The following is a 57,671-nucleotide window of genomic DNA, read 5'->3' as shown; positions in this document are numbered from 1 at the left end:
TCGAGGTCGAGGACGGCGATGAGTTCCTTCGCCCTCGAAGTCACCGTGTCGGCCGGGATCCCACGCAGCCGTCCGAGGTAGGACAGCAACTCGGGGCCGGACAACCGCTCGAACAGCCGGAGACCGTCGGGCAGCACACCCATCTTGGTCTTGGCCGTCACCGGGTCGGCCCAGACGTCGACGCCGGCCATGATGATCCGGCCCTCGTCCGGGCGGAGCAGGCCGGTGATCATCGACAGCGTCGTGGTCTTTCCGGCCCCGTTCGGTCCGACCAGGCCGAAGAACGAACCGACCGGCACGTCCAGATCGATGTGGTCGACCACCGGGCGTCCGTCGTAGACCTTGGTCAGACCGCGGATGGCCACCGCAGCTCCGCCGACGGTCTCGAGAAGCTGTTCGGGCCGTGGATAGCTGGGCAGCGCCGACCCACCCGGCCCGGTCACCGAGGACCCTTTCGCCGTCATCGTCCCTGTTGTCACCGGAATGCGGTCTGTCGCTTCGCCGGACATCGGATGTCCCCTCTCGTCGCCAGTCCCGTCCAACCCTGCCACACGAACCGACTGCGAGGCGGGCCGGAGGCTCTCCGGAGCCGTCGGTGATGGGCCCAGCTGGTCGAGAGTGGCTCCCAGACAGACCAACGACGTCGGCTGCACCGGAATGACCGACACAGTGCGGACGGAAGATCACCAGGAGAGGGATCCCGGCCCTCCGCGACTCGCCCGACGTTCCCAACAGGAACTGTGCCAATGGCGGCGGCTCGCGACGCCGTCCTCGCCCTCCGGGGTCCACTGCGGCCAGACCACCAGATGCGGGGTCGCAGGGGCGATCACCTGCTGGCACCCGGGGCAACGATATCCCTTGCCGGAAGCGGCTCCCGGGGTCGTGCGCACGAGGAAATCACCATCCCGGGTCGACCTCCGGCTCTGCCATCCGGAGAGCCCGATCGGGCGGTCCACAGCGTCGCCGGAGTGGGCCTGGGACGCCCGTCGGTCCGGTCGGTGGGAGCGTCGTGGCACAACGAAACGGTACCCGTGTGCCAGAGTTTCTCTGATCAGGTCGATCCCGCCGGCCATCGGAGCCGGTATCGGAGCCCAGCCAAGGCAGGAGGCGCGGTGCGTAGAGGAACCGGCATCACGCTGACCGCAGCCGCTCTCAGCATCACGGTCGGAGTGCTCGTGGGCGCGGTGATCACCATCGGCAGTCATGCCAGATCTCAATCCCAGGTCACCCCGTCGCCCTCTGTGGTGGTCTCGTCCAGCGGCGTCGCGATCAGCCAGGACGTCGGTAGCGACGACCCCGCAGGCCTGGGCAGCGACGGTGTTCCACTGAGCGGGGATCCGATTGCGTCCTCCGCGCCCCCGACCGCCACAGCACCGGCCCCGGCCACCGCATCGATCCCGGTGGCCTCGACGAGCCCGGCCCGGCTCACCACCCCGTCGATGAAGACCACCCCCAAGGCGACCGCGGAGACGACACCGACGAAGCCGGCAGCCGTGACGAAACCGGCAGTCATCATGACCACGGTGACCGTGATGGCCAGCACCTCTTCGACGCCCACCACCTCCGCGAGTCCGACCCCGACCACGCCGACCACCCCCACCTCGCGCAGCCGCGGCTCGTCGACTCCGCCGACCACCGCACCGCCGTTGAGTGCGCCGGTGCAGAATCCGCCCGGCCCGGGAGCGCCGGTCGCCGGCCGGCCGTGCCAGCACCTCGGCGACAAGGGCACCGTGGCGGGCGGCTCGAATGTGTTCTGCCAGACCAACTTCGCCAACAGAACCCTTGCCTGGCGGGCGGTTGTCGACGGTGGCGGTTGCCTGTCGAAGCGGATGCGCGGCATCGGGATCGACGGCCGCAACTACGCCTGCCGCGCCGACGGGCCGGGTCTGGATCACTGGCGCCCGATCCGCTGACCGTGCGCACGGTCCAGAAGGGGGTCCAGAAGGGACAGTTCGTCAGGCGGGGATGAACAGGTTCAGCAGGCACCAGGCGACGACGGCCGACGGCAGCAGCGAATCCATCCGGTCCATGACGCCGCCGTGGCCGGGCAGCAGCGTCCCCATGTCCTTGACCCCCAGATCCCGTTTGATCAGGGATTCGGCGAGATCACCGAAAGTCGCGACGAGGGCCAGCACCGCACCGATGATTGCGCCCTGCCACCACGGGTGATGCAGCGCCGGGAGCAGCGAGACCGCCAACGCCCCACCGACGGTGGCCGTGACGACGGACCCGACGAAGCCCTCCCAGGACTTCTTGGGCGAGATGGTCGGCGCCATCGGATGTTTGCCCAGCAGCGCTCCAGCTGCGTACCCGCCGGTGTCCGAGCAGACCACCATGATCAGGAACGCCAGCACGCGCGCGTGACCGTCGTGCGGCGCGACCATCAGCGTTGCGAACGAGGCCAGCAGCCCGAGGTAGATCGTCAGGAAGACGCCGGCGGAGACGTCGGCGAGGTAGCCGGCAGCGCCCGCCGGGAAGCGCCAGGCCATCACGGCCAAGGCGGTCAACGCGACGCCGACGACCTGCGCGGTGTGGCCGTACGGCCAGCTCAGGATGATCGTGGTGGTCGATCCGACGGCCAGTGGAATCCACGCCAGGGTGATGCCGCGGGCATTGGCCAGCGTCGTGCGCATCTCCCAGATGGAGGCGACGACGGCCGCCACGATGATGCCGACGAAGATCTGACGGAGCAGGAACAGCGAGCCGACGATGACGACCCCGAGGCCCAGACCGACGCCGATGGCCACCGGTAGGTTGCGGCCGGCCTTCGAGGCCGCCGGTGCCGCTGCCTCGGGTCCGGGAGCCACCGGTGTGGGGGCGCCCGGTGTCGAGACCGCCACCGGCGGGCGCGCCGCGTCGTCAGAAGTGGTCGAACTCATCAGTCCTCGAGCAACTCGGCTTCCTTGTGTCTGACCAGCTCGTCGATCGAGCCCGTGTACCGATCGGTGACGGACTGCAGTTCCTTCTCGGCGCGTGCGCCCTCGTCTTCGCCGGCGTCGCCGTCCTTGACCGCCTTGTCGAGGGTTTCCTTGGCCTTGCGGCGGATGTTGCGCACCGAGACCTTGGCGTCCTCGCCCTTGGCCCTGGCCACCTTGCCCATGCTGCGGCGGCGCTCCTCCGTCAGCTGCGGGAAGATGATCCGGATGATGTTGCCGTCGTTGCTGGGGTTCACCCCCAGGTCGGAGTCGCGGATCGCGCGCTCGATCGACCCGAGCTGGCTCTGGTCGTAGGGCTTGATGACGGCCATCCGGGCTTCCGGGATGGTGATCGAGGCCATCTGCTGCAACGGCGTGGTGGCACCGTAGTAGTCGATCACGATGCGGCTGAAGGTGTTCGGGTTGGCCCGGCCGGTCCGCAGACTGGACAGATCCTCCTTGGCGACCGAAACCGCCTTCTCCATCTTCTCTTCCGCGTCGAACAGCGTCTCGTCGATCAGGTCGGACATTGTGCTGGAGCCTTTCGTCCCAGCCGGCGCGGTGTCGCCGGCGTGGCTTCTGTAACCGAACCTACGTCGTGGGCAGGAGCTAGAGCGAACGGGGAGTCGACACCAGGGTGCCGATGGTCTCGCCTCGGACCGCTTTGCCGATGTTGCCATCGGTGAGCAGGTTGAACACGATGATCGGCATCGCGTTGTCCATGCAGAGGCTGAATGCGGTGGCGTCGGCAACCTGCAGGCCGCGTTCGAGCACCTCGCGGTGGGTGATCTCGGCGAACATCTTGGCGTCCGGCACCACCCGGGGATCGGCGTCGAACACGCCGTCGACCGCTTTGGCCATCAGCACGACCTCGGCATTGATCTCCAGCGCCCGCTGCGCCGCGGTGGTGTCGGTGGAGAAGTAGGGCATCCCCATGCCGGCGGCGAAGATGACGATCCGGCCCTTCTCCAGGTGGCGCTCGGCGCGTCGGGGAATGTAGGGCTCGGCCACCTGGCCCATCGAGATTGCGGTCTGCACACGGGTATCGAGGTGGTGCTCGCGCTCCAGGAAGTCTTGGAGCGCAAGGCTGTTCATGACGGTGCCGAGCATGCCCATGTAGTCGGCCCTGGCCCGGTCCATGCCGCGGCTGTTCAGTTCGGCACCGCGGAAGAAGTTGCCACCGCCGATGACGACGGCCACCTGCACGCCGTCGCCGACGACTTCGGCGATCTGCCGGGCGACACCGGACACCACGTCCGGATCGACGCCGACCTGGCCGCCGCCGAACATCTCGCCACCGAGCTTGAGAACCACCCGGGAGAACGGTCGACGGTCGGAGAGCTGGTCGGTCATCGGTGTCCAATCTTCGCCCGGCCGCGGGACGGGCCCGGCATCAAGTCGAGAAATCCTGACCATCGAAACACGAACCCGCGCCGATGGACGAACCGGACGGGCGCCGGATGCGCCACTGGCCGGCCGCCACGGTGAGTGGGGCCGGCCAGTGCTGCTTGTTGCGATGGACCGTCGGAGCTCGGACTACTGGGCTGCGACGGTGCCGATTTCGAAGCGGACGAAGGCGGTGACGTCGACGCCGGCCTCTTCGAGCACCTTCGCGACGGTCTTCTTGGAGTCGCGCACAGAGGCCTGCTCGCCGAGGACCGCGGCCTTGTAGAAGCCGTTGACGCGGCCTTCGACGATCTTGGGCAGGGCTGCTTCCGGCTTGCCCTCTTCGCGCGCCACGCCTTCGGCGATGCGCTTCTCCTGCTCGATGATCTCCGATGGGATCTCGTCGCGGGTGACGTACTTGGCGCTCAGGGCCGAGACCTGCATGGCGGCGCCGCGGGCGGCCTCCGCATCGTCACCGGTGTACTGCACGAGGACGCCGATGGCGGCCGGCAGATCGGCGGAACGCTTGTGCAGGTAGACGGTGGTCTGACCGTCGAACTTGGCGACGCGGTTGAGCACCAGCTTCTCGCCCAATCGGCCGGCGACGTCGGTGATCTCTGCCTCGACGGTGTGCGAGCCGAGCGGCGAAGCGAGCACCGCCTCGACCGTCACGTCGCCGGACAGTTCGGCGGCGGCGGCGGCGATTTTGTTCGCCAGCGTCTGGAAGTCGTCGTTCTTGGCGACGAAGTCGGTCTCGGAGTTCAGCTCGATCAGAGCGTTGCCGGACGCGGCAACCATGCCTTCGGCGGTGGTCCGCTCGGCACGCTTGGACGCGTTCTTTGCGTTCTTGATGCGGAGGAACTCGATGGCCTTGTCGAAGTCGCCTTCGTTCTCCTCCAATGCCTTCTTGCAATCCATGAATCCGGCCCCGGTCAGTTCCCGGAGCTTCTTGACGTCTGCAGCGCTGTAGTTCGCCATCTGTGGCGCAATCCTTCCTTTTCTACGGTGGGCCGGACACAGCAGTGCCGGGCGGCCCGCGTGGGGCTGCCCGGCACCTGCTGACTAGTTCAGGGAAGCAAGACCCGCGGGGGTCTCGCTGCCTTCGGTCGCGGCGTCGGCAACCTCGGCGTCGGCGACCTTCTCGGTGCTCGCACCTTCGGTGACGATCGCTTCGGGGACGATCTCCTCGGCGGCGGGGACCGCAGCCGCTTCGGTGCCGGAGGCGAGCAGCTCGCGCTCCCACTCGGCCAGCGGCTCCTCGCCGGCGGCGACGGCTGCGCCACCGGAACGGGCCAGCAGACCCTCGGCGACGGCCTCGGCCACCACCTTGGTGAGGAGGGCTGCGGAGCGGATGGCGTCGTCGTTGCCCGGAACCGGGAAGTCGACCTCGTCCGGGTCGCAGTTGGTGTCGAGCACCGCAACGACGGGGATGTTCAGCTTGCGAGCCTCGCCGACGGCGATGTGCTCCTTCTTGGTGTCGACGATCCACACGGCGGAAGGAACCCTGGTCATGTCGCGGATGCCGCCCAGGGTCTTGGCCAGCTTGTCCTTCTCGCGGGTCATCAGCAGGATTTCCTTCTTGGTGAAGCCGGTGAAGCCACCGCTCTCCTCCATGGCCTCGAGGTCCTTGAGGCGCAGAAGGCGCTTGTGCACGGTCTGGAAGTTGGTGAGCATGCCACCGAGCCAGCGCTGGTTGACGTACGGCATCTGGACTCGGGTCGCCTGCTCGGCGATCGCTTCCTGCGCCTGGCGCTTGGTGCCGATGAACAGGACGGTCCCGCCGTGGGCGACCGTCTCCTTGATGAACTCGTACGCCTTGTCGATGTACGTCAGCGTCTGCTGAAGATCGATGACGTAGTTGCCGTTGCGCTCGGTGAAGATGAATCGCTTCATCTTCGGGTTCCAGCGCCGGGTCTGGTGTCCGAAGTGGACACCCGCGTCCAGCAACTGGCGCATGGTGACGACAGCCATGAAGACCAGCCGTCCTTTCTTGATCTGCACGCACGCAGTCCCGTTCGGGATCGTTCTGCGTTGCGCTGCTTCGGTTGTCGCGCTCGACCGGCGGTCGTGCGCCCTGACGTCCTCGGTGTGCACCACCCGGGACCGGTGTCATCCACTGGGTCTTTGAGCAAGATCCAGCCGATGCCCGGAAACGGGACCACGGTGCTCGCCGGCCGGTGCGGTGGGCTGAAACCTTCCGGTGAGAAGTCCACAGCGGCAAAAGGGCGTGCGTAGTCGGCCGATGTGAACATCGGTCGCCCGACAAGACTACGTGACCTGGCGCCCAGGGTGTGAATCGGCGATCAGCGCTGACGCCGGACTCCCTGTCCCGAGCCTCGAGTTTGTCCCCATGCTTCGAATTGTCCACATCCGCCAAATCCATCCGTCACGACGTGGCCCGTGCGGGCGAGTATCGGTCGATGTGGAGAACGACGGTTCGGCTGCGGCGGTGGTGCGCGGGCTTTCTGGTGACGCTGCAGATGGTGGTGCTGTCAGGACTCGGTGCGTCTTCCGGAACTGCCGCGGCGGGCACGGTCGGCGGGGCCGCCGAAGTCTTCGTCTCCGCAGCCGTGGCCCCCGGTCGATTCGTGCTGCCGGTCGCCGGGCCGGCTGTGGTGCTGACCCCGTTCCGCCCACCTGCGACGCGATATGGGCCCGGGCACCGAGGGGTTGATCTGGCCGCTCCGGTGGGGGCCTCGGTGCGGACCGCCGGGGCCGGGACGGTGGTGTTCGCCGGGATGGTGGCCGGCCGCGGCGTGGTCTCCATCGATCATCCGATCGGCCTGCGCACCACGTATGAGCCCGTGACCGCCCTGGTCGAGGCCGGTCAGCAGGTGGTGGCGGGAACTCCGATCGGCACGCTCGAGGCCGGTCACGCCTCCTGCGCCCCGGCCACCTGCCTGCACTGGGGAGCCCGACTGCCCGACGGTTCCTATCTCGATCCGATGGGGCTGCTCAGCGGGCTTCGCGTCCGGCTGCTGCCGTGGGCGGGTGGGTGAGCCGCACTGCCGATCGGCAGGTCGCTCTCGCCGGTGTTCGGCTGGGTCGGCAGCCTCGTCAGGCGCGGGGGTGCGCCTGCCGGTAGACCGCGGCCAGTCGCTCCGAGGAGATGTGGGTGTAGATCTGCGTCGTGGCCAGGCTCGCGTGACCGAGCAGCTCCTGCACCGCCCGCAGGTCGGCACCGCCGTCGAGCAGGTGAGTGGCCGCGCTGTGCCGTAGTCCGTGGGGGCCGATGTCCGGTGCTCCCGGTACCGCTGAGGTCCTTGCGTGCACGAGGGTACGGACGGCGCGCGGATCCATCCGCCGTCCGCGGAGCCCGAGAAACATTGCTGGACCAGAGGTTTCGGTGATCAGCATTCGACGGCCACGATCGAGCCAGTCCCCCACCGCACGGTCGGCGGGTACGCCGAACGGCACAGTCCGTTCCTTCGATCCCTTGCCGAGCACCCGCAGCACGCGACGACGCCGGTCGACGTCGTTGAGGTCGAGGCCGGTCAGCTCCGACACCCGGATCCCGGTGGCGTACAGCAGTTCCAGCACAGCCTGGTCGCGGAGCACGATTGCCCCGTTCGGCGGTTCTCCAGCGTCCGACTCCTCCACGTCGAGCATCGCGGCGGCCTGCTGCGCCTCCAGGATCGGCGGAAGCGAGCGATGAGCGCGCGGAGAGGTCAGACGAGCGCCGGAGTCGACGGCGGCCACACCAGCGCGCACGGTCCACGCCGTGAACGAGCGGGCCGCCGCAGCCCGGCGCGCCAACGACGTTCTCGCTGCGCCGGTCGCGCTCAGCCGGGCCAGCCAGCTGCGCAATGCTGCCAGGTCGAGATCGGCGGCTGACAGTGGCACGCCGGGACGGAGCCGGACGAGGTGATCGAGGAGTCCGGCCACATCGGAGGTGTAGCCGGCGACGGTCGCCGCCGACAGGTTCCGCTCGGAAGTCAGGTAGCGCCGGTAGTCGTCCAGTGTGTGGGCCAGATCGGTGGGAAGCCCGTCGATCGTCAACTCGGTGGACTGTCGGCGGGACATGCTGCCGACGGTGCGCGACCGAGGCGGGCAGGTCAAGCGCAACGCGCTCGACCTGCCCGAGATCTCAGCCGGTCGTGAGGATCAGCAGTGTGGTGATGACGATCAGGAGTGGCTGCAGGAGCGCTGGCTGTCACGCATCTCGATCAGTTCGTTGCGCATCGAGGAGGTGGAATCGTTGATCATGCGCCACATGCGGCGCTCGCGACGAGAGATGGTGCGGCGGTCGGCGATCGACTTCAGAACGCTGGACATTGCGGTAGATCCTTCGTTGCTCTGGTGCGGGTGTTCGCGGTGCTCGAGTACCGGTCGGGGTCCTCATGCCTCGGAGTGGCTTTCTGCCACGTCCAAGAGACGCATGGCCGACCCATTGTTTGCCTCTGACCAGCGGTGTTGTGCACCACAGGTCGGCGCAGCAGATGTGCCGCGCCGACCTGCGCAAAGTCAGTGCTGGTGAGCTTCGAGGACTGGTGCTTTCAGGACTGGTGCGCGGCCTCGAACGCCTGGGTGATGTTGGCCGCGATGCGGCCGCGATCGCCGACGGTGAATCCGTTCGCGTTGGCCCAGGTCCTGATCGCCTCGCGCTGTTCACGGCCGATGCCGGGGGTCGCAGAGAACGCCTTGCCCGATCCGTCCGCCGACCGAGACCTTCGCTTCGGTGCCGCGCCCACCTCTGGTTGCTCGTACAGGTCCGCGTCGGACAACACCTGCGCCACATCGACTTTGAACAGCTTGTCGAAGACTTCGCGGTCCAACACGATCCGCTCGGGCGGCGTGTTGGGCAACGCCAACTCGATGGTGACCAGGTCCCGCTGGCTGTTCTCCAGCCCCGCGACCTCCAGCACGTAGGCGTCGAGCCGGACCGGCGCGTCGATCAGCGGGTGCTTGAGCACCCGGAGTTCTGCCACCTCCTCCGGCCGCCCGATCTCCTTGCCCGTCAAGTCGCTGCTGATGATTTCGACGCGTCTACGTGCCATTGGACTCCCCGTTGCATAGCTGATCAGTGTCGTCGACACTAACACGCTAAAAACACGGCGCGACGGAAGCGATAAGACAGCATCGTTAGCCGCGCCTACTCCAGATGGCTTAGTCCCGGCATCGCCTCTTTCAGCCATCCGACACCAATTGCATCGACATCAAATATCGCTCTCGATATCCGCGCCCGTAGCTCGTCTCATGGCTGCCACCGAGCCTTGAAGGCGGGTCAGGGCGCGGTTAACGTCTCGGTATGCCGATCCCTCAACTGGCGTTGGCCGTCGAGGCCTTCGGGCGCCGGGCCAGCCGGTCGGGGTGAGCATCGTCGAGGTCGGTCTGAGCGGAGCGGCAATCATCTTCGGCGTCGCCACCATCATCTACCGCAAGGCTCGCGGACTACCCATCCGATTCCGACGGAAAGCCAAGTCGAAGCCCAGCGACGACGAGTGACAACTCGAACGCGGCTCCAGGGCCGGATTGGAGGGTGTTCCGGCCTGCTCGATCGGACCATGTTGCCAGTACCCGCCCGTCCGTGTGCATGAGCGGCATCCGGGGAACAGGAGGGAGGTCGACGTCAGCCGACCGACTTCACTGCACCCCAGGCATTCCAAGGAGACGAGATGGCCAAGAGCGACGATCACAGCACGGGCGACGACCGCGAGCCCTATTCAGATCAAGGTGGTACCGAGGGGCGACACGCGCAGACCCACGACGTGGAGCGCGAGGCAGCCTCCAACTCGGCTCCGCAGGTCGAGGAAGTCGACGAATTCGCCAATGACCTGGCCAACGACAAGCGATAGGTCCAAGGCTGCCTTCCGTGTCGCCGTCCAAGTGGACGACGGCACGGAAGGCAGGTCACGGTGCTGGGCGACCGAATATCAAGTCTTCTAGCTGGTCCTGGTGCAGTTGGTGCTCTGGACGGTCACGACGCGGGAGACCTTGACGATGTTGCCGTCAGCGTCGGTGGTTGGCGAGGGCTTCCACCCTGCCGGCACGGCGTTGAACGCCGATCCGTCGGCCGCGGTGGCGATGATCAAATACTGCCCAGGTGCCAGCTTGGACAGATTGCCGGCTTTCGTCCCGGTGACCGCGCCCGCGTACACGTACGCGACCCGAATCCCCGTCTCGTCCAGCATCAACGACCCCGGCACCGGGACCGCACCTGCACAGGTCTGTGCTGTGGTAGTTGCCGTGATGGAAGCGTCGCACCGCGAATTGTCCTGCGCCTGCGTCCACTGCACCCGCGCGCCGGCCGGGAACGCGAACCCGTCCGCGGCGGTGACAACGATGCCGACCTTTCCGTCCAACCGGGAATGGTCGGTGACCTTCCAGCTGTACTGCGAGGTGTCGGCGTAGCCGGAGAACGACCCGTTGTCCACCCCACACGCATCCGTCCACACCGGGGCCGGCGGCACCGGGATCACGGTAGGTCCGGGGTTGGCGGGGCCATCGTAGGTGTACGTCGCTGCAGCAGCGTTGCCACCCGGAGTGGTCACGACGACTCCGACCGGGCCGGCAGGGTGCGCAGGAGCGGTGAAGGTGAGAGTCGACGTGCTGGAGTTGATGTCCCCGCTCAGAGATGTCGGCGTGATCGGCGCGCCACCATCGACGGAGACTGTCGCGTCGTCGGTGTAGCCGGTACCGGTGAGGGTGACGACGGTGCCGCCGTCAGTGGTTCCGTGGCTTGGGCTGACGCCGGTGGTCGTCGGTGCAGCCCGATAGCCGAGATCAGTTGCGGTGCTGGTCCCGGCGGAGGTCTTCACGGTCACCGCGACGGTCCCGCCGACGTGGGCCGGAGCAGCGAAGGCGAGAGAGGTTCCGTCCGAGGAGATGGAAGCCGGCGTGATCTCCGCGCTGCCGTCGACCGACACGGTGGCGTCGGAAGCGAAGCCCGTTCCGGTGAGGGTGACGATGGCGCCCCCTGCCACCGGGACGACCGGCGGGCTGATCATGGTGATCGTCGGGGCAGCTCGGACCGTGCAATGGATCTCGGCGTTGCCCCAATCGGCATTGTCGTGTCCGTTGCCGTTACCGCCGTCCCCGGCGGTGAGCGTGAGCTGTGTGACGCCGGTGATGTCGACGGTCAACGGGATCGGCGCCGTAGTGCCTGCGATCGTCGCAGTCTGGGCCAGGGTGACGCCGTCACCGATGACGGCGAAGGTGACGGATCCCTTGCCGCCCGAACCGATATCCAGACCGACGGTGCTGGTGAACGAGGTGCACCCGGAGGGTGGGGCGACCACCACGGTGCTGATCGCGTTCACGCCGACACCCTTGGGGTAGACGACGCTGTTCATGGTCAGCGGCCCGCCGCCCACGCTGACGTCGCGGCCGATGGTGCCGTAGCCCGAGATCGAGGAGACCCACGGCATGTCGCTGATGTAGATGTCACCCGCATTCCGGACCGGGAAGAGCAAAGTGCGCCCCGAGGTTTCGTTCTTCCCGCCGATCGGGGCGGTGACGGATGCCGCCACCTGGTAGCTGCCGACCGTCGTTGCCTGCGGAACGGTGACGGTCCAGCTGACCGTCTTCGAGTCGCCGGCGACCAGGTCGGGCAGGGTGGTTGTCCCGGTTGGTATTGCATTCCAACCGGTCGGGGTGGACAGCGTCACCGTCGCGCCGGTGACCGTCGCCGTCGTGCGGTTGGTGACGCCTGCGTTCACGTGGATGACGTCTCCACCCTTGGTGGTGTTGGAGGCGTCACTGGTCATGCTGTCGACCGACACCTCGCCCGCAGTGGCCAAAGTGCCGTAGACGGCTGCCGACCAGTCGGGCGCGGTGTTCATCGTGACCGGCACGCCGCCGGCCACGGTGCCGAGGTCGGTGAGTCCGACAGCCTCGAGACCGTTGCCCGCCCCGCCGTCACTGGTCACCGAAATGGCCAGGGTGTTCTGGCCGTTCGGGTTCAGGATGCCGTTGGGCATCACGAAGGTGTGCTGCGGTCCGACGTTCGCGATGTACTGGCCGATGTTCCATCCGTTGAGGTAGATCAGCGCCCGATAGTTCCCGGTCGACTGGGGGACGGCCGGGTTGCCGATGGTCAGACCGAGCGAGGCGTCGACGCCCGTCGGTTCGTCCAGGCTGAATGTCGTTCGGTACCAGGAAGTTCCGGGCATCGCCGTGGCTGCCGGCACCGTGGTCGTTGTCCAGCTGGAGTCAGGGAACCCGGGCAGGTACCACCCGTTCCGCTCACCGTACGAGCCGCCGACGTTGTTGCTGCCGCGTGCGGTATCGGGTGTGTCCTCGCCGCTCAGGGTGCCCTGGATCTTCCAGGAGATCGGGGTGGTGACGGTGCCGGCGGCACCGGTGGTGGTGACCGAGATCAGGCCTCGGCCTTCCTTGTAGGCATCGTTGACGCCCCCGTCCTCGTTGTGGCCGTCGTTGCGCACCATCACCGCGAGGACGTGGTTCCCGGTCCGCAGACTGTCAGGAATGGTGAACTTGGCCGTACCGGTGGTCGGTGGCGCGGACACGCCGCTGGGTAGCACGTTCTGGCCGAGGTAGACCCCGTCGAGCCACACCTGGAGCATTCCTGCTCCACCGGCGCCGTAGTTGAGACCGAGCGTGGTGGCTGCGGCCGTGCCGGTGTAGCTACCGCGGTACCAGACATCGCCCTGGTGGAACCCGTAGTCGTCCTCGGTCAGCACCGGGGCGCCGGCCGGCGGCGGTGTCGTGCTGGTGGTGGTGGTGTGATCGGCGGCGGTCCAGCCGGCGTCATCGAACGACGGGTCGGACTCGGGCGAGCCCGGTGCGTAGGACCAGGTCGCCTGGGTCAGGTCGGGGAGGGTGACCGCCGGCGGCGCCGACAGTTGTCTGGTGGCCGACAGATCGCCGGTGGGGCCGGTCGTCACCGGGACGGTCGCACCGTTCCAGGTCACGGCGGTCACACCGCTCGGGGCCCACACCTGCAGGTCCGACGCGTTCGAGGTATCACCGGTCAGCTTCAGGGTGGAACCGTCGACCGTGGCCGTGCGCACGAGTTCCGGACCACGCTCGAGTACCGGGCCGGCGACGGTGTCCTGACGCCAGAACGAGTCCGCGGTGTCCTGATCCGCCAGCAGCAGGGTGAGCGTCGGGCGGCCGCCTCCGGAGATCCTGACCTGAGCCAGCCCGGTGTGGGTGTAGTCCAGGCGGAGGTCCCCCTTGGTGGTGTCCCAGGTCGAGCTGACCGTGCCGGCGAGGACCTGGACCGTGGGCTGCGAGGTGTAGCGCAGCACGGTCTCCCCGGTTTCGCCGTTGCGTCCGTACAACAGTGCAGTGCCTCCGTCGGATCGCGCGAAGTGCGTCATGATCTCGGAGGTCGAGTAGACCAGGTGCTGACCATCCAGGGCGTAGTTGGACACGAGCATCTTCGAGTCCTGGCCGTTCAGGTGCAGGGCACCGGCCTGCGGGATGGTGTAGCTGCCGTCGGGGGTGGTGATCGGGAAGGTGAAGGTGTCGTTGGTGGTGGCGCTCGATGGGTTGTGCATGGCCACGTACAGGTGCGCACCGGTCTCGGCGTTGACGTCGTGGTAGACCTTGACCGCTGTCGATGATGGCGTGATCACCTCACTCTTGGTGAGATCCGTTGGTACATCGACACTTTGCAGAAACAGGCCGAGTTCCTTCATCGTCGTCGCCTTCGGTCGAATCTGCCTCGACTCGCTGAACGCGGCGCCGTAGTCGTAGGAGGTGTAGACCACCGGGGCGGGCAGCCAGCCCCAGGAGGTTCCGCCGAACGTCATGTAGAAGTTCTGGATGGATAGGCCGTTCGCGACGTTGGTCTCGTAGAACACCCGCTCGTAACCCGGTCCCTCGCGCTGCGCCGTGCAGTCGTAGGTGCCCTGACTGCCCCAGTAATCGAACCAGCCACCGCCGAATTCGGCGGCGAAGCCCGGAGTGTTCGGTGATGCTGATGCACCGCCGGTAGCCCCGCCGGCGCCCCAGAGGCCCCAGTCGGGTGCGGTGGAAGGACTGCCCACCGTGGCGTTGGTGCTGCAGGTGCCGCCTGGGTAACCATCGAAGGCATACATATCGTTCGGGCCTTGGACGGTGCCGCTCACCGTTGAACTGGTCGGCACCCAGATACCGTTGCGGCCCTTGTCGTTGTGGAAGATCGGAACGGTGATGCCGTCGCCCTTCGCCTTGTCGAAGAGGTGCTGCATGTAGTTCTTCTGCGTGGTCCCGGTGGTGGACAGCTCGTTCTCGATCTGGTCGAGGATCACCGTTCCGGTGCCGTTGGTCAACTGGTGACGGGCGAGGATGGTATCGATCCGGGTCATCCACTGATCAACGGCAGCCAGGTAGTCGGGAGCGTCGGTTCGGCCTTTGCCGGCCACGTTGATCAGCCACGACGGAAAGCCGCCGGCATCGGTCTCGGCGTTGATGTAGGGGCCGGGACGAGCGATCACGTACAGGCCGACCTGCTGCGCCATGTCCAGGAGCAGGTCGACGTCGCGCACGCCGGCGAAGTCGTACACGCCGGACTTCGGTGAGTGGTAGGCCCAGTCGAAATAGATCGAGATTGCGTTGTAGCCGTTCGCTTTCATCTTCTGCAACATGTCCAGCCACAGGCTCGTGCTCGGCAGCCGCCAGTAGGCGAATTCACCCGAGAAGATCATCAGTCGCTGACCGTCGATCTTCAACGACCCCGAGTCGTAGGTGATGGTGTGCGACGCGGGAGCGGCCGGCGCCTTCGCAACCGGTGCTGTGTTCGCCGAAGGTGCCGGCGGAATCGACGCCGCGGCAACAGTCGTCGGAAGGGACGCCATCAACCCCGTGACCAGAACGGTGGCGCAGACGAGGGCGAGCGCCCTCCGCAACCAAGCGTGCCGGAGACGTTGAACATGCATGCGGGTGTACCTCCACGATGAGAACACTGAGCAGACTGTCGACAGAAGCAAACATCGATTGGCGCTGAAATTGGACAAATAGCACCAACTACCGACGAATTCTAACACTGGTCTTTCGCGTGAGCAAGGAGATCGGCGGGTCGACACGAACCCGGCGGATCCGCGAACGCCCTCCCCCTAGCCGGCAAAATCGCGAGTAGAGCGCCCACGATCGACGGGCATCCGAAAGCTGCTGCAGACCAGAGCGGTCGGCCACCGGCAGACCGATCCGCGGAGTCTTGACCGCCGCAGTTGGCCAAGCCGGCGGCACTGACCGTCCCGCTCCCGGTATTCGATGGGCCCACTCCCCCGTGATCGCGTATGTGCTGGCTCCAAGGGGCCAAAGCATCAGCAGACAGCTCGCCTGGGATCTTGTCCAAGGACTCTGAACCACCTGCGTTCGGTGGAAACCAGGTAGGGGGGCCGCCCCTCAGGTTCAGCGCGCCTCGCTGCGGGTCGCTTTGCGTAAGTAGATAGTCCACGTTCCGTCGGTGTCGACGTCAAAATGCAGGGGCTGCCCGGTGGCGCGCACGACCCGGTAACTGGTCTGGGCGCCGGTGACGTCGACCACGACCTGCCCGTCGACTGCCAGGACAGTTCGGCCCCACGTGCCACCGCAGGTGAAGGTCATCTGCTGATCTCTGGCGACCTGGACCACGGTGCTGCCGGACCCGGATCCGCGGTGCTGACCGCCGGAGACCGCGAACGTCCGTTCGCCGCTGGCCTTTACCGACCCTGCGGCGGTCTGGGCGACCTGCGGGGAAGCAACTGCGACAGCCCGGTAGGAGGGGATGGGCTGCGGCAATGAGTGATCCGGAGAAGCGCAGTTGGGCGCAGGTGGCGCCCCGTTCATGTAGATCACCTGTGGTTGGCGTTTGCGGGTCACGATCCACAAGATCCCCAGGATGACATCCATAGCGACCCAGAGGCCGATGATCAGCCCGGCACCGATCGTCGTCCCGATGTCCTTGGCCGCCGTGCACGTGCTTTGCGAGAGGCTCCGGCAATCATTGGCAGGATGACTCAGATTGGTGAGCTGGACGATCAGGAGCATCAGCCACAGCACGTTCAATACCAGGATGATCCAGGTGAAGATCCGAACCCTGGGCTTCTCAGTCGGATACGTCATCGGCGGCCAGTTCCATTAAGAGTGCTGTATCTCAGCGCAAGAAGATTACCGATCTCGGTCCCACACATGCGGGTGAACAAAATCCGGATCGGTTACCCACAGTGAGTCCGCCCAGCCCGGCCGCAAACTCAACGACGGATCAGCCCAGATCCTCCGCACAACCAGCGACGCTCAACAGATGGTGGAGGTCTGCTGCCGGCAATCGGTCAAAATTGTGGGTGATCGCTCGCGAGTCGTCGAGGGAGCAAAATTACACCCAAGGCCTTGACGCGACGAGTGCTCCAGACTCGGTCGGTATCGGCGGTGCGCGAATGGTGCTCCAGGCTGGCGTGGCGGCCACCAAGAATTCGATGATCCGCCGCTCCGTGGGGCCGCACCGCAAGGTCGCTGGCGCAATTGCATGCCGAAGTGCCGGAGCTGGTCTGACCTGTGTGGTTCGACGACGTCTACCGCGCCAACCATCCGGACGATCCGGGCAAACGCGCCGCCGCCGTGATGGTGATGCAAGCCGGGCGGCGACCCAGCTGGGTCTCGGTCCTGGACTGGGCGGGCCTGCTCGACGGCGGATCTCAGCAGCGAAGCGGGGTGGTCGCAGCGCGACACGGGATCACCGTTCCGACACTCCGGGAACGGCGCACACAGGTCCGCAAAATCGCGGCCAGCCCAACGACTCGTCCCCAACCATGCGCCTTGAGGCTTTAGTTGATTGTGTCCGGCGGCCCCCCAGGCCAGAGCGCACCGGACCGTCGACAAGTAGGACCTAAAGGACGTGCTCCGGTTCACCCGCCTCGCCACCGAACTATGCGGCATAAGGTCAGCCACACCGCAGGTCGACCGGGACACGCGCCTCGTGCCCCTGCCGCAGTGGGCAAGGACGCAGGCGAAAGCCGACCACGGTGGCCGGCATCCGGGCAGCTTCTCCTTGACCGAGCCCACGTGGAACGACTACGTCCACATCGCCTGCGTTCGAGCGACGGGCGTGCCTGTCGGTCAGCACACCCAGTCGGCCGACGAATCGTTTTGCGAGCGCAAGAGCGCTACGCGGTGGACGGTCCGGCTGGCCCTATGTCGTTTGCCAAGACGCGGAGGTCCCGTAAAAGGAAATTGGGTGACTGGTCGAGATCCAGGTGCCGAACGTGCAGCACCGTGCCGCTGTCTGAAACGGTATGACTTCTGGGGGTCGTTGGGCCGTCTGCGTAAATGAGGGTGGCCGCGGAGAGTTGTGTGGCCGTGGCGTAGGCGAGCAATTGGTAGAGGTCGGGGTTGAGCCCGTTTCCGCTGTCGGTCTTGTATTTCACGTCGCCGACGAACCGCCAGGCTCCGTCAGTGCGGTAGCCGAGATCGGGTAGCAACCTGATTCGACGATTTTCGTCAAGAAACAGTTGGTGCTCGGCCGGGTTGTCGGGGAAGTCATTACTGGTGGCGGCGAGAGCTTCGCGGAGTACGGACCGGACGAACTTTTCGAAGAGGTCGTAGAGGCGGAGGGTGAACCCGACGATGGGCACTGTGCCGACGACGAGGTCGGGCATTGTCTCGAGGAGGATGGTGCGGGCCAGGAGCAGGAGCGGCTGGTAGTGCACATTGTGGCGGGTCCAGGTGAGGCGGTCGATGTGCTCTGGGGTGATCTGGGGGGCCGAGAGGTCCCGTAGCTGCTGCCAGGCCCGGGTGAGTCCGGATCGGACCAGGTGGTCGGTGACATGCTGCCGGCGGAGGACCTGGATCGTGGCCCGCAGGATCTGATTTTCGATGATGTCATCATCGTGCAGTTGGTAGCGGACCGCGACGGGGAGTGGCCCGGGTCTGCGGGCCTGACGTTGCCACCGAATCCGGCCTTTCATGGTGGGTTCGTCGCGGTCGACGGTTCGATAGGCACGCAGCGGTGCTTGCGCGACGGTGCGCTGGTAGGCGATCAGGAACAGGGCGGCGATTCCGTCGGTGAGGCTGCCGGCACTGGAGATGCTGCTCCAACTCTCGTGCCATCGATGCGGATCAGCGGTGTAAGCGGTCATGAACAGGACCCGGTCGATGGGGAGCTTGGGCTCGACCACCACCGTGCGGTTTCCGATGCGCAGCGAGCCGACGACGCTGCCGGGCTGAACGCGGTAGGTGTCGTTCGATTCGGTGGTGATCGTGGCCTCAAAACGCTGCTCCATCATGTGTCGTTCCAGCGCCGTCAGTCGGGTCGGGGTGGAGCGGCGCGACTCCATCAACTGCAGCGGGTTGTCGAATGCTGTCCCGAGTTCCAAGGTGTCAGTGAGAGTCAAGGGACTCACGGAGGATGTCGAAATCCAGTGCGTCTGCTCGACTGGGGTTGTTGTAATACAGCTCCCGCAAGGTCGGCATCACTGAGTAGGACCAGGCGCGGCGTGCCCACGCCTCGTCGACCTCGCCCATGAAGTGGCTTGGCCCGATGTATTGGTCCGGGTCATCGATCGCGCGGTTAGCGGTGTCGAGCAGGTCGGCCAGCCACATCAGATGCGGCGCCCGGCTGTCCAGGTAGCGGCGCAGAATCCCGTCGACCGGCGGCTGATCCGGGCGCAGATCCAGAAAGTAGAAGCGTCGTCGCAAGGCCGAATCCAGCGCCGTGATGGATCGGTCGGCGGTGTTCATCGTGCCGATGAGGAGCACATTCTGAGGGAGCTTTCGGCGATCCCCATACAGCATGGTGACAGGTGTGTCGCGGTACTCCAGCAGCAAGTACAGCTCACCAAAGATGGCGGGGATGTTGCCGCGGTTGATCTCGTCGATCACCAGCACAAAGGTCTTCGTTGGTTCCTTCTGGGCGGCGTCGGCGATCTTGATCAACGGCCCATCGACAACGGTGAAGCGGGTGGGGTCCTGCGGGTCCGGGCGCAGTCCCTGGACGAAGTCCTCGTAACTCGTGCCCGGGTGGAACTGGACGGTGGTCACCCGCGCGCTCGTGCCCGCCAGGTAGGCGGCGACGTGCTGGGCGAGGTAGGTCTTCCCGGCGCCAGGTGGGCCTTGGAGAATGATCTGCCGTTTCCGCTCCAGCAAGATCAGCGTCTCGGTCAGCCACGCCACGCCCTGCTGATCCAGGAAGAGACGCTCCGCCAGCTCGTCGAACCCGGCGGCCGGCAAGAGCTGGGTCTCTGAGGGTAGTTGGGGTGCCGAACTGCGTGATTCTGACGGCGGTGGAGGAGGAGTGACCCGACCCTGTTGCCAGGAGCCGAACGCTTCCCTTTCTTCCTCCGTCCAGCCTGATAGGTCCAGGTCGGTTCGTAGCATCGTATAGGCGAGCCCTTGGGCGTCGAGGCGGTTCCGCAGCACTGCCCCGCCAGGGGCGGCGTTGACAGCCGCAATGATCATGTCCAGGCGCTCCAGCCAGAGCAGGTAGACCTCGCCTGCTGTTGCTGCAGCCTCACTGCCATATCCTCCAGTGAGCCGCCACGTCGCCCTGGCGGCGGTGTCCCGCCAGGGCGGCAGCTGATCTGCAGCGGCCGATCCCAACAGCAGGGTCGACGCCACGCTGAGACGGGCACCCGGGCCGGGCAGGTTCTCCACCGGTACGTGAGAAAGGAAACGGTCAATCGACGCCGGTCCCGGATCGGTGCACAGGTCGACGAGGGCGGCGCCAGACCCATCCGGGTCAGACTCGGCCCAGGCGAGAAACTTTGTCGTGACGCGGAAGTCGACCACGTTAAAGCCGGAGAGCGCGAGTTTCAGCTCTTTGTATGGATTGTCGCCGCGGGCGGCAGCTTGAGCTGCCGACTCGAATGTGGGTTGCCGCTCGATCTTATAATTGCGTTCCTCGACGTCAAGGTCGACCGTGCCAGCAACCTTGGCTGCCCACCTGCCGTACAAAGTCTCCTGGTCACTAGGGTTCCAGCGCTGCTTAAGCGGGGATAGGTACGGATTGACGAAGGTGTGTGCGCCGTAGGCGACATTGGGTTCCAACGAGGCGCACACCTCGAAGATGTCCTCTCCGGCCTCCGGGAAAGCGGAGAGAATTTTGGCGCGGTCATTGCGACTCAGGATCGGCGGTGCGACATCGGGGAAAAGTAGATGCTGCAGCGCATACTCCTGGGTCCACACCGACTGCGTGTCCACCTCGGCGGTTGCGCGACGGAATTCCCCGAGAGAAGTGAAGGCCGACTGCCTGCCGTCGATGGGCAACCGCTTGATCGCGGCGAAAACTTCGATCAGGTAAGCAAACATCTTCCAGCGGTAGTTGAGGTAGGCCCGCCCAGTGCCCGCGGCGCCGCCGGCCAGAGCCACTTCGAGATCGGGCGGCATCGGCGAGACGCCAGACGCCCGGAACCCAGTAACGGCGTTGACCAACTCGGCCTTGCTCCTGGCCGACCACGTCGTGGTGGAAGCCACCAGAGCATGCACGTAGAGCAGCTCGGCCGCGACCTGTATCGCGTCGTCACCCGCATCGGCCAGTTGAGCTTTCAGCTTGGAGGCAAACGTGCCCGATCCGGTGTCCGGATTGTTCACGAAGAAGGCGATCAGCTCGTTCACCGCAGCCACACCATCGATTCGGCGGCCGTCGAACAGGCTCCGGTCTCCTATCAATGCTTCGTCCCGCCAGCGACGCGCCGCCGCGTACATAGGCTGCGCAGACGGCCAAGCGATCCTCGATGGTCCCCACGGAATCTCATCATGCAGGTGCACAGCCCCCACGATAGACGTAGCCAAGGAGATCTCGATCGCCCACCCGCGCTCCAGCTACCAGCGCCGTTGAAGGACTGTGCGGCTTGATTGAACCGAACGGGCATACCGGTAGTCGCCTGAATTGCGCTCGGAACGGGATCTTTACAGCCTCAACAGTTGCGCAGTTCGTTCACGGCATGCGGGTCGGCAAAGCCACCCGGTCGAATGGCGCACGCCGGTTCTCGGATGCCAGACTCCGATGGTGACGAACCCTGCGACCGTCGGCGGGTCGGTCCCATGCTGGCAATGCAACGCCGCCGTCACCCGTGGTGCCGCGTTCTGCCCTGCCTGCGGCCGTGCTGCCCTGTCCGGCTGTGCTGCTGTCCTGCGGGTGGGGAAGGTTTATGTGATTGGTCGATACGTCGATGGTGGCTTCGCGGTGTGGGACCAGACAATCGCCACTCCGGTCAGTAGGTACGCCTCCTCTGACTGGCCGAAGGCCAACGAGGACTTGGACCGGGCCGAAACTGACGGTGGTCCCCCAGGGCCGTCATGGTGGCGACATTGGCTCGGGCGTATCGCTACCTCGTTGGCCCTGTTGGTTCTGGTCGTCGTATATCTGTACGTTCACTTACGCACCTTCGACGACTGCCTGATCACCCCCGGTCCGTTCTCATGGCCGTCAAGGTTGGAGGCTATCTGCGTGAGCGGGTGACCTCGAGTCATGCAAGCAGGTCATCGTGTCCGTCGTCGAAGCGGTCGCCGTACGGGCGGCGAGTTCTTCGATGAGCGCGCAGCAACCTCGCGGGCGGCCAACCATGTTGCGCGGGTGAGTTCGGCTGCTGCTAAGTCTGTTTGGGCAATATCGATGCTCTTAACCATTGCCGAGTGCCGGATCGAGGTCATGGCCGAAGCCGGAAATTCGCGCGCGACATCCCGCTCGGACTGACCTGCTCGAGGTTGTGTACGGCTCCCTTGCAGGTTGCTGCCCTCGGTCGAGAGCATCATAGTGGGCCTGCTCATATTCGGCTGGTTGGAGTCTTACCCGACAGGTGGTCGTCGTCGGTGAGTTCGAAAGCGGGTTCTATCGATCTTCGCTGTTTCGTCGTCGACGCCACAGTCCTTCGTGCCGGCGGACGAGGTCGTGCAGTTCCAACACCGCCAGCCCGGCCATCACCTCCGAGGCGGGCAGCCCGGATTCCACCGACAGCTGACCGACGGTCCGCGCCCCGCGGGACGGCAACGCCTCGTAGACGCGGGCCACCTCCGGATCCAACCCATCCGTCGGATACCGCTCTCCCCCATCAACTCTCGCCGCCGGAACCACGCCACCCGCCGGCATCGGGTCACCACCAGGCTGCCCCACACCAGCATTGAGCCGCACCGAACCACGCCGCCCCACCGCAGCCAGCACATCCTGCGCACCGGTCACCAACACCGCCGAACTATCGGACAACAACAGGTGACAACCCACCGACAACGCCGACGTCACCGGACCCGGCACCGCCATCAACACCCGCCCCAACATCAACGCAGCCATCGCCGTCGACAACGTCCCCGAACGACGCCCCGCCTCCACCACCACCGTCCCCGCCGACAACGCAGCGATCAACCGATTCCGCACCAAAAACCGATGCCGCGCCGGCGAGAACCCTGGCGGATACTCCGAAATCACCGACCCCACCTGCGCGATCCGATCCAGCAACGCCGTATTGGCCACCGGATACGCCCGATCGATCCCGCACGCCAACACCGCGATCGTCGGCAACTCACCGGGATAGGCCAACGCACTGCGATGCGCGACCGTGTCGATCCCGAACGCCGCCCCCGAGATCACCGTGAACCCGGCATCCGCCGCCCCCATCGCAATATCGGCCGCCACCCGCTGCCCATAAGCGGTGTTCGCCCGCGAACCCACAATCGACAACGCCCCGAACGGCAAATCCGCCAACGGCCGGCCCCGGACATACAACGCCACCGGCGCCACCGAATACTTCGTCCCTCGCGCCGTCGCCATCGAAAACGCCACCAGTGCCGCCTCCGGCCACTCCGCATCCCCCGGCCCGATGATCCGAGCACCCACCCCCGCCGCCGCTGCCAGATCGACATCCACCAACTCCTCCAACTGCGCCGGAGTCAGGTTCTCGGTCCTGGCCGCCGTCGGGGACAACACCGCCCGAGGCGCCCGCCGCTCCTTGATCGCCCGCCACGCCGCCACCGGACCGACCCGCGACACATAATCGACGACGTCGCCGCTGGACGGCTCGAAAACCCGCAACAACCCGGCCCAACCCCGCCGCACCGGATCCCCCGCCACATCCGCACCGACCGGCAGCACCCCGGCCCCCCCGACCCCATCACCGACGGTCCCGGGAACCGGCCGCCCCCACTCATCCGCCGGCCACAACTCATGATTCACCACGCGTTCTCCCCACACCGCAGAGCAAGCGCCGTCGCCACATCAGTCTCCGACGGCAGCTCCCGCCCACCCAGATCGGCACTGGTCAGCGCCAACCGCAACACCCGGTCATAACCCCGCCCGGTCAACCGACCCACCCGCACCGCCCGATCCAACAACGCCGCCTCCCGACGACCCGGCCGCCACAACCGGCGCACCACCGGACCCGGCACCTCCGCATTCGTCGTGAAATCCGTTCCAGCCCAACGATGCTGCGCACGCTCACGCGCCGCCAACACCCGCACCGCAATCACCGCCGAACACTCCTGATCCGCCTCGTCCGACACCAACGCCCGCAAATCCAACGCCGCCAGATCCACCCGGATATCCACCCGATCCATCAAGGGCCCCGACAACCGCGCCAAATACCGACGCCGCACCCCCGACGCACACGTGCAGTCCACATCCTTCGCCGCCGCACACGGACACGGATTCGCCGCCAACACCAACTGAAACCGCGCCGGATACCGCACCGCCCCTGACGCCCGCGCCAACAGCACCGCCCCCGACTCCATCGGCTGCCGCAACGCATCCAACACCGTCGGACGAAACTCCGGCGCCTCGTCGAGGAACAGCACCCCCCGGTGCGCGAGGCTGACGCTCCCGGGGCGGATGAAGCTGGAACCGCCACCGACCAGCGCGGCCAGCGATGCGGAATGGTGGGGCTCGATGAAAGGCGGATGGGTGACCAACGGGGTCTCGTCATCCAGATTGCCCGCCACCGAATGCACCGCCGTCACCTCGAGCGCCGCCTCCTCGCTCAACGGCGGCAGCAGACCAGGAAGTCTGGCCGCGAGCATAGTTTTGCCGGCGCCTGGCGGCCCGATCATCGCGAGGTGATGGCCACCGGCCGCAGCAAGCTCCAGCGCCCGCCGCGCCTCCGGCTGACCGAGCACATCCACCATGTCCGGCAACGATTTCGGCACTGCACGGATCGGCGGCAGCGGATCGATCAACCGTCCGCGCTCACCGTTGAGGTAGGCAACCAGGTCGCCCAGACAGGCGACCCCCCGGACCCGCACCCCGGTCGCCAACGTCGCCTCGGCCAGATTGGCCACCGGCACGATCGCCGACGTCCGTCCGGCCGCCTTGACGGCCATCAGGCTCGGCAAGGTCCCGCGGACCGGATGCACGCGACCGTCGAGCCCGAGCTCGCCAATCAGCACCATCTCCCCCGCCGCCCGCGTCGGGACCACCTCAGCCGCGGCCAGCACCGCGATAGCCAATGCAAGGTCAAAACCGGCGCCCCGCTTGGGAAGTGCCGCCGGCGACAGAGCCAGCGTGATCCGTCGCTCCGGCCACTTAGCACCCGAGTTGACGATCGCCGAACGCACCCGATCACGGGCCTGCGTCACCGCCACATCGCCCAGACCGATCACCGTCACCGCAGGGAGGCCGTTGGCCAGATCAGCCTCCACCGCCACCAACTGACCGGCCACCCCCGCCAACGCGACTGCCCACGTCCGAGCCAACGCCACACCCACCACCCCCAGCCGCTCGCGGAGGGCCAACACCCTTCGACGCCCGCCAGCCTGCGGACAACCCACCGAGACCGAAAGCCCGCGATCAGAAATGTGGACAACTCGAGGCATGGGGACAACCATCTGGGCCGAGCCTGTCGATTTGTGTCATCGTGAGCCGTCTTATCGATGCGCGGGCGTCTTCGGCCGCGGGCACCATACCGGCGTTGTCGAAGGAGAACACACAATGGCCAACAGCACCTGGGACCTCATCCACGCCGAACGGCGTTCGCTGATCGACGACCTGCAGTCCCTCACCGAGCAGCAGTGGCACACCGCCTCGCTGTGCCCGGAGTGGAACGTGCATCAGACTCTCGCCCACGTCGTGGCGCTGACGAAGCAGACGCCACCGAAGTTCTTCGGCAAATTCGTGGCCTCCGGCTTCCAGTTCAACAAGATGATCGCCAAGGACGTCGCGCGGGAGAGCGCGGGAACCCCGGCGCAGACCCTGGCCGAGCTCACCGCTCATGCCGACGACACCTCCGCGCCGCCCGGACCGGTGGACTCCTGGATTGGGGAACTGGTCGTGCACGGCGCAGACATACGGCGGCCACTGGGTATCGACTACGCCCCGCCGGTCACCACCACCCGCCAGGCGGCCGACTTCTACCAGAACTCGAACCTGTTGATCGGCGCCAAGTCTCGCATCGCCGGTGTGGAATTGGTGGCCACCGACACCGACTGGCGGCACGGGACCGGCCCGGAGGTCAGTGGCCCCATCCTGTCACTCGTCCTGGCGATGACCGGCCGCACGGCAGCCCTTGCAGATCTGACCGGCGCCGGCCTGTCGGTCCTACGCCGGGCAATGCCTTCCCGCTGAAACCGGCTGGTCAGGTCCTGCCGGCGGGTGTCGGGACGGGCAGCGACGGGGCCGGGGCCAGTTCGCCGTCGCCCAGCGGGATCCGCACGGTGAATCGGCTGCCTACGCCCAGGGTGCTCTGCACCGAGACCGAACCCCTTCGCGCCTCCGCCATGGCCTTGACGATAGCCAGGCCGAGACCGCTTCCGGCCCTTTCTCCGGCGGTCCTGGAGGTCTTGAACATCTCGAATACCCGATCGATCTCGTCCGGGGGGATGCCGGCGCCCGAATCCGTCACGGCCATCATGAGCGCCCCGCCGACGACAGTGCAGGAGATGTCGATCGAATCGCCGGGTTCGGTGAACTTGACGGCGTTCTCGATCAGGCAGTCGAGGGCGGCCTCCAAGCGCTCGGGGTCACCGGCGACGTGACCCTGGAAGGCGGAGGACGTCCACTGCCGGTCTGCGTTGCTGACCCATCGGTGCAGTGCAGTCTCGATCAGGGCCTTGATGTCCATCGGCGCGCGGACGCTCGGTTCGCTGACCTGCGCCAGCGTCAGCAGGCTGCTGACCATGACGGACGCCTTGTCCAATTCGCCGAGGACGAGGTGCGCATCGGAGCGGATTTCGCTCTCGATCGTCGCCGCGCCGATCAATTCCACGAATCCGCGGGCGATCGCCAACCGGGTCCGCACCTCATGGGTGCCGAATCGCGACCGCAACTCCCGGTTCTGTGCCCTTTCCAGCTCCTCGCGCTGCAGCCTCACCAGGGTGCGCCGGGTGGCTCGCTGACGCTCGACGTGCCACATGAGAAGCGCCAGGATCACCCCCATCAGGACGATCTCCGAACATTCCGACCACGCGATGATCCCGGCGATCGCATGGTGGACGAAAGCAGTGCCGGTCACCACGGTGATGATCCAGAAGGCGGTCAACGCCGCTGGCCTCGGCCAGGGGTAGAGCCCGTACAGAAAGGCGAAACTGGCCCAGATCAAATGGTAGGGAATGGTCTCGGCGCCGGCCCAGAGGAAGGTCAGGTATGCGTTGACGGCAGCGAAGAGCACCCACCCGCAGCCGAGCGGCCAGTTAACACGCAACGAGTCTGTATCCGACATTTCGCACCGTCTCGATCCGGCTCATCGTCAACTTGGCCCGCAGCCGACGCATGTAGACGTCGACGACGTTGGTTCCCGGATCGAAGGCCATGCCCCACACGTCCGAGAGGAGTTCCTGGCGCGTACAGACGGCAGGGGTTCGGTGCAGCAGGTGCGCCAGCAGTGCGAACTCCCGTTGGGAAAGATCAATTCGTCGCCCATCGATGATCAATTCGTGTCGTTCGAGATCCAATTCCAGGCCGGCGCCGGTCAGATACCGACGGATCGAGCCGGCCCGTTCGCCATCGCTACCGCGGATGCGCGCCCGGACCCTCGCCATCAGTTCGGCTCCGGCGAAGGGTTTTGCCATGAAGTCGACCGCGCCGTGGTCGAGAACTCCGACCCGCCGCGCGAGGTCGGTCACCGACGAGAGCACCAGGATCCTGGTGTCCGGACGCTCACCGAGTAGCTCGAAAAGCACGTCTTCACCGCGCATGTCGGGAAGCATGAGGTCCAGGATGATCAGGTCGAAGGCGACGGACGTGCCGGATTTCAGAGCAGATCGCCCGTCGGCGGCCTGGCTGACCTGATATCCACCGGCGCTGAGCAACCGTGTCACGAGCAGCAGCAGATGCGGTTCGTCTTCCACGATCAGTACGTGACTCATGGGCCACCAACAAGGGGAGCAGAGCGACTCGGCAAGCCTGTTGGCCCGCCGTGACGGTCTGTGTAGCACAAATTGGACACTTCAGGCAATTGGCGCCGAAAAGCCACGTCTGGTGACGTTCGGTTCACCCTACGTAGTTTTCTGTCCGGCCAGCGGCCGATTCCAGCTCCCGAACACCTCGGATGCCTACCGGTTCATGACAACTTCGTCATGAACCGACCTTTACCTCCCGTCATCCCCCACCTTGATCTCGCATGGTTCGCGGTGCATCGGCACCGGTGACGCAAAGGAGCGATCATGGGACGTCGTCGAGGATTCTTGCGCCGGGAACTGGCGGTTGCCGCAGCGGCGCTGCTCCTGCTGGGCGTCGCCGGCACCACCCGGGCTCTGACCGTGTCGCCGCCCGTCACCCACGCGGCGAGTGCCTCCGCGACCGGAGCCATCACCTTGGAGGTCCGCAGCGCTGCGACCGTGCGGCCGGCAACCGGATTCGTCCACAAGGGCGACCCGATCCCGCACTACAAGTGGATGATCAACCAGGATGACACGGGCAATCCCGGGACGATCGCCAATCAGGGCACCGCCGCCTGCCTTCCCGCGACCGCTCCCGGCGGCAACCCGGACCCTGCCTACGCGGACACCTGCCAGTGGCCCTCGGTGCGCAACACCTCCGGCGCGGCCGCAATCATGGCCCAGGGCAACGAGTCCGATCTCAACCTGACCAAGGCCCTGGCCAACCTCCCGGTCGGCAAGTACCTGATCTCGGTCACCGCCGACAACTTCAAGATCGACGGATCGCACTTCACCGTCAGCGCCGGCAGCACCCTCGCGGTGACGGTGCAGATGAACCCGACGCCGTTGCCGCTGTCGACGTTGCGCATCCAGGTCTTCAACGACAATGCCCCGGTCGACGCCACCTACGAGGTCGATGCCGAACGGGGTCTTGCCGGCTTCACGGCCCATCTCACGGATGTACTCGGGACCGTCAGCACCGACTACTACGGCAATGCACTGTGCACGATGTACATGCACACGCCCAACGGCACCACGCTGTATCCCGACAATGCGGCGCACCACGACCAGCCGATCGCCTTCGACGCCGCCAACAAGCCGATCATCGACCCGAGTTCGACAGGACGCTGCACCAGCGACGCCACCGGGCTGATCCGCATCGAGAACATGGGGACCAACCGCTACGCGGCGACCATCACCCCGCCGGTGCCGGTCGCCGGGCAGACCTACCAGTGGGTCCAGACGACCACCCTGGAAGGCGGCCACGATCACGACATCTGGAGCCAGGAAGGCGCGACGGGCTTCGACACGGAGCAGACCAAGGGCGCCGAGCTCGTCCCGTCGGTCCAGTTCGGGTTCGTCAAGACGCAGGCCATCCTGGTACCGCCGCCGACCCGGAACCATCCGACACCGACCGGTGAGATCAAGGGAGTCGCCGTCGCCGGTCTGCCGTACGTCGGTGGCCAGAACGGGCAGGTGGTGCCGGAGACCGGATTCGCGGGAGCGAAACTCGCTGGGCCGATCAAACAACCATGGATCGCACTGTCCGATCTCGGCGCCGGCGACGCCCAGATCTACGTCGGACGCGGCAATGTCGACGGATCGTTCGACATCAAGAACGTTCCCGACGGTACCTACCAGCTGTCCATCTGGGACGACGACCAGGACTACATCCTCTGGAGTTTCAACGTCGATGTCGCCGACGGCGGGATCACCGACGTCGGGAACAAGATGATCGTCGGATGGTTCACGCACCTCTACGGCAACGTATTCGTCGACTCCAATGCGAACGGACGTCAAGACCCCGGGGAGAAGGCTGTCCCGTCGTTCCCCCTGACGGTCCGCGAACGGGACAACTCGCTCATGGACCAGGCCACCAACACCACGATCACCGGGGAGAGCGGGGCCTACGACATCCGCGAGACCTATCCGATGGGCAAGTGGCTGGTCCTGGAGGCCTTCAATACCCGTTACCGCACCACCGGAATCACCTACCGTGGTGAGAACGAGACGACTTCGACCACCAGGCTGGGCAGCCTCGTCGACGTCAACTTCCTCCCGATCATCGGCCTCGGCGGCCGGATCGACTGGGGTGTCCAGCCCTATTCGGCCGGAACCAACGGCGGGATCGTCGGCACGGTCACCTACGACACCACCCGCAACGAACTGGACGCCGCTTATTCCGCGACCGAGCCCTACCAGCCCGGTATCAGCGGCGTGCCCGTGCACCTGTATGTGCCGAAAGCGTGTGATGCCAACACCTTGCCCGCCAACTGCAAGTCCGGGCGCCAGATCGAGCCGGCGCAGATCGACGATCCGGCGAACCCGGGCACCTCGATCCCCAATCCCGTGGCCGGTGCGCTGGTCAAAGGCCCCGAGGTCCAGGAGGCCTATACCTCCGAGACATGGCAGCCACCACGCGGGTGCACGGCCCGGATGTACAACGGGCAGCCGCTGACCGACCAGCAGGCTCTTCCACCCGCGGGCAGCGCGGCGAACGCGATGTGCGTCGAGGCACCGATGATGGGCGTCGCAGTCGGCCCGAGCGATGCCACCCCGGGCGCGGCGTCGCAGACGGTCAACGGCAACTACGGGTTCGCGACGTCGAAGATCAACCTGTATCCGCCGAGCGACACCGTGCACAATCCGGCCGGTCTCGACCTCTACGCCCAGCTCCCGGCAGGTCAGGAGCAGGACCTACCGGCCGCCGACTACATCGTCTCGGTCGAGATCCCGACCGACCCGGTCGACGGCAAGCCGATGTACCAGGTCACGAAGGAGGAGGACGTCAACGTCTTCGACGGCGACAGCTATCTCCCGCAGCAGAACTACCCGCCGAGCACGCCGGCGATCGCCAACAACACCCCACCCGGTGACCAGCCGACGCCGGCACAGCCCCCGGCGCAGCAGGCCGGCATCATCTCTGCCTGCGTGGGTGCCTCGCACATCGTCCACGTGACCGATCAGCCGTTCCTCGCCGGCGGCGGCAGCCCGTTCGAGGGCCAGTCCAAGCCGATGTGCAACGACAAGCTGGTGACCGTCCGGGCCGGACAGGCCACTGCGCCGAACTTCAACCTGTTCACGGATGTGCCGATCCCGACACACTTCTGGGGCCTGACCCTCAACGACCTCGGGCTGACCCTCGACAAGCGAAGCGTGAACTACGGCGAGGCCCAGGGGCTCCCCTACGTGCCTGTCGGCCTGTACGACTGGTCCGGTCGCCTGGTCGACACGACGCACACCGACTTCAACGGGCTGTACGAAGCCCTCGAACCGTCGACCGACACCTACAACTGCCCGGTCCCAGCCGGGCCGTGCCCGAACATGTACCGCTTCGTCGGCAACGACCCCGGCCAGCCGGGGGCGCTCAACGCCGACTACAACCCGAGGTTCCGCACCATCGCCACCAATTTCCAGGCCTGGCCCGGTCTTTTCACGGTGACCGACGAGGCACCCACCCAGGTCGCCACCACGGCCATCGTCCCGGGCACCACGACCGTGAACCCGACCCAGTGCGACCTCGGGACCGCCACCCCGCAAGTCCTGGCGGTGGACCGTCCTTATGTACGCAAGAACACGCCGATTGACACCAGAGCCGTCACCGTCACCGGTTCGAATTTCGGCTCGGCCACTCCACAGAATCTCCTGACGCTGAACGGTGCCGCCGTGGGAGCGACCACCTGGTCGGACCACCAGATCGTCTTCACCGTGCCGTCGACGACACCCGCCGGTCCGCAGACCATCTCGATCAAGAACGGCACCACCGGCCTGAGCAGCGTCAACGGACTCACCATCCAGGTGCTCGACCTGGCCACGGCGACCAACGCCGGCAAGGCGGCAACCACCCCGGCCCTCGCCGAAGTCGGCCCGGGCAAGCCGTTCTCGACGATTCAAGCCGCACTGGAGGCAGCCCAGCCGACCGCGGGCAAGAAATTCTGGCTGGTCGTCGTCTGGCCCAACGACCAGACCACCAACGATCCGCAGGGTGAATACACCGAGAATCTGATCGTCCATCATCAGGTCAAGATCCAGGGTGTCGGCCCGGGCGGCTTCGATTCCTCGGGAACCTTCGTCCGCGGCTCGATCATCGACGGCACCGGCTTCAATCCCGACAACCCTGGCGGCACGAACTGGATCACCCTGCTGAGCAGGCTGCGGTATTCGGGCAATCCTGCGGTGCCGGATGCGGCGGTGGTGACCGTCCTGGACGACCCGGCCGGCGTCTCGGTCCCGAACTCTTATCCGCTCACCATGGACGGGTTCACCATCACCGGCGGCGCACAGTCGGACTTCCCGGCCAACATCAACGAGCTCACCGGCGGCATCAAAACCCCCTACGGCGCCACCGGCGCGCTCGTCACCCAGGGCGGCGGCGTGTACGTCCACAGCAACGTGCAGAACTTCCAGCTGACGGACAACATCATCCGCGGCAACGGCGGGTCCTACGGCGGAGCGGTCCGGCTCGGGACGCCATACGTCGGCAACAACCGGAACTACAACTTCGTGTTGGCGCGCAACCAGATCCGCGACAACGGCGGCACCAACCTGGCCGGTGGGATCGGATTGTTCACCGGCAGCGACGGCTACCAGATCACCGGCAACGCGATCTGCGGGAATTTCTCCGCCGAATACGGCGGCGCCATCTCGGCTTTCGGCTACAACGACAACGGCGGCGGCTCCAGCGGCGGCACGATCGCCAGGAACCGGGTGTGGTTCAACTCCTCCTACGACGAGGGCGGGGCGATCATGATCGCCGGCGAACTCCCGGCCGTGCCCACCGCATTGTCGGAAGGGTCCGGTCCGGTCACCATCGACTCGAACATCATCCAGGCGAATCTCGCGAGCGACGATGGCGGCGGCATCCGGCTGCTGCAGGTCAGTGGTTCCCACGTATCGAGGGCCAAGCCGGGGACCATCAACATCACCAACAACATCGTCGCCAACAACATCTCGGCACACGAGGGCGGCGGCATCGCGCTCGACGACGCGGCGTTCGTCAACGTCGTCAACAACACGATCGTCAAGAACCTGACCACGGCTACCGCGGTGACCAGCGACGGACAGCCTGCCCCCGCGGGCCTGTCCACCGCATCGAACAGCGATCTGCTCCAGGCGAGACTGATGAACACCAACCAGTTCCCCGGAGCGGCCACCCTGGGTACGACGATCTTCAGCCGGCCGACGCTGCTGAACAACATCTTCTCGGACAACAGGGCAGGCACGTTCGACGGTGGCTGGGTGACCGGGATCGGTGGTCTCCTGCCGGACGGCACCGTCAACGACACCAACAACTGGGACATGGGTGTGGTGGATGTGCCCGGGGCGCTCCTGACGCCGACGAATTCCCTTCTCCAGGATGGCATCGGCACCGTTGCCAGCCCGACCAATCTGGTCGGCGTCGACCCCGGCTTCGTCTCCACCTACGACGTCACCGTTGACATCCTGGCGTCCCGCGCCTACCCGGCCTTCCGGGCGGCCACGATCGTCGCGCAGTTGCTGCCGCCATCCCTGATGGGCAACTACCACCTGGCCACGACACCACCTTCGCCGGCCTTCGCTTCCGGGGCCACGCAGACCACGGTGACCTGGGGCACCTGGACCTATCCCGTCCTCGCGCCGGCTTTCGACGTCGACGGCCAGCCCAGGCCTTCCGGGTCACCCGCTCACGTCGACGCGGGCGCTGACCAGGTCACCCCGTGACGAGCACCCACCTCCACCGCCCTGACATCCACCGCTCTGACATCCACTGCTCTGACATCCACCGCCCTGGGGAGCGCACAGTGACCGAAATCGTTCCGCAACAGAGGATTTCCCGGCGCACGTTCCTGGTCGGCGGGAGTGTCGCCCTGGCCGGCTCGATGGTCGGCTCCGACCTCCTCACCGGCAGCGCAGCGGCCGCAGCTGCAGCAGGGCCACGCCCGGCGGCGGCCCCACTCCAGGCCGCGGCGGTCGTCCACCCGGTCAAGCGGGTCCACCTGGTCGGCACCGACGGCTGGGTGGCCATGCCGGCCGATGCGCCGCCTGACCCCCCGTTCTTCCCGGATGCCCTGGCCCCGAGCGGTTTCAACACCTACGTGTTCGGATTCCGCAACGTCACCGGAATGACGTCGGCGGGGGTCGCCGCGCAACGCGGCAAGGCGCAGATCAGCGCGCCGATGATGTCCTTCGACGAAGAGGACGACATCTACATCACCCTCACCAACCTCGGTCTGCAGCAACGGCCGGACCTCTTCGACGGCCACACGCTGCACTGGCACGGGTTCGTCAACGCGATCCCGCTGTTCGACGGTGTGCCCGAGCTGTCCCTGGCGGTTCCCGTCGGACGGGATCTCACCTACTTCTACCGCCCGCACGATGCCGGAACCTACATGTACCACTGCCATTTCGAGGACGTCGAGCACGTGCAGATGGGCATGACCGGAATGGTCTTCGTCCGACCGAAGCAGAACCGGATCGCCATTGCCGGCAACCCGATCGGGACGAAGTATGCCTACAACGACGGCGACGGATCGACGCGGTACGACCGCGAGTTCGCCTACATGATCACCGAGCTCTGGTCGGCCGCCCACTACCGGGACGCCCACATCCAGGTGAACGACTGGACCGATTTCGATCCGAGCTTCTGGTTGCTGAACGGCCGGGCGTATCCCGATACCCTCGCCCCCAATGGCGACCCGACATCGAGTGCCGCCGGACGTCTGCAGTACCAACCGATCTCGTCGCTGATCACCTGCAACACCAAGGAGAAGGTGCTGCTGCGACTGTCCAATCTGGGTTATCAGAACCACTCGATGACCGTCGACAACATCGATCTGCAGATCGTCGCCAAGGACGCGAGCCTCCTCAGGGGCCGCGACGGCACGACCAACTACATCACCACCAATACGGTCGACGTCGGCCCCGGCGAGAGCCGGGACGTCATCTTCACGGCCCCCGACGCCCCGGGGACCTACCTGCTCTACGACCGCAAGTACTCCTACCTCGAGAACGGCGGTGGTCTCGGATACGGCGGCATGATGACCGAGATCCGTGTACACGCCGCCGGATCGGCCACTGCCTATCCGGCCCAGACCGTCGAGAACACCTGACCGGCAGAGGGACACCAGAGATGAACTTCGCCAGCATCATCAGACACCGGCGCATTCGCGCCGTCACCGGAACCGTGACTCTCGTCCTCGGCACCATGCTGATCGTCGCGCCCGCCGCCTCCGCGGCCGGGACCGCCGGGACGGTCTGCGACACCGATCCGCAGCAGACCTTCTCGCTCACCGCGCAGGACGGCTACGCCTCCACCCCGGACGGCAACTCCATCTACATGTGGAGCTACGGCAACAGCAGCAGAGGATTCCAACTGCCCGGGCCGACCCTGTGCGTGACCTCGGGTCAACCGGTCACCGTGGTCCTGCACAACAGCCTCCCGGAGGCCACCTCGATCATCTTCCCCGGCCAGAAGGCGGTGAAGGCCAACGGCAATCCGGCTCAACCGCAGTTCGATCCGGGCGGGTCCCTGACGTCGTTGGTGCAGAGTGCAGCCCCGGTCAATGGCTCCGTGACCTACACGTTCACCCCGGGCAGCCCGGGAACATACCTCTACGAGAGCGGCACCGACGTCGACAAGCAGGTGCAGATGGGGTTGTACGGAGCGTTGATCGTCCGTCCTGCCGGCCATCCGACGCAGGTCAACGACCGCGCCGATTCCGCCTTCACCGTCGGCCAGGACTACGTCTTCCTGCTGTCCGAGGTCGACCCCGACGTGCATCTGGCGGTGGAACGCAGCCAGCCGATCACCTGGAGCGCCTACACCGCACGGTATTTCATGATCAACGGACGCAGCATGCCGGACACTCTCGCGCCGAACGGCGCATCCTGGCTGCCGGCCCAGCCGTATTCGGCATTCGTCCACATCAAGCCCTACGACGCGATCGCCAATCCCCTCCCCGCCACCATCCGCTATCTGAACGCCGGCACCGTGAACTACCCGTTCCATCCCCATGGCAGTGACGAACGGGTGATCGACCGGGACGGGCACGCGTTGCAGGGGCCGGCCGGCGAGGACCTGTCGTACCAGAAGTACGACATCGACGTCGGCCCCGGCCAGACCGTGGACGTGCTGATGGACTGGCGCGACGTGGAGGGGTGGAGCGCGCTGACCAATCCGGTCCCGACGCAGGTGCCGGCCATCACCGACCAGTTGCTGGTCGGCTCGGACACCTGGTTCAGCGAGAGCCCCTACCTCGGCACGAAGAATGCCGTTCCGACGACGATCACGTCGAACAACGAATGCGGCGAGTACTACCACATCGCCCACAGCCATGCCCTGGAGCAGGCAACCAACTACGGAGCAACCTTCGGAGGAATGATGACGGTCTTCCGCATCGATCCGCCCGCCGGCTGCCCCACCTCATGAAGGCCGGTCCGATGACACACGAGCCGATGAAGAGCACCGGGACGGCGACCTGGTCGCGAAAGCGCACCGCGCTCCGTCTCCTCACCGTGGCCGCCACCGCGGTGGCCACGACCATCCTGCCGACCCTGGCTCCGGCGCAGGCCGCGCCGGCACCCAGGGCGGCGTCCGCTTCCGCCGCTGCGCAGCTGCTCTCGGTCACACCGCCCCTCCTGCAGGCAGCGGCTCCGGTCGGTCGCCTGACCCCGAGGGGATGCACCGAGGGCACCGGCTCGGCCACCTGCGATCTCTTCGCCATGGGCGGAACCACCTCGATACTGGGCACTTCCGTGCCCATCTGGGGATTCTCGACCACGGGTGCAGCCGCCTCGGCCACCGCGCCCGGACCGGTCCTCGTCGTCAACCAGGGCGACACCGTGTCGATCACCCTCCACAACGCGCTGGCCGGCGAGCAGGTTTCGCTCGCGCTGCCCGGCCAGGCGGCGGTGGCGGTGAACGGGTCCGCCGGTGACGACTTGTCGGGGGTCGCCACCGGCGGCACCAGTACCTACTCGTTCGTCGCAGGCCGGCCCGGAAGCTTCCTCTACGAGGCGGGCCATACCGCGCACGGTGCCCGCCAGGTCGCCATGGGACTGGCCGGCGCGCTGATCGTCCTGCCCGCCGACGGTTCGGCCTACGGCACCACGTCCGGCTTTCCGGCCACGGCCTACCAGGATGACGCTGTCCTCGTCCTGAGCGAGATCGACCCAGCCCTCAACGCCAACCCGACCGGTTTCGACATGCGGAATTTCGCGCCGAAGTACCGGATGTTCAACGGGAAGCCCTATCCGGCATCGGATCCGATCAGCACGGACCAGGGGCATGTCGTGCTCCTGCGCTACGTCAACGTCGGGTCCCAGACCCACGCCATGAGCGTCCTTGGCGGTGATCAGGTCGAGATCGCGCAGGACGGGCACCAGTCGAAGTTCCAGACCACCGTAGCCGCCGAGAGCGTCGATCCGGGCATGACCCTCGACACCCTGGTGACCATGCCGACCGGACCCGAGGCCAAGCTCGCCGTCTACGAGCCGGCCATGCACCTGGACAACGACGGGCAGCACACCAACGACCCCATGCAGTTCGCATTCGGCGGCATGCTGACGTTCCTCGACACAGCCGCGCCACCGCCCAGTTCGGACGGGGTAGGGCCGGTGTCCGGCCACATCACGTTGTCTCCCAACCCTTCCAACGCATTGTCGAACGTCACGGTGACGGCCGATCTGAGCGATGCAACGACCGGTTCCGGCCTGGTGACGCAGGCCGAGTTCGTCGTCGACGACGCGATCACCACCGGCGCCGGGTACGGCGTACCGATGACCGGAACCTTCGGCACCACCACTGTTGTCGGCGCGACCGGGTCCATTCCCGCGATCGCCGCCGGTCCCTGCGTACCGCTCACCGGTGCGCCGCCGGTGGCCCTGAACTGCCTGTCAGCAGGCCGGCACATGGTCTTCGTCCGTGCCCTCGACTCGGCCGGGAACTGGGGTGTCGTCGGATCGGCGATCCTGAACCTGCCGAAGTCCGGGCCGCAGACGACCAACGGATCGCTGACCAACTCGCCGGCCAACGGAACGGTGGATGTCGCGATCTCCGCGACCGGCGACGATTCCGCGGCCGGCGGGACCATCAAGGCCGCCGAGTACTTCATCGACACGGTGGGCGCCGATGGCACCGGACTTCCGGTCGCGACCAACCGCGACAGCACGGTGGTCTCCCTGGACGCGGCCATCCCCGCGGCCACGGTCGCCGCCCTGACCGCCGGCACCCACCACGTCCTCGTGCACAGCAAGGACTCGCTGGGCCTCTGGGGTCCTCCGCTGGACCTCCCGCTGTTCGTCGACCTCACCGGGCCCGGCGTCGATGCGGCCAGCGTGGCACCGAGCCCCACCAACGGGATCGTCACGAACAAGAGCAACCCCGGCTACCTGTACCTCTCGGCGCAGATCTCCGATCGTGACTCCGGCGGAGCGCTCGCCAGCAACCTCGTGGACGTCGAAGCGTTCCTCGATCCGAAGGTCGCCGTCCCGGTGGGCGGTACCGGGCTGCAGTTGATAGCGGTCGACGGGTCGATCAATTCGCCCACGGAGCAGGTGTACGGGCTGCTGCCGATCTCGCAGATCAAATCGCTCTCCGAGGGCATGCACCACGTCTACGTCCGCGGTGAGGACGCGGCCGGGAACTGGGGTGCGATGTTCGGCGTCAACCTCGTCGTCGACCGGACGGCGCCCGTTCTGGGCACGCTGACCGGCTCACCCAATCCGACGAATGGTGCGGCCAACCTGACGTTGAGCGCGCCGGTCACCGAGGCGGTCGGACTGAACACGGCTGAATTCTGGCTGGGGACAACGGATCCCGGCGTCGGCAAGGGTACGCAGGTACCGGTGGCCGTCGTCGGCGGTAATGCGGTCGCGACCATCTCGCTGGCCGGCATCGCGCTGGGCACCCAGCAGTTCAACCTGCGGGTGCAGGACACCGCGCAGAACTGGGGCAAGGCGGTCAACACCGCGGTCACCGTCTCGAAACCGAACGTGATCTTCGCGAACAACTTCGAGACGACCGACACAGCCTGGAGTCTGGTCACCGGAAACATCGGCCCGGCTACGGCGGCTGCCATGCCGACGCCGGCCGAACCGGGAAGTCTGCGCGGCCTGCAGGTCACCATGGCCGGCAAGCTGCTCAACCAGCCCAGCTATCTGACCGACAACTCACCCACGGCCGAGACCAGCTATCACGCCCGATTCGTGTTCAACCGCAACACTCTTGTTGCAGGCGTTCAAAGCGGCAATCCCAGGACCCTGACCGTCTTCCAGGGTCTGACCGCCACCAACGGATCGGTCTTCACGGTGGAGTTCGGGCTGAACGCGGGCACACCGGCCCTGCGCACGGTGATGGTCAGATCTGCCGGCGGCAATCTCACCGGCCTCTGGGTCAACCTGCCGACCGGTAGCACCACCGTGCAGGTCGACTGGGCGGCCGGACCGGCCACCGGCGTCACCGCCGGAACGTTGCTGCTGAGGTTCAACGGGACGATCCGGACCATGACAACAGGTAATACCAGCGCGATGCGAATGGAGACCGCTCTGCTCGGCATCACCGCCGGTTTCACCACGACGAATGCCGGAACCACGCTGGGCACGGCCTACTTCGACAGCTTCCTGTCCACCCGATTCACCTTGCCGTAGGAGTTGTCATGTTACGAGGGTCATCGCTGTTACGAGAACTGGCCTCTGCCGTCCGGCGACCGTTCCACCGGATCCCGGCCTTCGGTGCGCTGGCACTGGTGGTGATACTGATCGGGTTCGCCGGCTACCGAACGTTCTTCGTTCCGACGGACCGGGCCACAGGCTTCCCGCAGAGCGCTGCGATGGAGGATCAGCTCGGGGTCAGGTTCTCCCGGGTGGCGGTCGTCGGCGACGGAGGTCTGGTCACCGTGACCTACGTGGTCCTGGACAGCGAGAAGGCCGGTCGGTTCCAGTCCGACGTCGCGCACCCGCCGGCGTTGGTCAGCGAGGCACGCCCCGAGAAGACCACCAGGGTCTCCCTGATGAAGCAGGGCCACCTGCTCCGCACCGGGCAGACCTACTACCTGGTGTACCAGAACACCCGGGCTGCTCTCAGGCCCGGTGAACTGGCCACGATTGCGGAGGGCGGCATCCAGCTGCCACACGTTCCCGTGCTGTGAAGTCCGGGAATGTGTTGCCGACGCTGCGATCTCGTGCCGGACTACGATCTCGTGCCGGACAGCGATCTCGTGCCGGACAGCGATCTCGCGATGGGCGGCGGGCACTCACCCTTGCCCTTCTGGTCCTGGGCATGTGGTGTCTCCTGCCCGCCCCGGGTGCTGCCGCCCATGCGTTCCTGATCGACAGCAACCCTGCCGATGGCACCACCCTGTCGACCGCGCCGAAGCAATTGCGGATGGATTTCAGCGAGTCCGTGGTGCTCGACGCGCTGACGATCGACATCGTCGACGGCAGCGGCAGACACCTCCGGCCCTTGGGCGTTCGGCTGCTGGGTGGAGACGAAAAGGCTGCCGACACCGAGGCACCGTCGGAGATCGTTGCCGCGCTACCGACTCTCGCGCCGAACGTATATCGCGTCAGCTGGGCGACGCTCTCCAGCGATGACCTCCACCGCACCAGCGGTGTGCTGGTGTTCGGCGTCGGGCGGGCCGTCACCGGTTCCGCCTTCACCGAGCCGTTTCCACGCTGGGAGGAGGTGTTGCTCCGAGCGGCGATCTTCCTGTCGTTGGCGGCAGCGCTCGGCGGACTGCTGGCCGTTCGCCTCTTCCGGCTCGCCGGCGCGACGGGTGTGTCAACCGGCGGTATCCGCACCTGCCGCCGCATCGCCGTGGTGGGCGGCCTCGCCGGCATCGCTGCCGGCCTTGTTCTCCTGGTGGATCAGCTGCTCGTCAGCGGGGCGCCGCTCCAGCAGTTGCTGTCCGGCAGCATCGGATTCCGAGAAATCCTGCGGGAAGGGGGCTTTCTTGTCCTGGCCGTGGCGGCCACGCGTTCGCGGCCGTCTGTCGTCCGGACGGCGTGCATCGTCGTGGGTAGCGCCTTGGCCGCCTTCGGTACCGCCCTGATGGGCCATTCGTCGGGCGGAACCGGCGCCGCCATCACCCGGGTCGGCGCCGACGCCCTCCACCTGCTGACGGCAGCAACGTGGTCAGGGGCACTGCTGGTGGTGATGATCCTGGTGGTACCGATGATGCGGACCGACAGACGGCCGGAGGCCCGGAACTTCCTGCGCCACTTCGCTTTGCCAGCAGCCGCCTGCTTCACGACGATGGTGGTCAGCGGCATCTACCTATCCAGCGGCGTGGTCGGATCCGTCGACGCCGCTCTGTCGACCTTCTACGGGCGCACCTTGATGATCAAGGTGATGGTGGTGGGGCTGATCGCCGTTCTCGCCCTCCGGAACCACCTCGCCGTGCGTCGAGCAGGCTCGTGGGGCAACGGCCCCCGAGCAGCGCTGGTCAGGGCCGAGGCCATCGGCGCGGTGGTCGTCCTGCTGCTCGCCGCGGTCCTCACCGGCAGCCAGCCTGCGATGGAGCCGCAGTTCATCGCGTCGCCGGTGGCCCCGACCGTGCCGTTGATCGATCTGGGGGTCGCCGATCTCCAGGAAACGCTCGCAGTGCGGCCGAACGTACCCGGGTCCAACGTGGTGCTGGTCGACGTCTTCGACGTGAGGCGGCCGGCATTGGCGCCCATCCGCGCCGTTCTGGTCGAGATCGGTTCTGACGAAACGACACTCGGGGCGCCGGTCACGGCCTCCCCACTCGAGCAGGGTCACTGGTCCGTGGTCGCCACGCTTTCCAGGCCCGGACGGATCGCTGTCCGCGTCACCGTCCAGCGACCTGGCCTGCTCGATGTCACCACACGCTATTCCTGGACGGTCGGCGGTGCGCCTGCCGTGCGGCCGGCCGCGGTGTCGAACGCTCCCCTCGCCGGCCCGCTGGCGGACATCGCACTGGCGCTGCTGCTGCTGCTGGTCGCCGCCGTGCTGTTCAGCCGGTGGACAAGACGCACCCGATGGTCCAGGGCCCGTGCACAGATCACGGAGTGCGACCGGCTCGAGCCACTGCTGTGGTCCGAGACCTACGACTCCACCGAAGAACTGCTGATGTCAGCACCACGCGGAAATACCCGGCATCCCTGATATGTCTGATTGCTCGGAAATCCTGGAATCGGATAGTGACTCCAAGGCCGACGCCAGCGCGCAGGTGCAGGAGGTTCTGACCGACCTCCTCGCCGACCTGGCCCGACTGGGCGTCCAGGTGCAGACGCCGGAGAACACCCGTGCCGCGCTGACCTGGTCCACTCAGTCCCTGCGGACGCAGCAGCAAGATGTGCACGACAAGACGACCGGCGAGCATGGTCCGTTCGGCGCTGACCCCCATCAGACGGTCGGCTTCCGAAGGCCGCTGATACTGTCCGAGACCCAGGGCTCGAGGAAGAGGCACAGATGTCAGAACGTCCGGACTACGACTCCATCCGTATTGGCCTTGGCGTGATCGCCGGCCGTGATACCTCCACGGAACCGGCCGAACGGTTCGAGAGGGACATCGATTCTCTGACGTCCTGGCAGGCCGAGCTGCTCAGGGACCTCGACGGCGGCGAGACGCGACCCTCGGGCGCACCGGACCTGGACAGCGTGCGGAACCTGCTGGACGAGGTCAACAACGCGATCGAGAACAGCCAGCAACGCAGGGACGCCGGGCTCCGTCGCGACTGAGTCGCCTACGAAACCACAGAAGAATCAGAAATCCGAGAGCCCGGCCTCGTCAATCAGGAACGAACGGATCCGGGCGGCGAGCTGATCGCTGGACGGCTGCTCGTCGGTCTTGCCCTCCACGCGTCCGAGGACGTCGATGATCTTCGCCTCCAGAGCACCGCGGTCGGCCGGTTCGGCCTCGAGCCACTCCTCGCGGATCTCGCAGTACTCGTCCTCGAGGGCCGGCAGGGTCTCGTGCTCGGTCGGGCTGTTCTCGTGCTTGGCGGCTGCGTTGAACCAGTCGGTGTACTGACGGCGCAGTTCGTCGACCTTCGCGGTGCTGGCCTGCAGGTCGCCGGCCGGTAGGTCACGCACATCGGAAGCCAGATCGTTCAATTCGACCAGCAGGTCCGCCAACTGGGCCGCGGTGAGGGCGACGTGATCGTGCTGGCGCTGGGTGAACTCGTGAATTCTGGTGCCGATCGTGATTGGTTCCATGTCCGGTCTTACCCGTCGCAGCGCTCGACTAACAGATCGATCCCCACAAACCGACCGAACGGAACGAACCGGTCAGAACGCGGCCACGATGTGCGAGAGCTCCATCGCCTGACCGGGACGGGCCATCACCCCGATGACGTCGAACCTGACCTGCGTCCAGTACACGCCCCACTCGATCTGGAACACCATGGCCAGCCGCCGCAATTTGCGTCGCTTGCCGCGGGTGACCGCCTCCGCCGGCGTGCCGAACCCGTCGCCGCTGCGGGTCTTCACCTCGCAGATCACCAGATGACGGAGCCCGTCGGTGGCGACGATGTCGAGCTCGCCCTCCTTGCACCGCCAGTTGCGGCTGAGGATGACCAGACCCAGGTCCTCCAGGTGCGCTGCAGCCAGATCCTCACCGCGACGGCCGAGTTCATTGCCCGCCAGTGTTGCCATTCGCCCGGTACCCCGCTCCCCCGCGGGCCCTGCACGGGCCCGACGGGGTCAGCGTTCCCCGGTCACGAACCGCGGGACAACCTCGGATCGCAGATTGTGGACAGCTTCAGGCATGGGGACAACTCAGCCGAAGGTCTCGCCCTCCGGAAGGCGCAGGTCCGGCTTGTCGAGCTCCTCGACGTTGACGTCCTTGAACGTCACCACCCGGACGTTCTTCACGAAGCGCGCCGGCCGGTACATGTCCCACACCCAGGCATCGGACATCCGCACCTCGAAATACATGTCGCCGTCGGAATTGCGCACCTGCACATCGACGGCGTTGCAGAGATAGAACCGGCGCTCGGTTTCCACCACATACGCGAACTGCCCGACGATGTCGCGGTATTCCCGGTAGAGCTGGAGCTCCATCTCTGTTTCGTACTGCTCCAGATCCTCTGCACTCACGTGCTGGCTCCTCCCGCTGATAATTCCTGCCGGCCCATCATCCCAGATTCGTAGGCCTGCTCGACGCCCGGACTCTCCTCGCCGGGCCGACCGAGCTCGCCGAGCGGCAATCGCCAGCTCCTCCGATGCACCTGGCTCGGACCGTACCGCCGGAGAGCGGCGATGTGCTCGGCGGTGCCGTAACCCTTGTTGACCTCGAAGAGGTATTCGGGGTGCTCCAGCGCGAGCCGGCGCAGCAGACCGTCCCGCTCCGTCTTGGCCAGCACGCTGGCCCCGGCCACCCCGGCGCACGTCAGATCGGCCTTGATGCGGGTGAACACCGGTCCGATCACCGGCGGCAGCTGGGCCGGCGCCGGGATGACCGGGAGAGGAACCTCAGGCTCGTCGGTGGTCAGCAGGTCCGATTCCGCGAAGAGGGCTGGTTCGGGATCGGAGAGGTAGTCGTGGTTGCCATCCAGCAGCACTGCGTCGACCGGCTCGCGGAGCTGGGCCAGCGCCCGCCGCCCGGCCAGCCGCAGCGCGCCAATGATCCCCACCGCGTCGATCTCGTCGGGGCTCGCATGACCGACGGCGAACTCGCCGGCCCAGCGTCGCACCACCGGCAGCAGCACCTCGCGGGCCTGGGGCGTCAGGAGTTTGGAATCCCTGAGCCCCAACGGGACCCGTCCGATCCGGGCGGTCACCACGACCACGCCGACGCTCACCGGACCGGCCAGCGCACCGCGCCCTACCTCGTCCATCGCGGCCAGCCGTTGCACCCCGCCGCGCAGTAGTTCCTTCTCCAGCCGCAGGTGGGGACGGGATCCGGTCATGGTCGCAACTTGCGAGCCACTTTTCGGGCTCTGCGGGCTCTGCGTCTACTCGGCACCATCGCCAGGGAACCGCGCAGGCCAAGGGTGAGGACGAGCCCCCCGGCGACCGGCAGCGCCGCCGTCGGACCGGATCCCAGTGCCGTGGCCGACGGGTCGATGTCAGGATTGCCGATGGTCTGCCACCGCGACGGCGGCATGACGATGAAGATCGCCTTGCCGATGACGTCATCAGCGGGGATCGGGCGGTCACAGCTTGGATAGGAAGCGGCTGGCTTCAAGCCGAGGCAGTTATAGGACGAGTCCGAGGAATCGCGGCGATGGTCACCCATCACCCAGAGGTAACCGTCCGGAATCTTGTAGGGCGCAAAGCATCGCTGGGACCCGTACCGGGTGTCGTCACCCCCGGTCGTGCAGTCGGCCACGCCTGCCTCGAAGGGCCAGGGTTCGTAGATGTACGGCTCGTTCAAGGATCTGCCGTCGACGGTGACGTTGCCCTTGGCGTCGCAGCAAGCGACCGTCTGGCCGCCCACCGCGATCACCCGCTTCACGAAGTCCTTCTCGTTGGGCGGGGCGATGCCGATGACGGAGCCGACCGACGCCATGGCCTTGCCGAACCAGGTGGTCGGCCCGGGGATGTCCGCTTCCCGTGCCCAGGTGTCCGGCCCCTTGAAGACCACCACGTCGCCGGGTTCCGGGTCGCGGAAGTCGTAGACGATCTTGCTGGCCAGGATCCGGTCACCACCGGACGAGACTCCATGCAGCGTCTTCTCCATGGAGCCCGACGGCACGTAGTAGACCTTCGCGATGAAGGTCTGGATCAGGAAGGTGAGGACGAACGCCACCAGGATCAGGATCGGGAGCTCGACCCAGAAGGGGCGTTTCGACTTCTTGTTGCGCTTGGTGGACTGCTTGCGCCAGCGGCTGACGGCCTTGGCGTGATCCGGGTCCTCGACGTCGGTGGCGGCCTCGTCAGCGGCGCCGGTGCGAAGGGGACGGCCGGCAAGATCGCCCTGCGCCTTGGCGTCGGAGGTGACCACCCAGTCCTGCCACGGACCCGAAGCCTTCGCCGGTGCCGAAGCGTCGGGAACTCCTGCCCCATCGCCGGCCGCCTCGGTGCTGTCCTTCGACCCTGCGCTGTCGATCGATCCTGCGCGATCCACCGGCCCGGCATCATGCTCGTTCATCATGGTCAGGCTACGGCTTCCGGGATAAAGGGTCGGTATGGACCAACGGCGAGCCGTGGTCGGCCCAACACGAGGCCGCCTCCACCCGATGGGTGAAAGCGGCCTGTGGTGAAAAACGGGTGGAGCGACTGCGATCAGCGGTCGCGCTTCTCCTTGATCTTGGCGGCCTTGCCGCGCAGCTCGCGCAGGTAGTACAGCTTGGCGCGACGGACGTCGCCGCGGGTGACCAGTTCGATCCGGTCCAGGTTCGGGGAATGCACCGGGAAGGTGCGCTCGACTCCGACGCCGAAGCTGACCTTGCGGACGGTGAAGGTCTCGCGGATGCCACCGCCCTGACGACGGATGACGTGACCGGCGAAGATCTGGATACGGGAGCGAGCGCCCTCGATGACCTTGACGTGCACCTTGACGGTGTCGCCCGGTCGGAAATCCGGAAGATCGGTCCGCAACGAGGCGGAGTCCAGAGCGTCCAGGGTGTTCATGTGATGGTCCTGTCTGAGTGCAACACTCGATGAAACGACGAGTCTCGTGGGCGGTCACGGCGGGCCCGGGATGGGCCGACCGGCAGTCGGCGGGATCTGCCCGGCCGACTCACAACCTCCCCAGTCTGCCAGAGAAGGACGGGGTGGCAAAATGCCGCCCATCTCGAGCGTCGCAGTTTCCAGCACGAGCCGGTCGGCGCGGTCCAGGCTCGCGGGGTCGAGCGCGGCGACCAGGTCCGGCCGCCGCCGGGCCGTGCGGCGCAGGGATTCGTCCCGCCGCCACCTCTCGATCGCACCGTGATGCCCGGACAGCAGCACCGGCGGCACCGAAATCCCTTGGTAATCAAGCGGTCTGGTGTAGCTGGGGTATTCCAGCAAACCGGCGGAGGCGCCCGAGAACGAGTCGGTCACTGCCGACATCGGATTGCCCAGCACGCCGGGGATCAGCCTGGCCACCGCCTCCACGATCACCAGCACGGCGGCCTCTCCCCCGGCAAGGACGTAGTCGCCGATGGAGAGTTCGAGCACCTCCATGGTGGTGGAAGCATGATCGGCGACCCGCTGGTCGATGCCCTCGTAACGGCCGCATGCGAAGACGAGCTGCGTCCGGGTGGCGAGGTCCGCGGCGATGGCCTGGGTGAACGGCACACCGGCCGGGGTCGGCACGATCAGGGTGCTGCCGGGACCGGGTGTGACGACGGCGTCCAGCGCGCGTCCCCAGACATCAGGCTTCATCACCATGCCGGCGCCGCCGCCGTAGGGCGTGTCGTCCACGGTCCGATGACGGTCGGGGGCGTAGTCGCGCAGGTCGTGCACGCGCAGACCGATCAGGCCATCGGCAATGGCCCGGCCCAGCAGTGATTCCCGCAGCGGCGCAAGGTATTCCGGGAAGATGGTGATGACATCGAGCTGCAGTGCCGATGGTGCGTTCACTCGAACATGCCGTCCGGCAGGTCGACGGTCACGTGGCGCGCCGCCAGGTCGACGTCCGGGACGATCGCACTGACGAACGGCACGAGCTCCTCGGTGTCGTCGGGGCGACGAACGACCAGGACCGGCGCGGCCGGCGGGTGCATGACGTCGACGATCTCGCCGAGCACCTCACCGCTGACGTGGTGGTGGACGGCCAGCCCGATCAGCTGGTGGTCGTAGAACTCGTCCTCGTCCGCGGGTTCCGGCAGCGACTCGGCGTCCACGAGAAGATGGATCCCGCGCAGGGTCTCGGCGGTGTTGCGATCGACGATGCCCTCGAACCCGACCACCTGCACCGGACCGGACTGCCGCGCGCCGGACACGACGAGGACGGGCCGGGCACTGGAGTCGGTCTGCAGTTCCGAGCCGACGGCGAAGCGGGCCGACGGGTCGTCGGTGAACGGCGTCACAGTGACCTCACCGCGGATGCCGTGTGCGCGGCCGATCCGGCCGACCTGAAGCTGGGTCATCTCAACTCCCTAGAAAGTACGAGCAACAAACGACCGCACCCCGCACCTCGTCCGCCGTGGAGGTGGACGAGATGCGGGGTGCGGGAACGAGCGGTGGGGCGTCAGCGATCGGTGTCGACGACGTCGACGCGGATACCGCGACCGCCGACGGCCGACATGACGGTCCGCAGCGCGGTCGCCGTCCGACCACTGCGGCCGATGACCTTGCCCAGATCGTCGGGGTGCACCCGGATCTGCAGCGTGCGGCCACGACGGCCGGTGGTCAGGTCGACGTGGACGTCCTCGTCGTGCTCAACAATGCCCTTGACCAGATGCTCGAGGGCGTCGGTGAGCATGCTCACTTCTCGCCTGCCGCAGCAGCTTCGGCGGCGGGCACCTCGGCAGCGGCCGGCGCGTCAGCGGTCTCGGCGGCGTCGGCGGCCTTGGGGGCCGCCTTCTTCTTCGGGGTGGTCGCGGTGGGCGCATCGTCGGAGCCGATGGCAGCCAGGGCGGCCTCGTACCGGGTGCGCTTGTCGACCTTCTCGGGCTGCGGCTTAAGGGTTCCCTCGGAACCCGGCAGACCCTTGAACTTCTGCCAGTCACCGGTCACCTTGAGCAGCGACAGCACGGACTCGGTCGGCTGCGCGCCGACACCCAGCCAGTACTGCGCACGATCGGAGTCGATCTCGATGAGGCTCGGCTCGAGCTTCGGGTGGTACTTGCCGATGGCCTCGATGGCACGGCCGCCGCGGCGGGTACGGGCATCGGAGACGACAACACGGTAGAACGGCTCGCGAATCTTGCCGAAGCGAGCGAGCTTGATCTTGACAGCCACGGTTTTCGAAAACTCCTTGAACATGATGGCGGATGTTCCGCCAGGGGGCGGGCGATCCGATCCGCGTGGGGTGAGCGGTTCTTCTCGCACCAATGGCGGCCAGGCTCGGAGAGAGGGGCCGAGCGAAGGCCGTAACAGCGCCATTCTGCCATATCTGTGCGGCCTGGTTGACCTGGCAAGTGGCCCTCCCCCTACTGGACCACCCGCCCCGCTCTGATCACCGCGGTCGGGTGGCGGAGGACCTCGGGGTCAAGGGCCGGGTCGGCCGGGTAGAGCACGAGGTCGGCCGAGTCGCCAAGGTCCTGCGCCCCGAGACCCAGCCAGTTGCGGGCGTCGTGGGTGGCGGCGATCAGCGCCTCGCGGGATCCCATGAGGCCGGACAGCGCCACCACCTCGTCGACGATCCGGCCGTGTTCGATGTACCCGCCGGCGTCGGTACCCGCGTGTACCGGGATGCCCGCCGCGATCGCGGCGCTGAACGTCTCGGCGCTGCGCTCGTGCAGGTCCAGCATGTGCTTGGCGTATGCCGGGAACCGGGTCGCGGCGTCGGCGAACATCGGGAAGTTGGCGATGTTGATCATGGTCGGGACCAGGTGCACCCGACGGCGCACCATCTCGGCGATGGTCTCGTCCGTCAGGCCGGTGCCGTGTTCGATGCAGTCGATGCCGGCCGCCAGCAGTCCTGGCAGCGCATCCTCGCCGAAGACGTGCGCGGTGACCCGGCAGCCAGCATCGTGGGCGACCCCGATCGCCTCGGTGAGGGTCTCGTCCGACCAGAGCGGGGCGAGATCACCGATGCCACGGTCGATCCAGTCCCCCACCAACTTGATCCAACCTCCGCCGTACGCCACCTGACGGGCCACCTCGGCCGGCAGGTCGTCCGGATCGTCGAGGTCGACGCCCAGGTCCCTGATGTAGCGCTTGGGCCGCGCGATGTGCCGGCCGGCGCGGATCAGCACCGGGAGGTCGTCACGATCGGTCAACGGACGGGTGTCGATCGGCGAACCGCAGTCCCGGATGGCCAGCACGCCGGTCGCCAGGTCCAGCCTGGCTTGGAGTTCGGCTTCCTCCAGGCTGACGATGCCCGCCTCGGAATAGCCGATGTGGCAGTGGGCGTCGACGAACCCGGGCAGGGTCCAGCCGGTCAGCTCGAGGGTGCCGGGGAGCTCCTGATCGACGAAAACGCCACCGGCCGTTCGGTAGTCGACCGGCTCGCCGGTGGAAGCGTCGTGCCCGGTGATGTGCAGAGGGGTCGGCCGTGCCACGGCGCGCGGCCGCCGTTACTTCTTCGGGAACTTCAGCTGCGACGGGTCGAACCCCGGCGGCAGCTGGTCCAGACCCAAGTTCGACGGCAACTGCGGCGACCCGGCGCCGGGCATCCCCGGCATGCCCATGCCCGGCATCCCCATGCCGGGCGGAAAACCGCCGGGCATGCCCTTGATCTTCGGGGGGGTCGGGCCGCGGCCGGACACCTTGCCCTTCTTGCCCTTTCGGCCCTTGACCGCCTTGCGGTTGTTGTTGCGGGCGCCGGGGAACCCGAAGCGGCCGGCCATCGCCGACATCATCTTGCGCGCCTCGAAGAAGCGGTCGACCAACGAGTTGACCTGCGCCACCGTCGATCCCGAACCCTTGGCGATGCGCACCCGGCGGGAGGCGTTGATGATCTTCGGATCCTTGCGCTCCCCCGGCGTCATCGACTGGATGATCGCGGCGGTGCGGTCGATGTCGCGGTCGTCGACGTTGGCCAGGGCCTCTTTCATCTGGCCGGCGCCGGGCAGCATGCCCAGCAGCCCGCCGATGGGGCCCATCTTCTTCAGCATCGTCATCTGCTGGAGGAAGTCGTCGAGGGTGAAGTCGTTTCCGGCCAGTTTGGCCGCCATCTCCTCGGCCTGGTCGGCCTCGAAGTGCTGCTCCGCCTGTTCGATCAGGGTGAGCATGTCGCCCATGCCCAGGATCCTCGAGGCCATCCGATCGGGGTGGAAGGTGTCGAAGTCGGCCAGCTTCTCGCCGGTGGACGCGAACATGATCGGCACCCCGGTGATCTGCCGGACACTCAGCGCCGCACCACCTCTGGCGTCGCCGTCGAGCTTGGTCAGCACCACCCCGGTGAACCCGACGCCGTCGGCGAAGGCCTGTGCGGTGGTGACCGCGTCCTGGCCGACCATGGCGTCCAGGACGAAGAGGATCTCGTTCGGATCGACGGCGTCGCGGATGTCGGCGGCCTGCTGCATCAGTTCCGCGTCGACGCCGAGACGGCCGGCGGTGTCGACGATGACGATGTCGTGCAGCTTGGACCTGGCGAACTCGATGCCGGCCCTCGCAACGCCGACCGGGTCGCCGACCCCGTTGCCGGGCTCCGGCGCGAAGACAGCGACGCCGGCCTGCTCACCGACGACCTGGAGCTGGGTGACGGCGTTGGGCCGCTGGAGATCACAGGCGACCAGGAGCGGGGTGTGTCCGGAGTTGCGCAGCCACAGCGACAGCTTGCCGGCCAGGGTCGTCTTTCCGGCGCCCTGCAGGCCCGCCAGCATGATCACCGTCGGCGGGTTCTTCGCGAACACCAGACGGCGGGTCTCGCCGCCGAGGATGCTGACCAACTCGTCGTTCACGATCTTGATGACCTGCTGCGCCGGGTTCAGCGCCGCCGAAATGGCTGCGGCGGTGGACTTCTCCTTGATGGCGGCGATGAACGTGCGCACCACCGGCAGGGCGACGTCGGCTTCCAGCAGCGCGATGCGGATCTCGCGCGCGGTGGCATCGATGTCGGCCGGCGAGAGCCGGCCCTTGCCCCGCAGGTTGGTGAAGACGGTGGCGAGACGATCGGAGAGGGTATCGAACACAATCTCCAGACTATCCCGGCAGCTGGCTACCCCAGTGCCGCGACCACGGCTCCGACGATCTCGGTGCCACGCGCCGGCGTGAGCATGCTGCCGTCCGCCGCCACCAGGTAGAAGATGTCGACCGCCTCGGCCCCCCGGGTGTGCACCCTGGCAGCGGTCACGTCGACACCCTGCGTGGCCAGGGTGGACGCTACCGAATAGAGCAGCCCGGGGCTGTCGTGGGCACGGACCTCGAGGACGGTCGCCCGCTCCGACGCGCCGGGGACGATCTGCACGATCGGCGGGGCCGCGGTGACGGCCGGACGACTGCGCCCGCGCTTGGCGAGCCTGGCCGAGATGTCGAGCGTTCCGTCGAGGGCCTTGACCAGATCCGCGCGCAGGGTCGAGGCCTCCGGCGGGTCACCGAACTCGGGAGTCACCGTCCAGGTCTGCAGCCCGGTGCCGTCGACCGTGCGCAGAGACGCGGCACGCACCGTCAGCCGGTGCACGGTGAGCACCCCGGCGGCGGCGGCCAGCAGGCCCGGCCGGTCCGGCGCGGCGACGGTGACCTCCAGTCCGTGCGACCCGGCCACGATGACGATTCCCGGCCGGCCGGCGTCGATGAGTTCCCGTTCGGTGGTGTTGAGCTCTCCCACCTCGGGCGGGACGTCGCCGGCCAGCACCGAACGCACCCTGTTGACCAGGTACTTCACCTGGCCGGCCTTCCACGGCGTCCAGGCCGCCGGACCCGCCGCGGTGGCGTCGGCCTCGGTCAGCGCATGCAGCAGTTCCAGGACGGCAGCGGGCGACCCGGTGTCCAGCGCCGCGACCACCACGGCCACGGTGGCGGGATCGTCGGGATCGCGATGGGCGGCGGTCTCGGACAGCAGGAGGTGGTGCTGGACCAGACACCGGACCAGGTCGATGTCCTCCTTGCCGATGCCGATCCGGGCCAGCCACATCGGGATCATCTCTGCGCCGACGGTGGAGTGGTCACCTGGCAGACCCTTGCCGATGTCGTGGAAGATCGCCGCCAGCAGCAGCAGGTCGGGCCGGGACACCCGGCGGACCATGGCGGAGGCGTTGACCGCCGTCTGCATCAGGTGGCGGTCGACGGTGTAGAGGTGGATCGGGTCACGTTGCGGGAGCGAACGCAGCCGCTCCCAGCCCGGAATCATCTCGGCGATCAACCCGGCCTGGTCCAGCCCCTCCCACGCGGTGATCATCGGTTCGCCGGCACCCAGCAGCGACAGGAAGGCGTCCAGCGCGACCGTCGGCCATGGCTCGGGCATCACGGGCCGGGTGCGGGCCAGCCGGACGACGGTCGCCGGCGAGACGGGCAGCCCGGCCTGCGCGGCGGCCGCAGCGGCCCGCAGGGCAAGGGCGGGCGAGGTGGCCGGGTTGACGGTGCGGGCCAGCACGGCCTCGCCGTCCTGCTCGACGATGCCATCGGCCAGCGGCGTGCGGTCGGGGCGGCGGACCAGCCTTCCCGGTCCGTCGACGAGCGCACCTCTGGCCGGTCCTTCGAGCACCCGGCCGACCCGGTGCCAGGTGAGGTCGCTGGCGTGCACGACCGTCCGGCCGATGGCGGACACGTGACGCAGCAACATGTCCCGGTCATCCAGGCCCATCAGCGCAGCAACCGCGTCCTGGTCCTGCTGTTGCAGCCGATCGGTGGCGCGCTTGGTGACGGTCTGCACCGCGTCGCGCACGTCGAGCAGCGCAGACCTGGCCTCCTCCAGACCCTGGTGCGGGCAGTCGGCCAACCAGGAGGCAGCGACCGCGCGCATCACCACCAGGTCGCGGAGGCCACCGCGGGATTCCTTGAGATCGGGGGTGGTGGCGAAGGCGAGTTCGCCGCTGCGGTCGGCACGCTGCTTGCAGGAGGCCAGCAGCGCGGGAAGCCGCTCCTTGGCGTCGGTGCGCCAGTCGGCGAGCACCCGGCGGTGCAGGGTGCCCGCCAGCTCGGGATCGCCCGCGATGTGCCGCAGATCGAGCATGCCGAGTACGGCCGGGAGATCGACCTTGGCGATCTGCCTCGCCCCGCCGACCGACCGCACCGAGTGGTCCAACCGGATCCCGGAGTCCCAGATCGGGTACCAGAGGCGTTCGGCCAACATCTCGGCGTACGAGGCGGGCGTCTCCGTCGAATGCAGCAGCACCAGGTCGAGGTCGGAGAACGGGGAGAGCTCTCCCCGACCGAATCCCCCCACGGCCACCAGCGCCACCCCACCGACGTTGACACCGGCCTCGGCCGCGATGCCGGACAGCCAACCGTCGGTCAAACGGGCGAGAGCCCGGCGCCGGGCCGGACCGGCAATACCGGTCCGGCTCAGCAACTGGGCTCTCAGTTCAGCGAATCCGCCCCGTTCGGGATCCAACCGATTCGAATCCGACGGGGACGTACCCATGCTTTTACAGTGCTTCCTGACCGCGCTCGCCGGTGCGCACCCGCACCACGTTCTCGACCGTGGTGGCCCAGACCTTCCCGTCACCGATCTTGCCGGTGCGGGCTGCCCTGACGACGACGTCGACGACGTCATCCGCGTCCTCGTCGTCGACCAGGATCTCGACCTTGACCTTCGGCAGCAGTTCGACCGTGTACTCGGCCCCGCGGTAGACCTCGGTGTGTCCACGCTGACGCCCGTACCCGGACGACTCCGACACCGTCATTCCCTGCACGCCGAAGGCCAGCAGCGCTGCCCGGACCTCGTCGAGTTTGAAGGGCTTGATCACGGCGGTGATCAGCTTCATGCGTTGACCTCCTTGCTGGTGGCGTCGGTCAGGTGACCGGACGGGATGCTGCCGCTCGAGGACTGGGTGTCGAACTCGTACGCCGACTCGGCGTGCTCGTTGACATCGATGCCCTCGACCTCGGCATCCTCGGAGATCCGGAACCCGATGGTCTTCTCGATGATGAAGCCCAGGATGTAGGCGACGACGAACGAGTAGACCAGCACCGACCCGGCACCGACGGCCTGCCGACCCAGTTGCCCGAGCCCGCCCCCGTAGAACAGCCCGTTGTTCGCGAAGCTGTTCACGTCGCTGGAGGAGAAGAACCCGATGAACAGGGTGCCGAAGACTCCGCCGACGAGGTGGACCCCGACGACGTCGAGCGAGTCGTCATACCCGAACTTGTACTTCAGTCCGACGGCGAAAGCGCAGACCGCGCCGGCCAGCAGTCCCAGGACCACCGCGGCCCACGGGGTGATGAAGCCACAGGCGGGAGTAACGGCAACCAGTCCGGCGACCGCACCCGATGCGGCACCGACGCTGGTCGGCTTGCCGTCGCGGAAGTACTCCACGATGAGCCAGCCACCGAGCGCGGCGGCCGTGGCGACCTGGGTGTTCATGAAGGCCAGACCGGCGAGGCCGTTGGAGCCGACGGCCGAACCGGCGTTGAACCCGAACCAGCCGAACCACAGGAGACCGGAGCCCAGGAGCACCCACGGCACGTTGTGCGGACGCATCGGGTTCTTCTTGAAGCCGACCCGCTTGCCGAGCACCAAGGCCAGGGCGAGAGCTGCTGCACCGGCGTTGATGTGGACCGCGGTACCACCGGCGAAGTCCTCGACTCCCGCCTTGCCCGTCGGTGCCATGAAGGTGGTGAGCCAGCCCGCCCTGCCGCCGAGAGCGCCGAAGTCGAAGACCCAGTGAGCTACCGGGAAGTAGACGATGATCGCCCACAGGGTGACGAAGATCGACCAACTGATGAACTTGGCCCGATCCGCGATGGCACCGGAGATCAGGGCGGGGGTGATGATTGCGAACATCAGCTGGAAGGCCGCGAACACGATCACCGGTATACCGGTGCCCTTACCCCCGAACTCCACTGGTAGGCCCGTCGACGCATTGCCCAGGTGCCCGAGCGAGAAATCCCCGAACAGTCCGCTGGTGGAGGTCGACGCGAAGGCCAGCTTGAACCCGAAGAGCACCCACAGGATCGAGACGATGAAGATGCAGATGAACGACATCATCATCATGTTCAGGGTGCTCTTGGAGCGGGTCAGACCGCCGTAGAAGAACGCCAGACCGGGCGTCATGAGCAGCACCAGTGCACTGCTGGCAAGCATCCAGGCAGTGTCTCCCGGGCTCAGGACCGGATCAGCTGCCAGCAGTGTCACCACTGCAGAGTGCGGGACCATCAAACCTCCAGGCAGGGGGCGGAGTCGGATCGGAGCCGATCCTCGAACGTGGACAGCTTCACCCGGAGTTGTTTCCTTCTGCGCCCGTTCATGTTTCGCGCCCGTGAACTAGGCCGAATTGGGTTTCAAGCCTGTTGCACTGCTGTTTCGGTCCGATGAAATGCCTGCTCGTCATGTGTGGTCGGCGTCTGACGCATCGTTTGCTGGTCAGTCACCCAGCAATGCGTCGACAAAGGCGGCCGGCTCGAACGGTGCGAGGTCGTCAGCTCCCTCGCCGAGTCCGACCAGTTTCACCGGGACCCCGAGCGCCCGCTGCACGGCGACGACGATGCCGCCCTTGGCCGTGCCGTCGAGCTTGGTGAGCACGATGCCGGTGATGTCGACGACCTCGGCGAAGACCCGGGCCTGGACCAGACCGTTCTGACCCGTGGTGGCATCGAGCACGAGCAGGATCTCGTCGACCTTCGCCTGCTTCTCGATGACCCGCTTGACCTTGCCCAGCTCGTCCATCAGGCCGGTCTTCGTGTGCAGGCGGCCGGCGGTGTCGATGAGCACGGCATCCGCGCCGTCGGTGATACCTCGTTTGACGGCGTCGAACGCGACCGCAGCCGGGTCCGCTCCCGCCGCCGAGCGCACGACGGTGGCGCCGGCCCGCTCGCCCCAGGTCTGGAGCTGGTCGGCCGCGGCGGCCCGGAAGGTGTCGGCTGCACCGAGCACCACGGTCCGGCCGTCGGCGACCAGGACCCTGGCCAGTTTTCCGGTGGTGGTGGTCTTGCCGGTGCCGTTGACGCCGACGATCAGCAGGACGGCCGGGCGGCCGTCGTGCGGCAGCGCCCTGATGCTGCGGTCGGGAACCTGGCCCTTGCCGTCGGTCTCCACCGCCTCGATCAGCACCCGGCGCAGCAGCGCCCGTGCCGAGACGGAGTCGGTGACCCCATGCGCGGCGACCTCACGACGCAGGGTCGCGGTGATCTCGGCCGCGGCGCCGGCACCGAGGTCGGCCATCAGCAGGGTGTCCTCGACGTCGGTCCAGGAGTCCTCGTCCAACGCGCCCGCGCCCAGCAGCCCGAGCAGGGACCGTCCGAATGCGTTCTGCGAGCGGGCCAGCCGGCCGCGCAGCCGGCCGAGGCGGCCTTCGGTCGGCGCGATCTCCTCCAGCGGCGGGGCTGCGGCCAGATCCTCCAGGGCGGGGTCCTCCAGCGCCGGTTCCTGGAGAGCCGGCTCGCTGACCTGGATCTCCTCGGCCAGCACCGGTGCTGCGATCACGGCCGGTTCGGGCGCAACGGCCGGTGCGGAAACGGCCGGTTCGGGTGCAACGGCCGGCGATTGCGGGACGGCCACGTCCTCGTCCGGAAGTTGCACGTCGATGACGTCACGGCGGATCGAGTCACGCGGGATGGACGCGTCGTCCCCGACACCCGGCTGGCCGTCGGTCTCGGTGCGCTCTGCGTCCGGCGTGACGGGCTTGGCCGTCGTCGGTGTGACGGGCTTGGCCGTCGTCGGCGTCACGGGCTTGGCCGTCGTCGGCGTCACGGGCTTGGCCGTCGTCGGCGTCACGGGCTTGGCCGTCGTCGGCGTGCGGACGACCGGTTCGGCCACCACCGCCGGTGCGGCCGACGGCTCCGTCGGGCGCGGCGGCAGGACTGCGGTCCCGCTGCCGGCGCTGAGCGAGATCGAACTACCCGCCTTGTAGCCGCCGGTGGGTCTGGTGCTGGTGACCTCGGGCTTCGCTGGGGTGGCGGGCGGTGCGACCAGGGTGATCCGGCGGCGACGCCCGAGCACCAGCCCCACACCCAGCACTGCGGCGAGAACAAAGACGATCGCGATGACTATCCAGATCCATGTCGGCACGTCGGTCATCCTCCCAGACCGTGGCCGGCCGCGACGCTCACGCGCTGTCGAACAGCCGGTCCACCACGCGCCGGGCCCGGCGCGTCGCACGCCGGTAGTCGTCGACGAATTCGCCGGGATCCTCGCCCTCCGGATAGCCGAGTGCCCTGGCCACCCCGGCCAGCTCCCGGCCGTGGGTCGGGATCTGATCCTCCGGCTTGCCGCGGACCAGCATCAGCGCGTTGCGGGTCCGGGTGGCTTCGAGCCAGGCTGCCGAGAGGGCCTGCGCGTCGGAACGGTCGATGATGCCGGCGTCCGCCGCCGCCTCGATCGCCGGCAGCGTGCGGGTGGTCCGCAGGTCGGGCACCTCGGCGGCATGCTGGAGCTGGAGCAGTTGCACCGTCCACTCGACGTCGGAGAGCCCGCCGCGCCCGAGCTTGGTGTGCGTGGTCGGGTCCGCGCCGCGCGGCAGCCGTTCGGCGTCGACTCTGGCCTTGATCCGCCGGATCTCGATGACGTCCCGCCCGTCCAGGCCACCGACCGGGTAGCGGAACGGGTCAGCGATCTCGAGGAACTCCAGACCCAGCTGCACGTCGCCGACGATCGGCCTGGCCCGGAGCAGCGCCTGTCGCTCCCACGGTGCTGC

At 67.0% G+C, this 57,671-nt stretch carries 47 protein-coding genes and 2 pseudogenes (2 of these 49 running past the window's edge); 12 read left to right on the top strand and 37 right to left on the bottom strand.

All coding sequences use genetic code 11. The features are described 5' to 3' along the window. From ABIB25_RS10285 to ABIB25_RS10280, 3 genes are all read right to left on the bottom strand, one after another. Positions 1-464: the 5' portion of an ABC transporter ATP-binding protein gene (locus ABIB25_RS10285; protein ID WP_354528348.1), read on the bottom strand. It extends 391 nt beyond the left edge of the window; 464 of the gene's 855 nt are visible here — the first part of the coding sequence; it begins with the start codon at positions 462-464; the stop codon falls past the left edge of the window. 219 nt (positions 465-683) lie between these two features. Next, a complete protein-coding gene (locus ABIB25_RS29190; protein ID WP_502919780.1) occupies positions 684-1,073 on the bottom strand; it encodes an Rv1322 family protein in 390 nt (129 codons plus the stop codon). A gap of 140 nt (positions 1,074-1,213) precedes the next feature. After that, positions 1,214-1,636 carry a hypothetical protein gene (locus tag ABIB25_RS10280; protein ID WP_354528347.1) on the bottom strand — a complete coding sequence of 141 codons (423 nt, stop codon included), beginning with the start codon at positions 1,634-1,636 and terminating at the stop codon, positions 1,214-1,216. Positions 1,637-1,658: 22 nt separating this feature from the next. Here ABIB25_RS10280 and ABIB25_RS10275 point away from each other — a divergent pair, with 22 nt between their 5' ends. Further along, a complete protein-coding gene (locus ABIB25_RS10275; protein WP_354528346.1) occupies positions 1,659-1,913 on the top strand; it encodes a hypothetical protein in 255 nt (84 codons plus the stop codon). Positions 1,914-1,955: 42 nt separating this feature from the next. Here ABIB25_RS10275 and ABIB25_RS10270 read toward each other — a convergent pair whose 3' ends face one another. The 5 genes from ABIB25_RS10270 to rpsB form a co-directional block, all read right to left on the bottom strand. Beyond that, complete coding sequence (locus tag ABIB25_RS10270) at positions 1,956-2,879, bottom strand: phosphatidate cytidylyltransferase (protein ID WP_354528345.1); 924 nt, start codon at positions 2,877-2,879, stop codon at positions 1,956-1,958. Then, positions 2,879-3,436, bottom strand: a complete 558-nt coding sequence (gene frr / locus ABIB25_RS10265; protein WP_354528467.1) for a ribosome recycling factor — start codon at positions 3,434-3,436, stop codon at positions 2,879-2,881. Before frr ends, ABIB25_RS10270 begins: the two co-directional genes overlap by 1 nt. A gap of 88 nt (positions 3,437-3,524) precedes the next feature. After that, positions 3,525-4,268, bottom strand: coding sequence for a UMP kinase (gene pyrH / locus ABIB25_RS10260; protein WP_354528344.1), 744 nt, complete (start codon positions 4,266-4,268; stop codon positions 3,525-3,527). 183 nt (positions 4,269-4,451) lie between these two features. Continuing rightward, positions 4,452-5,279: a translation elongation factor Ts gene (gene tsf / locus ABIB25_RS10255; RefSeq protein ID WP_354528343.1), complete on the bottom strand. Its 828-nt coding sequence runs from the start codon at positions 5,277-5,279 to the stop codon at positions 4,452-4,454. Positions 5,280-5,363: 84 nt separating this feature from the next. Beyond that, positions 5,364-6,272: a 30S ribosomal protein S2 gene (rpsB, locus tag ABIB25_RS10250; RefSeq protein WP_354528466.1), complete on the bottom strand. Its 909-nt coding sequence runs from the start codon at positions 6,270-6,272 to the stop codon at positions 5,364-5,366. A 449-nt stretch (positions 6,273-6,721) separates the two neighbouring features. Between rpsB and ABIB25_RS10245 the strand changes: the two genes are divergently transcribed. Continuing rightward, positions 6,722-7,300, top strand: coding sequence for a murein hydrolase activator EnvC family protein (locus tag ABIB25_RS10245; RefSeq protein WP_354528342.1), 579 nt, complete (start codon positions 6,722-6,724; stop codon positions 7,298-7,300). Positions 7,301-7,358: 58 nt separating this feature from the next. Here ABIB25_RS10245 and ABIB25_RS10240 read toward each other — a convergent pair whose 3' ends face one another. The 3 genes from ABIB25_RS10240 to ABIB25_RS10230 all read right to left on the bottom strand — a co-directional run bounded on the left by ABIB25_RS10240 (position 7,359) and on the right by ABIB25_RS10230 (position 9,298). Continuing rightward, complete coding sequence (locus tag ABIB25_RS10240) at positions 7,359-8,324, bottom strand: tyrosine-type recombinase/integrase (protein WP_354528341.1); 966 nt, start codon at positions 8,322-8,324, stop codon at positions 7,359-7,361. 102 nt (positions 8,325-8,426) lie between these two features. Next, positions 8,427-8,576, bottom strand: coding sequence for a hypothetical protein (locus ABIB25_RS10235; protein WP_354528340.1), 150 nt, complete (start codon positions 8,574-8,576; stop codon positions 8,427-8,429). A 221-nt stretch (positions 8,577-8,797) separates the two neighbouring features. Continuing rightward, positions 8,798-9,298 (bottom strand): Lsr2 family DNA-binding protein, encoded by a 501-nt coding sequence (locus tag ABIB25_RS10230; RefSeq protein ID WP_354528339.1) that lies wholly within the window; start codon positions 9,296-9,298, stop codon positions 8,798-8,800. Positions 9,299-9,611: 313 nt separating this feature from the next. On the opposite strand from ABIB25_RS10230, the gene ABIB25_RS10225 reads away from it, so the two are divergent. Beyond that, a complete protein-coding gene (locus ABIB25_RS10225; protein WP_354528338.1) occupies positions 9,612-9,746 on the top strand; it encodes a hypothetical protein in 135 nt (44 codons plus the stop codon). A 170-nt stretch (positions 9,747-9,916) separates the two neighbouring features. Further along, the gene (locus ABIB25_RS10220) at positions 9,917-10,096 is read left to right on the top strand and encodes a hypothetical protein (protein ID WP_354528337.1); all 180 of its coding nucleotides are present in this window, start codon (positions 9,917-9,919) and stop codon (positions 10,094-10,096) included. An 87-nt stretch (positions 10,097-10,183) separates the two neighbouring features. Here the strand turns inward: ABIB25_RS10220 and ABIB25_RS29185 are convergent. From ABIB25_RS29185 to ABIB25_RS10190, 7 genes and pseudogenes are all read right to left on the bottom strand, one after another. Further along, positions 10,184-11,962, bottom strand: a pseudogene (locus tag ABIB25_RS29185) (NPCBM/NEW2 domain-containing protein); the annotation flags it as partial. Positions 11,963-12,064: 102 nt separating this feature from the next. Beyond that, positions 12,065-15,046 (bottom strand): annotated as a pseudogene (locus ABIB25_RS29180) (glycoside hydrolase family 35 protein); the annotation flags it as partial. Between the two features lie 556 nt (positions 15,047-15,602). Further along, positions 15,603-16,295: a hypothetical protein gene (locus ABIB25_RS10210; protein ID WP_354528335.1), complete on the bottom strand. Its 693-nt coding sequence runs from the start codon at positions 16,293-16,295 to the stop codon at positions 15,603-15,605. Positions 16,296-17,332: 1,037 nt separating this feature from the next. Further along, on the bottom strand, positions 17,333-18,559 hold the full coding sequence (locus ABIB25_RS10205) for an McrC family protein (protein WP_354528334.1): 1,227 nt from the start codon (positions 18,557-18,559) through the stop codon (positions 17,333-17,335). Continuing rightward, the gene (locus ABIB25_RS10200; protein ID WP_354528333.1) at positions 18,546-20,777 is read right to left on the bottom strand and encodes an AAA family ATPase; all 2,232 of its coding nucleotides are present in this window, start codon (positions 20,775-20,777) and stop codon (positions 18,546-18,548) included. Before ABIB25_RS10200 ends, ABIB25_RS10205 begins: the two co-directional genes overlap by 14 nt. A 1,216-nt stretch (positions 20,778-21,993) precedes the next feature. After that, entirely contained in the window at positions 21,994-23,328 is a 1,335-nt protein-coding gene (gene dprA / locus ABIB25_RS10195) for a DNA-processing protein DprA (protein WP_354528332.1), read from the bottom strand. Next, on the bottom strand, positions 23,325-24,845 hold the full coding sequence (locus ABIB25_RS10190; RefSeq protein ID WP_502919787.1) for a YifB family Mg chelatase-like AAA ATPase: 1,521 nt from the start codon (positions 24,843-24,845) through the stop codon (positions 23,325-23,327). Before ABIB25_RS10190 ends, dprA begins: the two co-directional genes overlap by 4 nt. A 229-nt stretch (positions 24,846-25,074) precedes the next feature. Between ABIB25_RS10190 and ABIB25_RS10185 the strand changes: the two genes are divergently transcribed. Beyond that, a complete protein-coding gene (locus tag ABIB25_RS10185; protein ID WP_354528330.1) occupies positions 25,075-25,707 on the top strand; it encodes a maleylpyruvate isomerase family mycothiol-dependent enzyme in 633 nt (210 codons plus the stop codon). Positions 25,708-25,717: 10 nt separating this feature from the next. On the opposite strand, the gene ABIB25_RS10180 is transcribed toward ABIB25_RS10185, so the two are convergent. Both ABIB25_RS10180 and ABIB25_RS10175 read right to left on the bottom strand, forming a co-directional pair. Next, the gene (locus ABIB25_RS10180; RefSeq protein ID WP_354528329.1) at positions 25,718-26,800 is read right to left on the bottom strand and encodes a sensor histidine kinase; all 1,083 of its coding nucleotides are present in this window, start codon (positions 26,798-26,800) and stop codon (positions 25,718-25,720) included. Next, positions 26,772-27,446: a response regulator transcription factor gene (locus ABIB25_RS10175; RefSeq protein ID WP_354528328.1), complete on the bottom strand. Its 675-nt coding sequence runs from the start codon at positions 27,444-27,446 to the stop codon at positions 26,772-26,774. The genes ABIB25_RS10180 and ABIB25_RS10175 overlap by 29 nt, the downstream gene beginning before the upstream one ends. A 297-nt stretch (positions 27,447-27,743) precedes the next feature. Here ABIB25_RS10175 and ABIB25_RS10170 point away from each other — a divergent pair, with 297 nt between their 5' ends. From ABIB25_RS10170 to ABIB25_RS10140, 7 genes are all read left to right on the top strand, one after another. After that, positions 27,744-33,158: an IPT/TIG domain-containing protein gene (locus ABIB25_RS10170; RefSeq protein WP_354528327.1), complete on the top strand. Its 5,415-nt coding sequence runs from the start codon at positions 27,744-27,746 to the stop codon at positions 33,156-33,158. An 80-nt stretch (positions 33,159-33,238) separates the two neighbouring features. Then, positions 33,239-34,546, top strand: a complete 1,308-nt coding sequence (locus ABIB25_RS10165) for a multicopper oxidase domain-containing protein (protein ID WP_354528326.1) — start codon at positions 33,239-33,241, stop codon at positions 34,544-34,546. A gap of 20 nt (positions 34,547-34,566) precedes the next feature. Beyond that, entirely contained in the window at positions 34,567-35,865 is a 1,299-nt protein-coding gene (locus tag ABIB25_RS10160) for a multicopper oxidase domain-containing protein (protein WP_354528325.1), read from the top strand. 26 nt (positions 35,866-35,891) lie between these two features. Continuing rightward, positions 35,892-39,083, top strand: coding sequence for a multicopper oxidase domain-containing protein (locus tag ABIB25_RS10155; protein ID WP_354528324.1), 3,192 nt, complete (start codon positions 35,892-35,894; stop codon positions 39,081-39,083). Positions 39,084-39,091: 8 nt separating this feature from the next. Next, complete coding sequence (locus tag ABIB25_RS10150) at positions 39,092-39,583, top strand: hypothetical protein (protein ID WP_354528323.1); 492 nt, start codon at positions 39,092-39,094, stop codon at positions 39,581-39,583. Positions 39,584-39,714: 131 nt separating this feature from the next. Then, on the top strand, positions 39,715-41,562 hold the full coding sequence (locus ABIB25_RS10145; RefSeq protein ID WP_354528322.1) for a copper resistance CopC/CopD family protein: 1,848 nt from the start codon (positions 39,715-39,717) through the stop codon (positions 41,560-41,562). Positions 41,563-41,868: 306 nt separating this feature from the next. Continuing rightward, positions 41,869-42,138 (top strand): hypothetical protein, encoded by a 270-nt coding sequence (locus ABIB25_RS10140; RefSeq protein ID WP_354528321.1) that lies wholly within the window; start codon positions 41,869-41,871, stop codon positions 42,136-42,138. A gap of 24 nt (positions 42,139-42,162) precedes the next feature. On the opposite strand, the gene ABIB25_RS10135 is transcribed toward ABIB25_RS10140, so the two are convergent. The 17 genes from ABIB25_RS10135 to ABIB25_RS10055 form a co-directional block, all read right to left on the bottom strand. Next, positions 42,163-42,615: a hypothetical protein gene (locus tag ABIB25_RS10135; RefSeq protein WP_354528320.1), complete on the bottom strand. Its 453-nt coding sequence runs from the start codon at positions 42,613-42,615 to the stop codon at positions 42,163-42,165. A gap of 72 nt (positions 42,616-42,687) precedes the next feature. After that, a complete protein-coding gene (locus tag ABIB25_RS10130) occupies positions 42,688-43,053 on the bottom strand; it encodes a YraN family protein (protein WP_354528319.1) in 366 nt (121 codons plus the stop codon). A gap of 123 nt (positions 43,054-43,176) precedes the next feature. After that, positions 43,177-43,497: a DUF2469 domain-containing protein gene (locus ABIB25_RS10125; protein WP_090477952.1), complete on the bottom strand. Its 321-nt coding sequence runs from the start codon at positions 43,495-43,497 to the stop codon at positions 43,177-43,179. Then, complete coding sequence (rnhB, locus tag ABIB25_RS10120) at positions 43,494-44,309, bottom strand: ribonuclease HII (RefSeq protein ID WP_354528318.1); 816 nt, start codon at positions 44,307-44,309, stop codon at positions 43,494-43,496. The genes ABIB25_RS10125 and rnhB overlap by 4 nt, the downstream gene beginning before the upstream one ends. Further along, positions 44,306-45,493 (bottom strand): signal peptidase I, encoded by a 1,188-nt coding sequence (gene lepB, locus ABIB25_RS10115; protein WP_354528317.1) that lies wholly within the window; start codon positions 45,491-45,493, stop codon positions 44,306-44,308. The genes rnhB and lepB overlap by 4 nt, the downstream gene beginning before the upstream one ends. Before the next feature lie 134 nt (positions 45,494-45,627). Continuing rightward, complete coding sequence (gene rplS, locus ABIB25_RS10110) at positions 45,628-45,975, bottom strand: 50S ribosomal protein L19 (RefSeq protein ID WP_354528316.1); 348 nt, start codon at positions 45,973-45,975, stop codon at positions 45,628-45,630. A gap of 54 nt (positions 45,976-46,029) precedes the next feature. Then, positions 46,030-46,890, bottom strand: a complete 861-nt coding sequence (trmD, locus tag ABIB25_RS10105) for a tRNA (guanosine(37)-N1)-methyltransferase TrmD (protein ID WP_354528465.1) — start codon at positions 46,888-46,890, stop codon at positions 46,030-46,032. A 14-nt stretch (positions 46,891-46,904) separates the two neighbouring features. Next, positions 46,905-47,417 (bottom strand): ribosome maturation factor RimM, encoded by a 513-nt coding sequence (gene rimM, locus ABIB25_RS10100; RefSeq protein ID WP_354528315.1) that lies wholly within the window; start codon positions 47,415-47,417, stop codon positions 46,905-46,907. A 101-nt stretch (positions 47,418-47,518) separates the two neighbouring features. After that, entirely contained in the window at positions 47,519-47,758 is a 240-nt protein-coding gene (locus tag ABIB25_RS10095) for an RNA-binding protein (RefSeq protein ID WP_354528314.1), read from the bottom strand. Further along, positions 47,755-48,231, bottom strand: a complete 477-nt coding sequence (rpsP, locus tag ABIB25_RS10090) for a 30S ribosomal protein S16 (protein WP_354528313.1) — start codon at positions 48,229-48,231, stop codon at positions 47,755-47,757. Before rpsP ends, ABIB25_RS10095 begins: the two co-directional genes overlap by 4 nt. A gap of 191 nt (positions 48,232-48,422) precedes the next feature. After that, positions 48,423-49,496 (bottom strand): amidohydrolase family protein, encoded by a 1,074-nt coding sequence (locus ABIB25_RS10085; RefSeq protein ID WP_354528312.1) that lies wholly within the window; start codon positions 49,494-49,496, stop codon positions 48,423-48,425. 15 nt (positions 49,497-49,511) lie between these two features. Then, positions 49,512-51,071, bottom strand: a complete 1,560-nt coding sequence (gene ffh, locus ABIB25_RS10080) for a signal recognition particle protein (RefSeq protein WP_354528311.1) — start codon at positions 51,069-51,071, stop codon at positions 49,512-49,514. Between the two features lie 26 nt (positions 51,072-51,097). Next, positions 51,098-53,461, bottom strand: a complete 2,364-nt coding sequence (locus tag ABIB25_RS10075; protein ID WP_354528310.1) for a [protein-PII] uridylyltransferase — start codon at positions 53,459-53,461, stop codon at positions 51,098-51,100. 4 nt (positions 53,462-53,465) lie between these two features. Then, entirely contained in the window at positions 53,466-53,804 is a 339-nt protein-coding gene (locus ABIB25_RS10070; RefSeq protein WP_090477921.1) for a P-II family nitrogen regulator, read from the bottom strand. Continuing rightward, positions 53,801-55,123 carry an ammonium transporter gene (locus ABIB25_RS10065; protein WP_354528309.1) on the bottom strand — a complete coding sequence of 441 codons (1,323 nt, stop codon included), beginning with the start codon at positions 55,121-55,123 and terminating at the stop codon, positions 53,801-53,803. The genes ABIB25_RS10070 and ABIB25_RS10065 overlap by 4 nt, the downstream gene beginning before the upstream one ends. A gap of 279 nt (positions 55,124-55,402) precedes the next feature. Next, the gene (gene ftsY / locus ABIB25_RS10060) at positions 55,403-57,046 is read right to left on the bottom strand and encodes a signal recognition particle-docking protein FtsY (RefSeq protein WP_354528308.1); all 1,644 of its coding nucleotides are present in this window, start codon (positions 57,044-57,046) and stop codon (positions 55,403-55,405) included. Between the two features lie 37 nt (positions 57,047-57,083). Continuing rightward, positions 57,084-57,671, bottom strand: the final stretch of a protein-coding gene (locus ABIB25_RS10055) for a bifunctional [glutamine synthetase] adenylyltransferase/[glutamine synthetase]-adenylyl-L-tyrosine phosphorylase (RefSeq protein WP_354528307.1). It continues 2,577 nt past the right edge of the window; only the last 588 of its 3,165 coding nucleotides appear in the window; its start codon lies off the right edge, out of view; it ends in the stop codon at positions 57,084-57,086.

It is taken from the genome of Nakamurella sp. UYEF19 (assembly GCF_040546275.1).
Taxonomy (GTDB): Bacteria; Actinomycetota; Actinomycetes; order Mycobacteriales; family Nakamurellaceae; genus Nakamurella.
The sequence above is the reverse complement of the archived record's forward strand: the minus strand, read 5'-3'. Positions and strand labels throughout refer to the sequence as shown.

Bases quoted from the DNA above. Each gene is read 5' to 3' on its own strand.
- ABIB25_RS10240 (WP_354528341.1), bottom strand. From the start codon at position 8,324: ATGTCCCGCCGACAGTCCACCGAGTTGACGATCGACGGGCTTCCCACC.
- pyrH (WP_354528344.1), bottom strand. From the start codon at position 4,268: ATGACCGACCAGCTCTCCGACCGTCGACCGTTCTCCCGGGTGGTTCTC.
- ABIB25_RS10230 (WP_354528339.1), bottom strand. From the start codon at position 9,298: ATGGCACGTAGACGCGTCGAAATCATCAGCAGCGACTTGACGGGCAAG.
- ABIB25_RS10070 (WP_090477921.1), bottom strand. From the start codon at position 53,804: ATGAAGCTGATCACCGCCGTGATCAAGCCCTTCAAACTCGACGAGGTC.
- ABIB25_RS10220 (WP_354528337.1), top strand. From the start codon at position 9,917: ATGGCCAAGAGCGACGATCACAGCACGGGCGACGACCGCGAGCCCTAT.
- ABIB25_RS10185 (WP_354528330.1), top strand. From the start codon at position 25,075: ATGGCCAACAGCACCTGGGACCTCATCCACGCCGAACGGCGTTCGCTG.
- ABIB25_RS10140 (WP_354528321.1), top strand. From the start codon at position 41,869: ATGTCAGAACGTCCGGACTACGACTCCATCCGTATTGGCCTTGGCGTG.
- ABIB25_RS29190 (WP_502919780.1), bottom strand. From the start codon at position 1,073: ATGGCCGGCGGGATCGACCTGATCAGAGAAACTCTGGCACACGGGTAC.
- ABIB25_RS10270 (WP_354528345.1), bottom strand. From the start codon at position 2,879: ATGAGTTCGACCACTTCTGACGACGCGGCGCGCCCGCCGGTGGCGGTC.
- ABIB25_RS10155 (WP_354528324.1), top strand. From the start codon at position 35,892: ATGAAGAGCACCGGGACGGCGACCTGGTCGCGAAAGCGCACCGCGCTC.
- ABIB25_RS10245 (WP_354528342.1), top strand. From the start codon at position 6,722: ATGTGGAGAACGACGGTTCGGCTGCGGCGGTGGTGCGCGGGCTTTCTG.
- lepB (WP_354528317.1), bottom strand. From the start codon at position 45,493: ATGAACGAGCATGATGCCGGGCCGGTGGATCGCGCAGGATCGATCGAC.
- rnhB (WP_354528318.1), bottom strand. From the start codon at position 44,309: ATGACCGGATCCCGTCCCCACCTGCGGCTGGAGAAGGAACTACTGCGC.
- ABIB25_RS10160 (WP_354528325.1), top strand. From the start codon at position 34,567: ATGAACTTCGCCAGCATCATCAGACACCGGCGCATTCGCGCCGTCACC.
- ABIB25_RS10075 (WP_354528310.1), bottom strand. From the start codon at position 53,461: ATGGGTACGTCCCCGTCGGATTCGAATCGGTTGGATCCCGAACGGGGC.
- ABIB25_RS10180 (WP_354528329.1), bottom strand. From the start codon at position 26,800: ATGTCGGATACAGACTCGTTGCGTGTTAACTGGCCGCTCGGCTGCGGG.
- ABIB25_RS10130 (WP_354528319.1), bottom strand. From the start codon at position 43,053: ATGGCAACACTGGCGGGCAATGAACTCGGCCGTCGCGGTGAGGATCTG.
- ABIB25_RS10065 (WP_354528309.1), bottom strand. From the start codon at position 55,123: ATGCTTGCCAGCAGTGCACTGGTGCTGCTCATGACGCCCGGTCTGGCG.
- rpsB (WP_354528466.1), bottom strand. From the start codon at position 6,272: ATGGCTGTCGTCACCATGCGCCAGTTGCTGGACGCGGGTGTCCACTTC.
- tsf (WP_354528343.1), bottom strand. From the start codon at position 5,279: ATGGCGAACTACAGCGCTGCAGACGTCAAGAAGCTCCGGGAACTGACC.
- ABIB25_RS10145 (WP_354528322.1), top strand. From the start codon at position 39,715: ATGTGGTGTCTCCTGCCCGCCCCGGGTGCTGCCGCCCATGCGTTCCTG.
- ABIB25_RS10170 (WP_354528327.1), top strand. From the start codon at position 27,744: ATGGGACGTCGTCGAGGATTCTTGCGCCGGGAACTGGCGGTTGCCGCA.
- rimM (WP_354528315.1), bottom strand. From the start codon at position 47,417: ATGACCCAGCTTCAGGTCGGCCGGATCGGCCGCGCACACGGCATCCGC.
- ABIB25_RS10235 (WP_354528340.1), bottom strand. From the start codon at position 8,576: ATGTCCAGCGTTCTGAAGTCGATCGCCGACCGCCGCACCATCTCTCGT.
- ABIB25_RS10150 (WP_354528323.1), top strand. From the start codon at position 39,092: ATGTTACGAGGGTCATCGCTGTTACGAGAACTGGCCTCTGCCGTCCGG.
- ABIB25_RS10135 (WP_354528320.1), bottom strand. From the start codon at position 42,615: ATGGAACCAATCACGATCGGCACCAGAATTCACGAGTTCACCCAGCGC.
- ABIB25_RS10210 (WP_354528335.1), bottom strand. From the start codon at position 16,295: ATGACGTATCCGACTGAGAAGCCCAGGGTTCGGATCTTCACCTGGATC.
- rplS (WP_354528316.1), bottom strand. From the start codon at position 45,975: ATGAACACCCTGGACGCTCTGGACTCCGCCTCGTTGCGGACCGATCTT.
- ABIB25_RS10175 (WP_354528328.1), bottom strand. From the start codon at position 27,446: ATGAGTCACGTACTGATCGTGGAAGACGAACCGCATCTGCTGCTGCTC.